The organism is Pseudomonas sp. NFACC05-1 (genome assembly GCF_900100135.1).
GTDB classification, from domain to species: domain Bacteria; phylum Pseudomonadota; class Gammaproteobacteria; order Pseudomonadales; family Pseudomonadaceae; genus Aquipseudomonas; species Aquipseudomonas fluorescens_Q.
Map to the genome: position 1 here is coordinate 57,672 of NZ_FMTR01000010.1, position 57,671 is coordinate 115,342.

Consider the following 57,671-nt stretch of genomic DNA (forward strand, 5'->3'; position numbering starts at 1 on the left):
TTCTATCCCGAAGCCGGGATGGATGCGATTCATCTGCTGGAGCGCGAAGGAATCCGGGTGGACTACCCGCAAGGGCAAAGCTGCTGCGGCCAACCGGCCTACACCTCGGGCTACACCGAGCAGGCGCGGACGGTGGCACGGGCGCAGTTGGCCCTGTTTGCCGAAGATTATCCGGTGGTCGTGCCCTCGGGCTCCTGCGCCGGCATGCTGCGCGAGCATTACGCCGATCTGTTCAAGGATGAGCCCGACACGCTCAAACAGGTTCAGGCCCTGGCGGCCCGGACCTATGAACTGGCTGAATTCCTGCTGTTCGTCTGCAAGGTGCAGTTGAACGATAGCGGCGAACCCGTGAAAGTCGCGCTGCACACGTCCTGCTCGGCACGGCGTGAAATGAACACCCATCTGCATGGCCGTGCGTTGTTGGCGCAGCTGCGCAATGTGGAGCGAGTTGAACACAGCCACGAAAGTGAATGCTGTGGCTTTGGTGGGACGTTCAGTGTTCGCATGCCGGATATTTCCGGCGCGATGGTGGCCGACAAGACCCGAGCGCTGAAGGAATCCGGCGCGCACAAGGTCATCAGTGCCGATTGTGGCTGCCTGATGAACATCAACGGCGCACTGGAAAAACAGCAGGAAGCGTTACGCGGCCAGCATCTGGCGAGCTTTCTCTGGCAGCGTAGCGGAGGTGTTGCATGAGCACGCCAACGCTGATCCCGACTGTAGAGGTGCAGGAAGATTTTCGCGCCCGGGCCCACAAGGCTTTGGACGACACGCAACTGCGAAACAACTTTCGCAGCGCGATGGATTCACTGATGACCAAACGGGCAACGTCTTTCAGCGATGCCCACGAAAGAGAACACCTGCGAGTGCTCGGCAATGCCGTCCGCGCCCGTGCGTTATCCAAGCTGCCCGACCTGCTCGAGCAACTTGAAAGCAACCTGACCCGTAACGGTGTGAACGTGCACTGGGCGGAAACGGTGGACGAAGCCAATGGCATCGTCCTCTCGATCATCCGCGCTCACGAGGCGCGGCAAGTGATCAAGGGCAAATCGATGGTCAGCGAAGAGATGGAGATGAACCATTTCCTCGAGGCTCGGGACATTGAATGTCTCGAATCCGACATGGGGGAATACATCGTCCAGCTCGACCACGAGAAGCCTTCACACATCATTATGCCGGCGATCCACAAGAATGCCGGTCAGGTCGCGTCCTTGTTCCACGACAAACTCGGCGTGGAGTACACCAAGGACGTTGACCAACTCATTCAGATCGGTCGCAAGGTATTGCGGCAGAAATTCTTCGAGGCCGATATCGGCGTCTCCGGTGTCAACTTCGCCGTCGCTGAAACCGGCACGCTGCTGCTGGTGGAAAACGAAGGCAACGGACGCATGTCCACCACCGTGCCTCCCGTGCACATCGCTGTGACCGGCATCGAAAAAGTGGTGGAGAACCTGCGCGATGTCGTGCCGCTGCTCTCGCTGCTGACCCGCTCGGCCCTCGGACAGCCCATCACCACCTACGTCAACATGATCTCCGGCCCGCGCAAGCCTGAGGAACTGGACGGCCCCCAGGAAGTCCACTTGGTCCTGCTCGACAATGGTCGAAGCCAGGCGTTTGCCGACAGCGAACTGCGCCAGACGCTGAACTGCATTCGCTGCGGCGCCTGTATGAATCATTGCCCGGTCTATACCCGAATCGGCGGCCATGCCTACGGCGAGGTGTACCCGGGGCCTATCGGAAAAATCATCACGCCGCACATGGTCGGCCTGGCCAAGGTGCCGGACCACCCGAGCGCGTCTTCGCTGTGCGGCGCCTGCGGTGAAGTGTGCCCGGTGAAGATTCCGATCCCGGCTTTGCTGCGGCGGTTGCGGGAAGAAAACGTCAAGGCGCCGGACAGCCCCCATCAGGTGATGCGCGGCCAGGGCAGCAAATACTCGCCCAAGGAACGCTTCATCTGGAATGCCTGGGCCTGGCTCAACAGCTCACCGCGGCTGTATCGGCTGTTCGGCTTCCTCGCCACGCGCCTGCGCGCCCTGGTGCCCAACAACGTCGGCCCCTGGACCCAGAACCACAGCGCCCCCAAACCCGCCGCCCGCTCATTGCATGACCTGGCCCGCGACCACCTGAACCAGCAGGGAGACCGCCGATGAGCGCCAAGGACAATATCCTCGCCAAGCTGCGTAAAAGCCTGACAGGCACCACGCCGGTTGCCGACAATTTCGATGTCGAACTGGTGACGCAAACCTACCGCTATGCGCCCGAGGAACACATCCCGCAATTGCGCAAATTGATGGAAGCGGTGCACACCGAAATCCACCTGACGTCCGACGAAGGCTGGCCGACCCTGCTCGCGCAATTGCTGCGCGACCGTCAATTGCCGAGTCTGCTCATTGCCCCGACCACCGCGCACGGGCAAAAAATCACACAGTTCTGGGCGAACAATCCGGACCTGCCAACCCTCAAGGCCTACGACCGCCCCATAGAGGAATGGAAAGCCGAGTTGTTCAACGACACTCCCGCCAGCCTCACCGGGACCCTTGGCGCCATCGCCGCCACCGGCAGCCTGATTCTCTGGCCAACCCGGGAAGAACCGCGGCTGATGAGCCTGGTGCCACCGGTGCATTTCGCCCTGCTCAAGGCCAGCGAGATCCGTGACAACTTCTATGAAGTGCAGCAGGAATTCGAGTGGGCCCAAGGCATGCCCACCAACGCCCTGCTGGTATCGGGCCCGTCGAAAACCGCCGACATCGAGCAAGTCCTGGCCTACGGCGCCCACGGTCCGAAGGATCTGGTGGTTTTGATTCTGGAGGACCAATGACCCTTCCGGCCTCTTTCCTACACGACGTTCAACAACTGATCCCGCAGAAACGCCGTTTCGACGATCCGCTGTCGACTTTGGCCTTCGGCACTGACGCCAGTTTCTATCGGCTGATTCCGAAACTGGTGGTACGCGTCGAATCCGAAGATGAAGTGATTGCCCTACTGAAACTGGCCCAGCGCGACCAGGTGCCCGTCACCTTCCGCGCCGCCGGCACCAGCCTGTCCGGGCAAGCCATCAGCGACTCGGTGCTGATTGTGCTGGGGGATAACTGGAACGGTCGCGAGATCCGCGCGCAAGGCACGCAGATTCGCTTGCAGCCCGGCGTGATCGGCGCCCAGGCCAACGCCTGGCTGGCCCCGTTTGGGCGCAAGATCGGCCCAGACCCGGCGTCGATCAACGCCTGCAAGATCGGCGGCATCGTCGCCAATAACGCCAGCGGCATGTGCTGCGGCACCGCGCAGAACACCTATCACACCCTGGCCGGCATCCGCCTGGTACTGGCCGATGGCACACGCCTGGACACCGAAGACGACAACAGCGTGGCGGCTTTTCGTACAAGCCATGGCGAACTGCTGGAACGCCTCGCCACCCTCGGTCGCGAAACCCGCGCCAACACCGAATTGGCCGCCCGAATTCGTCACAAGTACCGTCTGAAAAATACCACCGGCCTGTCACTCAATGCCCTGGTGGATTTCGACGAGCCTGTGGATATCTTGAGCCACCTGCTGGTCGGCTCCGAAGGCACCCTCGGCTTCATCAGCGCGGTGACCTACAACACCGTTATCGACCATCCGAACAAAGCTTCGGCGCTGATCGTATTCCCGGACGTGGAAACCTGCTGCAACGCCGTCACCGTGCTGAAAAGCCAGCCAGTCTCGGCCGTGGAACTGCTGGACCGCCGCAGCCTGCGCTCGGTGCAGGACAAACCGGGCATGCCGGATTTCGTACAGCATCTGTCGATCAATGCCTGCGCCTTGCTCATCGAATCCCGCGCCGCTTCCTCGTCTTTACTGCAAGAGCAACTGGTCCGGATCATGGCTTCACTGGCCGGCTTCCCGGTGGAAAAACAGGTCGACTTCACCGAAGACCCACGGGAAAACGCCCGGCTCTGGGCCATCCGCAAAGACACCTTTCCAGCGGTGGGCGCGGTCCGTAAAACCGGAACCACGGTGATCATCGAAGACGTGACCTTTCCGGTGGAACAACTCGCCATTGGCGTAAACCGCCTGATCGAGCTGTTCGACAAACATCACTACGACGAAGCGATCCTTTTCGGACACGCGCTGGAAGGTAATCTGCACTTCGTCTTCACCCAAGGCTTCAACAACCCTGAAGAAGTCGCACGCTACCAGGCGTTCATGGATGACGTGGCGCAGTTGGTGGCGGTGGAATTCGGCGGCTCGCTGAAAGCAGAGCACGGCACCGGGCGCAACATGGCGCCGTTCGTCGAGCTGGAATGGGGCAGCGATGCCTATCAGTTGATGTGGCAGCTCAAACGCCTGCTCGATCCCAACGGCATCCTCAACCCGGACGTGGTGCTCAGCGAGGATCCGCAAATCCACCTCAAGCACCTCAAGCCGCTGCCGGCCGCCGATGAGATCGTGGACAAGTGCATCGAGTGTGGTTTCTGCGAACCCGTGTGCCCGTCCAAGGACCTGACCTTGAGCCCGCGCCAGCGCATCGTGATCTGGCGAGACATCCAGGCGAAGAAACGCGCCGGCACGGACACCGCCGAACTGGAGCAGGCCTATCAATACCAAGGCATCGACACCTGCGCCGCGACGGGCCTGTGCGCGCAACGTTGCCCGGTAGGCATCAATACCGGCGAGCTGGTGAAAAAACTGCGCAGCCGTGACGCGACGAAGACGAAAACCGCTAACTGGATTGAAGGAAATTTCGCCACCACGCTGCAAGGCGCACGCTTCGCCCTGCACGTGGCCAATGGTGCGCGGATGCTGCTAGGCGCCCCCCGCCTGGCGAAACTGTCGGCTTCGTTGACGCGGCTGTCCAAAGGCCAGGTCCCACAGTGGACCAACGCCATGCCCCAGCCGGAAAAGGCCATCCGTTTCAGCCCTACCGTGTCGGACGAACGCCCGCGCGTGGTGTACCTGGCGGCTTGCGTATCGCGGGTCATGGGCCCGGCGGCCAAGGATAAAGAGCAGATGTCGCTGTATGAAAAGACCCAACGGCTGCTGGAAAAAGCCGGCTACCAAGTCGTCTTTCCCGACAATGTGGACAGCCTTTGTTGCGGCCAACCTTTCGCGTCCAAAGGCTACGCCGAACAAGCCGAGCACAAACGCCAGGAACTGATCGGCGCACTGCTGCACGCCAGCCGCGGCGGACTCGATCCGATCTATTGCGACACCAGCCCCTGCACGTTGCGCCTGGTCCAGGACCTCGGTGAGGTGCGCCTGGACCTGTATGACCCAGTGCGCTTCATCCGCACCCATCTGGTGGACCGTCTCGACTTCACTCCCCAAGAGGCGCCCATCGCGGTGCACGTCACGTGCAGCACCCAGCACCTTGGCGAAAGCCAGGCGCTGATCGACCTGGCGCGCAAGTGCAGTAAAAACGTGGTCATCCCGGAAGGCATCCATTGTTGCGGTTTCGCCGGCGACAAGGGTTTCTCCACACCCGAGCTGAACGCCCACTCGCTGCGCTCACTGAAGGACGCGGTACAGCATTGCAGCGAAGGGATTTCCACCAGCCGCACGTGTGAGATTGGTCTTACGCAGCACGGCGCAATCGACTACCACGGGCTGGTCTACCTCATCGATCGGGTCACCCAGGCCAGGGCGACCTGAAGAAAAATAGAACCCTGGCGCACGGGCACAGTCCACTGATCAAGTCCCGCAAACGCGGGACCTTCCAAAAACTGGTAGCCGTCCTGATGGCCAGCGATGCCTGGTCCCTCAGTTCAAGGAGAGACACATGAAACGCTCTGTACTGCTAGGTCTGTTCGTCACTGCCTCCATGCTAGCGTCGTCTTCGTTTGCCGCCGATCTCTGTGATACCAACCTCAAAGCCATCGAGAACGCGAAGAGCCAGTATCAGGGCTCGGATATCGAGGCTAAAGTCGAGGCCAGCGTCCAGCAAGCCAAGGCCCATCAAGCCCTGAACACCAAGGAAGGCACCGAGAAATGCATCTCCGAAACCACCCAGACCATCCAGGAGATCCAAAAGGTCAGCACAGACGGTAAAAGCTCCTGACCGCTGGGCCAACCTTCGGGTTGGCCTCAGACGCGGATTGGCGTACACTGCACATGCCTGCCGCTCCTACAGATTCATGGAGCGACAGGTTCGGGGCCGTTTAGGATTCGACGCCGGTTGCGAAACTTTAGGTGCATGCCGAGTTGGTAACAGAACTCGTAAATCCACTGTTGCAACTTCTATAGTTGCCAATGACGAAAACTACGGCCAGGACTACGCTATCGCTGCGTAAGCAGCCTTAACGCCTGAGCTTCTGGTACCTTCGGGTCCAGCAATCATTAGGGGATGTCTGTAAACCCAAAGTGATTGTCATATAGAACAGAATCGCCGTGCAGTACGTTGTGGACGAAGCGGCTAAAACTTACACAACTCGCCCAAAGCACCCTGCCCGTCGGGTCGCTGAGGGTTAACTTAATAGACACGGCTACGCATGTAGTACCGACAGCAGAGTACTGGCGGACGGGGGTTCAAATCCCCCCGGCTCCACCATTTCATCATCTAAAGACGTCCACGGACGTCTTTTTTTGTGCCTGAAACCCAGTAAATACGGGGGTTTCAGCGCCATCAAGCTCCATAGCCCTTCACGCTGATCCATTTTGAAATGTATTCCAAGGCGTATTCCAAGCCCATGGCTGGTAAATTTTGGAATACACGAACAGCGTTGGAGTACCCATGGGCGCCCAAGCCACACGCCTTTCAGACCTGAAAATCAGAGCCACCAAACCCAAAGCCAAGGACTACATACTGACCGACGGCAACGGCCTCCAACTGCGAGTCCGTACCAATGGTTCGAGGCTATGGAATTTCAACTACGTCCATCCCGTGACGAAAAAACGGATCAACATGGGACTGGGAACATTCCCCGAGCTCAGCCTGGCTCAAGCGCGAAAACGCACCGTTGAGGCCAGGGAATTGGTCGCCCAGGGACTGGACCCCAAAGAGCAGCGCGATGCAGATCGCCAAGCGAAAAAAGCCGCGACAGAGCACACCTTTCAAAACGTGGCGACGGCCTGGTTTGAACTGAAGAAAGATTCCGTAACAACCGCCTACGCCGAAGACATTTGGCGCTCGCTCACGCTGCACATCTTCCCGGATTTACACGCGACCCCAATTTCCGAAATCAGCGCTCCCCAGGTCATCAAGTTGCTTAAGCCACTTGAAACCAAAGGCAGCTTGGAAACGGTCAAGCGCCTGACCCAACGCCTCAACGAAATCATGACTTACGGGGTGAACTACGGACTCATTCATGCCAACCCCCTGAGCGGAATTCGATCGGTCTTCAAAAAACCAAAGAAAAAAAACATGCCGGCATTGCCCCCCGATGAGCTCAATGAACTCATGGTGGCGATTGCCAACGCCAGCATCAAAAGAACCACCCGGTGCCTCATCGAGTGGCAACTCCACACGATGACTCGGCCGGCAGAAGCTGCGACCACCCGATGGGCTGACATCGACTTCAAGAAGAAGATCTGGACGATCCCAGCGGAGCGCATGAAGAAACGTCGCACACACATCATCCCGCTTACGGAGCAAGCTTTGGCGCTCCTGGAAGCCATCAAGCCCTACAGCGGACACAGGGAGTACGTGTTTCCCGCCGACCGTAATCCGCGCACCCATTGCAACAGCCAGACCGCGAACATGGCGCTGAAACGCATGGGCTTTGAGGGGCGACTCGTAAGCCACGGAATGCGCTCCATGGCGAGCACCATCCTCAATGAAAAGGGTTGGGACCCAGAACTGATCGAAGTTGCGCTTGCCCACGTCGATAAGGACGAGGTACGTAGCGCCTATAACCGAGCGGACTATATTGAGCGCAGACGGCCGATGATGCAGTGGTGGAGTGAACACATCCAGGGAGCAGCTACCGGCAATCTCTCAGTATCAGCAACCATCGAAAGCAGTGATCGGAAAGTCGTCGCCATACGCTGATGAAGGACTGTCATCGGCGATATGGAACAGCGATAAATCCGGTGGTGATGCAAATCGTATTGTCGAGTTACACGAAGGTTGATCCGCGATGAGATGCAGAGGAACGGGCCGTCGTGGCCCATACCTCGGAGTCATCTCATGGCAAACCTACGCACTCACCAGAACTCACAAGACCAAGATGCTCTGAGCGCTACCTTGACGGCGCTCATGCTCGATCAGCGCCTTACCCCGTTGGAGCGCAATGGCTGGCAGGTCCTGCACATGCTTCGCACCGCTGATGGCCTCAGTCCGCTCGTGAACATGGGGCAACTGCGCCGCTATCTCACGTGTACTCCCTGTGGGCAGCGAGCGGGCGCTGCCACGGCTTGGCGCGCTTTAGCGGTACTGCGGCTTACAGGATGGATCAGCTTCGTAAGGCAACATTGCGATCTCCTGACTGGCAATGTTCAAAGCGTGCTGTATCGGGTCAATGAGCGCGCCCTAAGCTTCCATGAAGCTTGTGCTCTCGACGACAGCCTGGAGGAGCTTATGGCTACCTGCATCAGCCATGAAAACAAACAAATCAAGCATCTTGCCGAGCACGTTCTGGCGACTTCTGAGCAGACGCCTGAACATCCCCCCATTGCCATTCGGGAGCAACGGAACAAAGACGATGAACCACCGCCCTCCGCGCCATCGCGAAAGCGCCCTAGGGTCAATCGAACATCCGCACCTACTGCTTCCGCAAACAGATCGACCGTTACACGGCAGACCAAACAGACCCGCCAGATACCTCAAGAGCAACACCGTACGTATAAGACGTATTTATACAAAGAAGAACGTACGTACCGCGCGCATACGCGTGAGGAAAGCGATTCATCGTCACTCCCCCTGGCCTTGCCGCCATGCCTGGTCAGCGCCAAAGCAGACCAGCAACGAGACGTGCTAGCGGCCTTGAAACGGTTGCCGTCACACCATCGCCAGGACGTGCTGGACGAACTACAGGCACGCAGCCAAAGCGGCACAGTACGCAATGTCGTCGCCTATTTCTTCGCCCTAGCGAAGCGTGTGTTGGCCGGCGAGTTTCACTTGTGGGCCGGCCGCAAAAAACAGAATCAAGCTGGCGAGCCAGTTGCAATGCCGCCCGCACCCCGCGTTCGCACAGAAGCGCTCAAGAAGCCACCAGAGCGCTCGGCATGGCGCGAAATTGGCCGGCCACACATTGCCAACATGCGAGAAATCCTGGCCGGTCCTAGGGGGGCTGGAGACTTGGCGGCACAGGTGATGAAAGACAAAGGGTGGCAGGCGTGCCCTGCATAGGGCGGACGTTCAACGCCTGTAAACTCATGAATGTCCGGTGCTATTACCCAACATCTGGTAACACTCGATAGCCGGTTTGTGAATTGACAGAAAATGTCCGTGGGAGCACTTTCACGAGTGCATACCAGCCGTCAGGATCATCAAGACGGCGCTGCGGTTTTCCGCAGGATCCGCCCAATGACCGCATCGCTTCCGGCAGCGCGGACAGTCGACTTGAGTGTCGAAGGAAGCAAGCTATCCCATCCCACCCACGACGGGCCTCCCCCGTCCTGGGGGCAGGCCTTTCTTTGTTTTTGGAGGCCTTAATGAAAAATCGACTGGCAATGTATAGAGCCCTGAAGGCTATCAACGTGCCTGAGCAGCAAATCGAAGCAGTTATCCAAGCCATGGACTCTCATGTGCATTTATCTTCTGCAGGTAAATCCGATCCCGACATAGCCCAATTTCGGGCAGAGCTATCCCGGGTTGAGGTAAGCCTCCTTATGAATATCGGCGTGATGCTCTTCGTCGCGATGGCGACTCTCTTCGCCGCGGTCGCGTTTATTCGCTAACGAGACCGCCTTTTCCGTTGGTACCAAGAGCCACCTGTTCTAGGACAGGTGGTTTTTTCTTGTGCGCAAGTCACTTGATTTCACAGACCGTAAAGACATTTGGCCAAGGGCACCTATCGGCCAAAAGTGGGCACTCGTCAGAGGTTCTATAGACCGTCAAGGTCGCGAACTTTTTCTTGGATAAGATCTTTGCGCCAGCACAAGCGTAAAGCCCATTTTTTACGAGCGGAAGACTCCGCCACTGCCGTCAAATTTGACTAAGAGATCATGAATTCTGCCTACCTCATCAACAATTGGCTGGATCTCGTATCGCTCACCTAAAACTTGAAATATACCTTCCTTCAAGTAGTAAGCCCTGAAGATATGATGCGGTACGTCCGAGTCTTCAGGCTCAGAAAGAATAAGGCTAGGAAAAATGTATCCGACTATCCCCTCTTGAAGATAGAGATCAAGCCGCTCGTCAAAGTGCTCGATCGAGTTTCTTAACGCCCTATTCATCAGCGGGCTGTCGTCTTTTACACCAAAGACCTTCGACAGGTACTGTCCGCGATCCCTGTGAATGGTCTTCTTGTCCGTTCCCTTTACACCATCACGCGACGGGAAGAAATATCGCGATATAGCTCCAGACTGGTTGACGACGTTATGCAAGCAGTCCAGTAATAAGTCCTTCTTTTCTTGCGGATCAATTTCCCGAATTGAGATCTTCTCGATAATTTTTTCTGCAATGCTGCACGACTGGAGTGCAGAGGTCGTATTGAAGAGCATCGACTGAATGTAGAACGCCTCGTATGGCGTCCAGATACTAAATGCCCCGTTCTCCATCCCTCATCCCCCTCATCCCTCTATTCATGTTCAAAATTTAGCAGTTCATATACCGAAGAATAGTGCCTAGAGGCGCCGCTGGGTCAATCAAAGTCTCCTTCGGGTCGTTTTCTGCCCCTCGCGACAGGCAGAAATCGGCCGATTCTGTTGAAAAAGTCGGTCCCTCCAGAGTGCCTGCAAACTGACCGCTGAAAACGCCTATTTTGCGCGCCGCTACGCGAAATCTGAGCCCGGAATCCTCTGCTAAAAGTAAAGATTTCAATCTCAAGCGCGTACTTTTCTGCGGTAGAAACCATGGCCGACTTTTTCAACAGAATCGGCCAATAGCTGCCCTTCGCAGCGGGCAGCAGTCGGTGCAAAACAGGAATAATGTATCAGTATATTCGGAGCGTTTTATTAATTAGCACTTTCAAAGAACGCCTTTAAAACACACACTCATTTGGAAGATCAGTCCTCGATGTAGGTGGCTCAATACGCGACCTTATTAGAATGATAGCCATTGAGAATCAGACCAATCTTGCCGGTCCCGCCACACTCCAACTAGTAAGCGTAGATCCAATGCTTTTCCACAAAGCTTGTAAAGTAGGGCACTCATCTGGGTATAGCGGCACAAGCTGCTCAATATGGAGCCGCATCTCAGCTCTGTTCTGCAATGGCTTCAATAAGTCGCATGTACAGCTAGCTTGCAGACAATTTTTAGAGCAACTTGTAGAAAGTCCGGGTAATGCAGCGCTCCAATATGCACCAGCATCCGGACAGGTACGTAAATAGCCTAACTTTAAGCCCTTCTTATAATCGAAGAAAAGCTTAGCCTCTTGATGCCCGTTCTGCTCGGCAAACTTCAAAGCAGCAACCATAATATCGGTATAACGGGAGTTTGAATTCTCCGAGATAAAAGATAATGGCACAAGATTTTCAATTTCATGAAAGTCCAAATCCAAGTGGTGCGCGAGGACTTTTGTCAGGTCATTAGACTCACGAACTTTTACGCTGGTCGGCCCACACTCATCAGTCGGATACTTTTTATCCGAATCTGTAATACATAGGCAAAATAAATTATTGTCTCTTTGCGCTCTTTCGAATACCGCATAAGTCCGATTGCCTCCGCCATGGATAGGCCTGTACTTGCGATTAAGTGTTCTCACCGCCAAAGCCTGACTTACATACCATTTGGAAATTATTTCGTAAATATAGTGATCATTTATCTCTTCGAAGATTATTTCCAGTGGTGTTCTCAAGTTCATGTCTGCACAAAAGACCAGGGGTATGGAAATTATCTTCTGATTTCCAGCGGTGCTAAGCGTTGGAATACCATCGCCTGGAACAATATTCACATAAACTTCAACCTTTTCAAGAATCGACTCTTGTTGAGGAACTCTAAAAAACACGCTTTTATATGCAGCCCGCGCAGACTCTCCTAGCTTTACAAATTTGCTCAGGGAGATTAATGCTTGAGCGTCGCCGAGCACTAAATGGTCTCCAGAACGCACAGCGGATGCGATATCCTCAAGCGCACTTATCTCAGTAGGACTCAAATTGCCGTTAGCTACGCAGCCTTTAATAGATTCGGTAATATAAATAATCATTTAGGCCTCGTAATCAAAGAAGCCATACGGCCAATTGTGAAGAGACCCATTTTCACGATACCCACTAAACTCAACGATTGTTTGCGACGTGTTAGGCTCTTTTGAAAAAAGCACGATAGTAGAATCGTCTTTTGTTAAGACCCCCATCGCCGTCATCAGCCCGATTTTATTGACAATCACTTCACTGTGCGTTTCGATAATTAAATGCAAAATCACATCAGCTTCTTTAGCTGCGTTCACTACTGAAACTAACATTTCTGCAAGTTTCGATTGCATGCGCGGGTGTAAATGAAGCTCAGGTTGTTCAATGACGCAAGTGTACGAAAGCCCCGATATACCATTTCGACTGGGCTTATGCAGTATGGTCCAAAGCTGTATCATAATTGGAATTACTTGTGAGTAGCCAAAACCCATGTCAGCGAGATTATAAGACTCTTTGCTTTTATCGAAAGCGACTCCTAAATTTACATGACCTCCGTTGAACTGCACTACTGTTCTAAATCCAAACTCCTTCATTGACCATTCATCAAGCGCGTTTTTCTCTCGATCACTTAGATTTCGCAAAAACATTGCTAAGTTCTCGCCTTTTGAGTCAAGCTCTTTTACGCCGATATCTTGCGAACGATAGTACCGCTGCGCTGATGCACGAATAGGCTCAATATAAGAAACTCGCCTGAATGTCTGATCTAAAATCTCATCCAGATTGTAGAGTATCATTCCCGTTCTAGCTAATATCAGGAGATTTTGAAAGCGAACGAAAACTTCGTCATCCCGCTCTGTATTTAAAGTTTTGCTTTTCCAAGTGTTGGTGCTGAACATCTTTTTGAAGTTAATCAGCATCTCTGACTGCTTGCCAATAGCAGCCTTATAAACTGCGTTGGTAAGCGATTCTAGACTGGTCCGCTTATTCGAATAGACTCTTAGTGTATCTACCAGATCATCCAAAATTCCGTCGGGCCAGAATCCACTCCACCATGTTCTGTACATTTCTTCTTTTGGTGAGTCACTTTTGGCGCGAATGAGAGGAAGCAACCTGACTGCTGAGCTGTACGTGTAACTATCGCAATATCGGCTGTGATTTTCACCATTAATAATTATTGAGCTAATTTTATTTGATTCGTTGATATCGATTTTAACTAAGTTCCCTTCGATATCTAGATCAATTCCAGCAGTTCTCGTAAGACCATCCTTCCCCAAAGACGCTAGTCGCAGATTTACCGTGATATTAGAGGTGCTACGATCCCGAGAATTTACCTGAGCTCTGATCGGTCTATGGTAAATTAGCTCAGGGACGGTCAACCCAAATGAAAAAACGATTTCTTTTTCGCCTTGCTTTCTAATAAGTGCTTGATCGAAATCACCGAAATCGACATATTTCCCGAACCAGAGAATTGAGCTTCGAGTCGTGGTTTCAGCACTTTGTTTTAGAAGAGGGAATGTCCGAAGAAAAGTACTCTTACCAGAACTGTTTTCGCCCAGAAGAATAGTTATCGGAGAGAGTTTTACCGTACCTGTATCCTTTAAGCTTCTGAGGTTTTTTACTCTGAATTCGGTCAACATTCTGTACGTCCCTTGTGATAATTAGCCGTGAGCGTGAAATAATTTGCACTTGGTCTTGGTTACGGTTCGACTCTGCGGACGGCTGGAAATCTCCAACTATCATTACCGTTTTCTCCCACTTTTGGCTAGTGGCCAAATGACCTCATCGCAAAAAAAATGAGATCAGGCAGAAAATTTGGCCATGACGTTTCTAGCATATGTCCGTCAAATGTAGCTAAACCTTCGGAACGTCTGTTTAACGGAATCTATTTGCACCCCATTGACAGATCGATCGGCTCTCGCCGAATTCGAGCCATCATGGATGGCAGCTTAATGGCCGGTTGCTGACCGTCAGGAGATGGCTGTCATCGATACAATTTGACCAAGCGCTGAATCTGCTTTTGCCCATTGGCGGAATCTGACGTGGCAGTTTTATTGCGTGGGCTTAACAATCTCGCCCACGCGACGATAACCCCAATGCCAGATACAGAGCATGGTGCTGGCGTCGCGCAGCTTACTGGAACGGCAAAGCCCAGACGATTGGGATCATCACATCGATCTAGGCAAAAAAACCGACGACCGACGACTACCCAAAAACCGAGGTATCGGAAAAAAGAGTCATGACCACCTATTGCTTGCAGCGGCGAGGCATAGCCAAGCCTCATAGACTATAGTAGCGTTCTGCCCACGCACCGGGATGGATCGGGGCAAAACCCTTAAAGACCAGCATTGAACAACCCAGCGAAAGCGGCATTGCATCTACCTAGCTATTGCTTAACACAGAGACCTCCCATGGAAGAAGAAATAAAAAAAATTGCCGACTTGGCTGAAGAACTAAAACAGCTAATAGATAGCTTTATTGTTTTGATTGCGGACACTCCAATAAATAAAAAAATGAGGGACTCATTCGATACCTTTTATTCACATTTAAGCAAATTACATATCGCAACTGAATCGAATAATTCTGACAACATTACGAAAGCCGCATCGCGCGCTTCCACCTATGGCCAACTGATCGGGCAGGAATCGGCGAAGCTAGCGAACGTCGAACTTAAAGAGCAAGGAAGGGCCATACTTACCAAAGCAGTCGCTCTCAAGGCAGTAGCGGAAAATAGCACCATCAACTTAAAACCCTTAAATAGCTCCCCCTTCAGTAATGGCATTCCAGGGCTGCTTAATCTCTCTAATAATGAAAAGCTTAAATCAATTTATGACGAACATGAAAAGCATGATCAAAGAGTCAAAAAGCTTCTAAACGAAAACGAGCTTAGAATAGCAAGCCTAGAGCAGAAGCTAAAAAACCTCGAAGAAACCGCGCAAGGTGAGATAGACAAAATTACTTTGGCTTACTCAAACGGCCTCGATGAGGTCGGGGGGAAAAAGACAGAAATAGACAATATACTTGGCCATGTTTCAGGGAGAGCAATCGCAGGCGATTATGCAAAGAGTGCTGCCGAAGAAAAATTAATGGCTGATTGGCTGCGAAATGGCTCACTACTTTGCATGGCTTTTATTGCTAGCTCTTTAGGTTACTCGTTCTGGGAAACAATCGGCACAGCTTTTGATTGGCAGAAATCATTGTTCAGAATCACTTTGACCTTCTTGCTTTCTGTGCCTGCTGCATATCTAGCAAGAGAGTCTGCCAAGCACAGGGAACAACAGTACCAACACTTGCAAACGTCTCTTGACTTAAAAGCATTATCTCCGTTCGTGGCTTCTCTTCCAGACGAAGAACAGCACAAAATAAAAATAGCTATTGCCTCAAAGATATTTGCGGCCAGAGATTTCACTAAAGTCGGCGCCGACCCTTACCCCCTCAACACACATGAAATAATTATCGAGTTAATCAAGAAACTAGATATTTCGAAGGCCAATACCAACGCCGATTCGAAGCCAGGTTCGCAGTGACTTGCTCGCCACTGCGGTATTAGTTTTCGGCTCGATGGCTGCTATGCTTTGGATTTTTCGAAAGGAGTCGAAGCGATGCCCACTGAATACTCTCCCTGACACCCTTGAACGCATATACGAAAGCCAGCTCGCGCTTGAAGCAGCCTTGATGGAGGTTGCGCTGTGGGTTGAGCAGGGCGGGTCAGCAGACGTCGGCGAGAATATGCGCAGCACGCTGGACCTGATTGGCGAGAACGTCGGTCACATCAAGCAGGGCCTGGCCAAGCTGACACTTCAGCACCGCGACGGCGCCTGAGCGTCGTCACTATAGACCAAGCTATTTTTCAATGACGACTCTTGTTTATCACTTCAATCGAACCGATAAATTTTACCCGGTGCTGGTAACGCAGACCTCTCTCTAATCACAGCTGAGTCACTGATACCTGGCACTGCTACGTTACAAGCTACAAGCACCGCCTTCGTTCGAAACCGAGGGCGAGGAAATAGCTGTTTTTGTCAGCGAGGAAATGGGCTGGACGATGGTCGCTAGAAATTTCTGGCAACCACCTGAGGGCTTGGAACAACCAGCGCTCGGCAACCCCGTGACTGGGGAGTTCATCATCATTCAATATCACACATCTGCCCTCTTAAAGTATCAGGGCATCCCTAGCGTGATGGCTCCAATAACTTTCGGAATGGCGCTTTCCGGCCGGCTCGCCTACATGCAAAAGTGAGTCGAAGAGATTGCTTACCTTTATAGCCGCCGCTTTGACATGCTTGACCCAACGTCCACTTCTACGAAAAGCTCGCCACCGAAGACTTGGTACTTCAGATGAAACGGGTGGCGGATGAGATCTTTATGAATGAATGGAATCGCCTTGTAGGCGGGTGGCAGGAGTTTGCTGACAAACACATCATTAAGGTGTGTGGAACGCAAGAGATCGATAATCAGCCGGCTGGGGCGACCAAAACGCATTTGATCAATATGAGGGAGGAAGATCCGGTTTTTTTAAGGCGCTCACCGACCTTAGAAACTCGTTCGTTCACCACTTCCCGGTCGCCGAGGCTTACGGCTTGATTGGTGTGGACCACATAACCGTCAACACTCTGCATGTGCAAAATGGAAATTTGAATAACATGCGATTGATTGGAGTGTTGCTGGAGGATCTTGTGAAATCGTTTAACCGCTTCATGGTTCGTACCTTCGGCGAGCCAACCGCGGGCCACCTGCCACACTACGCCTTTAAAACAAAGGGCGCTCCATGGGCTCCCTTGTCGTTTGTGCTGCACACGTTCAATCTTCATCATCCTCTGGCACCGACACTGACCCAGACTCCATCGCCTGCAGCCACTGGGCGTCCCCTATCAAGGGAGGCGCCGCGCTCTATTCATCGAGGCCTTTTGAGGGGCTGCTTTTGGCCGATTCAGGTGAAAAAGTCGGCTCGCGCAAAACGCTCGAATATTGATGGATGAAAATACCTCTTTTGCACGCTCCTACGTGAAATCCGACTCCTGAACTTCTGCCCAAAACTCAGATTTCAATCTCAGGCGCGTACTTTTCTGCAGAGGAAACCGAAGCCGACTTTTTCAAATCGGCCAGGAGCGGTCATTTGCGACCAGATTCTTACCCGTCAAGAAAGCTGGTCATACCGGAATGCACATCCAGTAAGTACGTGGGTTGGTTGATAATCTCCGCTCCAGCCTCGACTGCGACCGCGCTCAGAGATCAGATGTAGGTTCTTTCTGGCCCGCGACGACACCACATACATGAGCTTCTTAGCTGTCTCGGCCTGGTTCGGATCGCTGAAATGGGGAACCATCCCTTCTAGCAGGCCATAGGCGATCACTGCGTCATACTCAGCGCCCTTGACCCCGTGGATCGTCGATACGGTGATTCCAGTCCGGTCCGCAAAGACCTTCCTGAACATCGCCAATTCAGCGATCGCCTCAGCGCCTTCCTTGATGAGCTTGTCAATGCGCTTCTGCGAGCATTCAAAGAAAGCGTCGTGATGCTCCTGGAGTGCCGCGCAGGTGTGGCGATCGATTCCAAAAGTGGAACATAGCTGGTCGAAGAACACCCGGAGGAAGACCAGGCCATCGGTTTCGGTGATGGTGATGGCGTTGCAGGCGCGCAGCAGTGTCTTGCGGTCCAAACCTGGAACCTCGACACCGGCCTCGCTGAGGTCAGCGATTATCTCTCCCGCCCATCGCATCCGGCGTACATAGAGCTGTGGGGACGCCTCCGTCAGAATGATCCGAGCTAGCTTGTACCAGAAATTGTCGACGTCGCGCGCAAAGGGCACCATGCCCGGGCCGTCAAACGAATAAGCCGGAAGCGCCGCGACCAGCCTGCGTGTCATGCTTGCGAGATGGACCCACCAAGGCGCAACGATACAGACCTCATGCTGAGCGATCCCGAGCGTTTCGACGTTGAATTTGATGAGCCTTACAAGCTCTTCCTCCAGCGCGTCGCGGTGCGTCTGGTGATCGAAGGACACCACGCTCGCGTAGTCTTTGTCCCTCCCCACCGCCTCGATCTTCGAAGGCCAGACGTTGTAATTGCCGAAATAGCTCACAATGCGCGATGACGACCGGTAATTGTCTGACAGCTCCATTTCATTGAAGGTGATGCCGCACTGCGCCCCAAAGTCCGCCGCCGTAATCGCATAGCCGCCAAGCGAGCCATAGATTGCCTGATTAGGATCGCCTACCACGAAGGCGGACGCACCGCGTTTCGACGCTTTCAGGATCGACGCGAGGATCGCATATTGGATTTCCCGCGTATCCTGAAATTCATCGAGGAGTACGCATTCGAAGATCGAACCCAGCAGCACGCTGATCGACGGATTATTCTCGATGAGTTGATAGGCGTAGAAAAGGATCAGTTCAAAATCGACCTGCCGCTCGGTACGAAGCGCCTTCCAATATGCCTGCAAAACTTCCCTAATTGCTTCATGTTTGTCGGTCTTGTTGCATGTCAGGACATAGCCGTCCGGCTTGAAATAATATGCGCAGTCGAAGCTGCTGAGCTTAGTGCCCTGCACCGCGCTGCAGAGTTCCTCGTGCATTCGTTCGGTGTCATGAGCATTGATCACCCGGAAACCGTGCTCGAGCGCCGAGTGATAGATTCCGTAGGGCTTTAAGATCCATTCGAGACAGAAGGAGTGGATCGTGCCAATCCAAAGCTGGCTCGTATCAACACCAAGCTGCTCGATCCGTTCGTGAATCTCATCCGCAGCCCGGTGCGTGTAGGTGATCGCGACGACGCGTTTTTTGTCCGACTTAAGCTCCGACAACAGGCGGGCGATCTTGTAGGTAAGGGTTCTCGTTTTACCGCTCCCCGGGCAGGCAACGAGGAAGACGCTGCCTGGATGCTCGATGGCTGCGACTTGGGCGTCGTTCAGATCTTTCCTGTCCCAGACAAACATCTAGAAGCTCGCCAGGATCGTGTTGATCCCGTCGGCCGGAAAGGCCTGTAGCATTTCGGCGCGGACCCCTGCAAAGTCGATCTCGCCGCTATAGTAGCGTCTGATTTGCGCGCGCATCGCGTCGATGTCCACTGCCGCGTGTAGTTGTGACTCCGCAAGGACCGAGACCCGATAATCCAGCACACGCGCCCATGTCTGGATGGATACCGGGAGATGTGCTTGGAAGATGGCGTCGAGGATGTAATCCGGAATGACAGTTTCTGGCGTGATCATTCGCCCCAGGATGATGGCGAACCACCCCTTTCCTGCGTAACGTGCCATCGTCAGCACGCGCGTCCCGAAACGTGCGATGTCGCCCGATTCCAGCTCCATTTTAGACGTCGCGATGGTGCCGCTATCCTTATAGACGTCGCCCAGCACCGAAACGACGGTGCCGACATTGCCGGCGGAAACGAAATCGACCTCGAAAGTGTGGTCGGCGAAGTGCGCCGTCAGCCAAGGATTCCCGTCACACAACTCCTTGAGCACTGCCTCGCGCTGGAGTCCAGCGATCTGTGACCCCAGTGCCTTCTTCTTTGCGGCCGCCTTATCGTCACTGTCGAGTATGTCCTTGGTCGTATCGATAAACGCGCGGTCAAGGTCGGTGATGATCGCGCAGCGCTTGCGGATGCGCTCGTTATGGAAAAGCACCGCAACATTCTCGAAGCCGGTGCTACGGATGTTGATCAAGCTGATCCCCAGCTCGTCCAGGCTGAGCCCGAACACTTTTTTAACGAGGATCGGGATGAGGATCTCCTCGGCGTCGCCCTCGACCAAGACCACGCTCTTGGCGAAGAGCAAATTGCTGCGGACCGCATCGAGGTAGCGCTGGATATTGCCAATCTGGACGGCGTCAAGTCCCGCAGATGGCTGAAACACCTCGCATCGTCCGTTCTGCCGGCCGAGGATGTTGATGTTCACGACGTTGTTCACTTCGGATATGTGGGTCGAATGGGTCGAATAGATGATCTGGGTGTCATCAAAGTTCAGCCGGTCAAACAGCGTTTTCTGGATATGGGTGTGGATGTGCGCCTCCGGCTCCTCGATCACAAGGAAATTGGCGAAGGACTCTTTCTGCTTCTGATATTTGAACTCGAGCAGCCTCAACGTCAGGTAGATGAGGTTTGCACCGCCCAGGCTCAGCTCGTGAATCGCGCCCTCATATTCTTCCTCGCTCTCGCCCACAAACAGCTTGAGCGACTGGAACAGGCGGTCGGCCTCGTCGGACAGATCCGAGCGGATCGAAAGTGATCGCGGGGAGTAGGTCTCGCCTGCCGCATCGGTAATGGTGTCGCGGATATCGGTGCGGATGGTTCCTACATCTGGTAGGCCCTCGATTGCATCATTGAGCCCTTTGACGAGCGCGGTGATTGGCTCGAAGCTCTGCGGATCGATCTCACCACTTCGACACTTGAGCAGAGTTAGGAGCGGGTTGGTGCGGTTGTTCTGAAAGTCGGAGACCACATCGCGCAGTGCTTGCACGAAGGTGAAGCACACTTCGCGGGAGATCGAGAGCATGCCCGGGATGACGCCCCCGATAGCGGGGTTCGTCTGTTCTTGGGGAAATATTACCGCGTCGAAGTCGCCAGCCAGTTGCCTATAGGTTTCGGGATCGAGGAAGTTTGCGGTGCTCTTGCCGGTAAAGATCGTTTCATAATCCGAAATGGTGATCTTCGAACGTGCCTCAGCGAGTCCTACCGTATCACCGGCGGCAAGGTCCGCCAGGGTCCGCCGGACTGACGCCTTGGGGCGGAAAATAAGGTTGTAGGTCGCCTTGCCGATCGCACCGTCGGCGATGTTACCAGTCCCATGGAGAAAGAGGGACTGAATCGCCTCGTCTTGGGATACCTCGTCGAACTCGAGGCTAATGACTATCCAGTGACCGCGCCAGTCGCCAAGGCCCCGGTGGAAGTCCTTCTCGTCGAGCCTATAGGCCGCGCGCAGCAGCGTGTCGTCTAGCAAAAGACGCAACGCCCGGAACAGGTTTGTCTTGCCTGACCCGTTCTCGCCTATGATCGTGTTAACGCCCTTGTTGAAGACTACATTCGCGCATTCGAAATTCCGGTAGTTGACGAGTTGTAACTTTGAAATATGCACGAATAACGTACCCCGTTTAGCCGTAGCTCGTTATTTTAGCCTGCCCAATCGAGCTGGAGCATTGTGCGCTCCCGTGGTTTGGTGGTGAAGATGCGGCTCAATCGCTTAGCAAAGCACCGATCGAATCCTGCATTGTAGGCGGACACAAGCGCCGCCGGCGCTGCAAAGGCTGCAGCCCCTGCGATGTTGATCGGGAATAATCGGAGTAGACCACGATATTGATGATGACGGGGAAGTCCAAAACTAACTCTACTGCCAGTGAGTGGCTGCTCTTGGCCGATTCTGTTGAAAAAGTCGGATTTACCGCTCGCCTGAACTCAGGCACGACCATCGCCTAAGGAACCGAATCACCACACTGAGTGGTTTCTCGGCCCTTCGTTGGCCGTTGCGGCTCAGTTAGTGGGTTAATTTGAGGTTTTTTGCGGAGTGCAGGCGCACCTATCCCGTGGCGGGTGGACCTTGAGAGGCAAATTTAGCCAGCCGTCGCAGGTTCTGTACCGTAGCGGCCAGCGTGAATTCATCCGTCCCGCCACTCATGCCACGTAGTCTCAGGCGATCCAATTTCAGGATGCGCTTAAGGTGGGCAAACAACATTTCGACCTTCTTACGTTCGTGGCGAGAGCGCAGGTACGCAGGTGTCGTTGCGATTCGCCGCGCCACATCGCGCGCGGCTTCATGGACGCTGCGGGCGATCTTGCGGAACGCAGTGTTTGGGCAGCACTTGGCTTTCATCGGACAGGCAACGCAGTCGGTCTGCCTGGATCGGAAGATGATGGTGTTGGCTTTGGTGACGTGCGAACGCTCGTTCTTGAAGGCTCGCCATTCGCTACGTAATGCATTGCCATCCGGGCAGCAGTACTCCTCAGTCTCTTCATTCCAGCGGAAATCGTTGCTCGAAAAACTGTCGTTTTTGCGCTCGGTTTTGTCCCACACCGGCACATGTGGCTCGATGTCTTTTTCCTCCACCATCCAGGCCAGCATTGGCGCGGTACCGTAAGCGGTGTCGCCAATCAGGCGTTCCGGCTTGATGTCGAACTGCGCTTCGTCCCGTTCGATCATCGTCTTGGTGCTCTCGACTTCTGCGGTTCGATGAGCCGGTGTGGGTTCCACATCCATGATCACGCCGTGCTCGGTATCGATCAGATAACTCGTGGAGTAAGCGTAGAACGCTGGACCACCTGGAGCTACGGTCCAGCGGGCTTGAGGATCAGTCAGCGATAGGCGCTTCGGTAGCGTTTCGGCCAGAGCCTGTTCATCAAGGGCTTCAAGATACTCACGCACGGCGCGGGTGCTCAGGGCCGGATCGCTCCAGTTGACCGGTTCATCGCCCGGTACACCGCGCTGCCGGCTGGCATCCGCTTTGATGATGCTGGCGTCCACGGCAAAGCCTTCGCCCTTCACCAGGCCGGCGTCCATGCAGCGACGCAGCACTTCATTGAACGAAACAGATCGCTGTCCCGGAAACGGCCGTGTCTATTTTTGGAAAAGGTCGAGTGATTGGGGACTTCATCTTCAAGGCTCAACCGGCAGAACCAGCGATATGCCAGATTCAAATGGGCTTCTTCGCACAGCCGACGCTCTGAACGAATGCCGTAGCAATAGCCCACGATCAGCATGCGGATCATCAACTCAGGGTCAATCGAAGGACGCCCAATCGGGCTGTAAAAATCGGCGAGGTAATGGCGCAAGTCGCTCAGATCGAGGCACTGATCAATACTGCGCAGAAAGTGATTGGCTGGGATGTGATCTTCACGGTTGAATGAGTAAAACAGCCGCTCCTGCCCACTCGATAACTGTCCCATCATGCTGCCTGCTTCCCTGCTTCCCTGCTGGCCAATGCAGAGATTTTGCCGCAGGCCAGACAGGGGAGCTACTTTTTCAACAGAATCGACCGAAACCGGCCAGAAAGGGGCAGTCGCCGCCCTCAAAACGGCGACTATCGCTATCAGGTATTCAGGCTTCAGCCGTAAGGCTATGCCTCGGTGAATCCAGTAGCGCCTAAATAGTTTTTTGCAAGCGATTCTGCTTCCTTCGCCGCTCTGACGATGCTGATCTCGTCATTTTGGACTTTTGTTTTCACGCGCAGATAGATACCGAAGGATTCAAGAGTTTCGCCTGCAGCGCGGAGCTCGCCTTCAATGATCGCCTCCACCACCCCCTTGTTGCCGTAGCGGTCATGCAGTCGTTTGTGCGCTGCTATTTCAAGCGCTTCGCCAGCAGTTCCGGAAACTTTCTTCGTGAGACTCGTCAACATGATTGAGTTCCTTACATGTGTTGGGTTGTTGGTGATACCACCGATGAGGATATTGCCCTTGTCTGATAGGGGTTAGAATCCCACGATCACAGCATCGAGAAGATACCCTTGACAGTTGCTAAGGAATCAGAAATCGAATCCGCCGCCATCAGCTTGATGGACGCAAAACTTCAACTGCTGCTTGCGATTACCTGGCAGCATGGGGAAGGCGATGGGCTAACGCGTCTTGACGACTTGGCCAATTCGGTCAAGGAGAAAGTTGCCGGATGCTCGGAAATCTTCGAATCAGATAGAGATCAGGAAATTGCCGGACTACAAATTCTCGACGCGCTTCAGGAAGCTCGTCGGCTGCCTGAGGCAGAGCGAGTCGGCCACCTCTTGGATGGCTGGGCGATCCTGCCCACGAACACAGACTTGGCCCAGTTACACCGGGAAACGGCAGCGCCTTACCAGATAGCTAGGACTCTTGTGGCAGAGGCCAAGAGAGACTTTGAAGCTCGAGTTGACCATAGAGCGATAGCGGCAACGTTGCGTAGGTGTATTAGCGCGCTTGGAAAGCAGGAGCAATTCCCGTTTTATGTGCCTGCGCTAGCAGCATGCTTTATGGAGCTGGCCAGACGTCCGGGGCATGTAACTGACGAAGAGATAACACTTGAAGTTGCACGCTATGAAAAAGAGGCTGAACGAATAGCGGCGGATAAGCAACGGATTAAGAGGAATGAGATCGTAGCCGAACTGCTACCTGCTGCAGAGCGTATCTGTCTTCAGATTGACCAAAGCTACTCTTGGGGTGACCTTGCGATTAATGCAAGGGGGATAACAAGCTTAAGTACTCTCGGAATATACACGCAACTAAACTACTACGGCCTAGTCACTGACGCCCATTTCTCGCCTAAATATGTAAAAACGCCAATAATCCCAGCTGATACATTTCATAAAGAAATGACGATTTGGTTTTTGCGAGTATCGACTCTCATGTATAGCGGGGATGATCGAGAGACTCGGATACTTCGGCGCAGTATTGTCGATTCGGAGCGAGCGGATGTTCGTGTATATGGCAAGCGGGTGCTGGACTCTCTTGTACTGCTCGTTCCTCTCGATGATGAAGAGAACGATATCGAAAAGCAACTTGCGCTTTTGCTCATCAAGCTCGACTCGTCGTGGCGAAGACGTAATGTTGATCTGGTAAAGTCCGCAAGGTTTCTTGAAAAGCTGCCTGTGAGTCTTCGTGATCTCGTAGTGAGCCATGGAATGCGCCGGAAGGTCATAAGGACAAAAAAGACGCTTCTATTTTGTCTAGCAGGTCTTATTGCTGAAAATGTTTATAGGTACCGACATAAACATGTAAAATTGCTGGAAGCTAACGGAAGACGCACTAGAGCAGATATTGACGAGTATGTCGCAGATTTATTGAAAGAGCATGGCTTCCAGTACAGCGCCGAAACCCTACGCAGAAAGCGATCCCAGTGGCGGCGGGAGTTCCTTGAGAGAGTGCCTGAGATATTCGGCCTTGGCGATGCTTAATCCTTCAGCTGCCTGACGGTGTATCCAGTAGATAGCTGTCGGGCACCTCCGGTGTAATGCTGCCCATTGCTCATGCCGGACGCCTGCTCTTGGCCGTGAGCCACCGTCCTCGAAGGGCCGCTATGGGTCCTAACTATCCCATTGTGACTGCTAGTTATCATCCGCCCCAGACCTTTGACAGAAAGCTCTCGGTCAACCTGGATATCAACGTCGTCGACTTGCTCGCGCGATTCCCGACGTTGATCGGCAAGGCAGCTCCGTGCTCCGCCTTCCCCACAAGCTCCCTGCGCAGGCATGGCATGGGAACCATGCCGCGCCTGCGCAGGGAGCCGACAAGGCCGAAGGCCGCGTCAGTACCACAGGCAATGAATAAATATGCACCTACCGCAGACGGCTTTTGCCCACGGACGCGCAAGTCATGAACCGGGCCGTCACTGCAATCCGCAGTGACGGCCCCGCCGCCGCCCCAACATCACGGGCAAATCTTGAATCCTAAAGAGTGCGGCATACATGATGATGCCCCCATACACTGGCCCAGCAAAAACCTAAGACGACAGGTTCGAGAGTCGTCATCCAACAGCGCAAAACTCCTGCAAGCGCTGATCCATCAGGATGGAGTTAGCCAGGTATGCAAGGTTCCAAAAGCATACCGACCCATACCCGTGGGCGGAGCCGCCTTTGTCTATCGGATTTATTCCGTGATATGCCGCTACTGCACCGTCCTAGGCAGCGGTCCTTTGCGCAATGCCGACTGCTTCCACTTAACAATCCCATCCATTTCCTTGGAGTACTCATCAACACTAAAAACCAGCTCATCCCGCTCCATCTCCGTCCGATCTTCCAGCAGGAAGCAGGACGGACGTCTCAGTCGAGACACTGGTGTTTCCTGAACACCATGCCCCTGCCCTTCGGGGATCTCGCCTAGCGAGTTGGCACCAACACTTACCAATGATTTTCAGGACAGGACAACAACACAGTCAAAGCCTGTGAGCGTGAACGGTATATGGACGATTTGACCTACACCCTGCGGCAACTTTGCCGGCGCAATCGCGATGGCAGTCACAACACCCAGGCCGACCGTATCCGCTCATTGGGGCTGATCGCCCGCCAACTGCGCGAGTCAGGTTTCCGACAGATGAGAGCCCCCTCGCTCAAAGGCAAACACGTACTGGCACTGCTGGATCGTTGGCAAGGCGAAGGCCTGTCACCTGGCACCATCAAAAATCGACTGGCGCACCTTCGATGGTGGGCTGAAAAAATCGGCAAGGCTGGCATTCTCCCCGCGGACAACACGCAGCTGGGTGTGGCCGACCGGCGCTTCGTCACTAACGTCAGCAAAGCCCAGGAACTGGGAACAGACCTTGGCAAGATCACCGATGCCCATGTGCACATGAGCCTCCAGCTTCAGTCGGCGTTTGGACTACGCCGTGAGGAAGCGATCAAGTTTCAGCCCAAGTATGCGGATCAAGGAGATCACATTCTCCTCAAGGGCTCATGGACGAAGGGTGGGCGTGATCGTTCTGTGCCGATCACTACTTCGCTACAGCGCGAGGTGCTGAATGCGGCACATCAGCTAGCGGGAGCCGGATCACTAATCCCGGCTCAGAAAACGTATATCCAGCAGAGAAACACCTACGATGGTCAGTGCAAGGCAGCAGGCCTGAGCCACATGCATGGGCTACGTCATCATTATGCACAAATCCGTTACTTAGCTTTGACAGGGTGGAAGGCTCCGGCGGCAGGAGGAATCTTTTCCAAGGAATTGACCCCAGCGCAGCGTTCTCAAGACCGTATTGCTCGACAAATTATCAGCCGTGAACTCGGGCATGAGAGAACACAAATTACTGCGACCTACCTCGGACGATAGCTCAAGGCTTTCGACGTCAATGAGCCGTAAGAGTGCGTCCCCCACTCCGCGCCTCGTTGGCGCCTCGACTTGACCAAGCGTATTTCCAGCCAATACGGATATGCGTAGTGACGCATTTAATCTTTCTACGCTTGCCGGTTGCGTGTCCTATGGACACGAGGCATCGAATGCCTGCTCGGCGAGCATTCCCGGCTTCGGTCACCTGAACGACCCTGCAAGCTTGGATAACTGAGGGCGTCGCAGAAGCCGCCCGCTGCCCGTAGGGAATGCCAACTAATCCGGCTCGCCCGCCTCACGCTTTGCCCACTGACAAGTCTGTATCGGCGCTTCGAAGCCAAGCACTCATCCATATTCATAAGTGCTGCTTCATGTCGTCGCCAAGCGAATACCTCCCTTCCCTCTCGACAGGAGCAATTATGTTCTCACTGTTCCATCGCAAGCTTCGGCGTGCACTCGACCCTAGGGCTGCAGCTAGCCCAACATCACCCGCCGGCCTAACCACTCCCCAATCTGCGGAATCACTCTTGGCCGCTCCCCGCAGACAAAAGTTGCTGAGGCAGATCTGGCAGTGCACCGCCATGTCCCGCCCTCAATTCGATGAACTTTATCTCGACCCAATTAGACGATACGCCGAGCTGGTTCAACTTTTCCCTGCATCCGAAAGTCAGCCCCACGCTTACTCCGGTGGGATGCTGGACCATGGCCTGGAAGTAGTTACGTACGCTCTAAAAATTCGCCGATCACGATTACTGCCCCCAGGAGCTCCACCAGAAGTTCAGATCATCCAAACGGAAGCGTGGAATGCCGCACTGGCATACGCCATTCTGAGTGAAAACCTTGGCAAGATTGCGATTGATCTCCACGTCGAATATTTGGATGGCTGCGCCTGGCACCCATGGCACGGACCGCTGACTCGACCTTACCGAGTACGATACCGAAAAGACCTCGATTATCGACTGCGCGGCCCCGCATCCAGCCTGATGATCCACCAGCTATTAAGCAGCGAAATCTTGGACTGGCTTTCCGCTTTCCCTGAACTGTGGGCCTCGCTCATGGCCCGCTGGTCTGGACATAGCGAACATACCGGCGCACTCGGCGCGATCATTATTCAAGCCGAACAAGCTTTAGTAACCAAAGCCCCTGCACAGACCGCCACGGCAGCTGAGAGCCATAAGCCAGCGACCATCGCCACACAATCAGATCCATCACTGCCAGATACACCATCAACCGACTATTTCGACTCATTAACGAATCGAATCGGCGAGCCTCCCAAGTGGCCTGAAGATTCCGACTCCGTACCTTTCACCGAATCAGCCCTCTCAGCAGAAGAACCGTCCGAGTCAGACAAGCATGCGAAGCCAAGCGGCGAACACTTCATGGAGTGGCTGATCGAAGGCGTACGCACTCACGAGATCATCATGAATGAAGACCAAGCGCTGGTGCACTCCGTCGAAGACACTCTCTTCTTAGTCACTCCTGGAATATTCCAACGCTACGCGAAAGCATTCCCTCATCCCGCCTCCATCTCGAAAAGACAGGGGCAGCCTGACTGGGAATGGGTTCAAAATCGCTTTGGAAAAATGAAGCTGCACCGCATACAAGCGAACGGTCGTTGCATCTGGAAATGCGAGCTCAGCAGTGCACGCAGAACACGTTTTTTACACGGCTATCTCTTGAAAAAGCACTATGGCTTGATAAGCGACTCGTCCCTCAACAACCCGAATCTGAAGGTGGTGACGCCAGGCAGCGAGAAGCCTCACACAACATTAGGAAACACTCGTTAACCGGTTTCCTGATTGACAGCAAACGGCCTCAGGGGCATTTTTGATATGCATCTCGCTGATTCGCTCAGCACTAGCCGCCAGGATCTTCAAGACGGCGCTGCGGTTCTCCGCAGGATCCTTCATATGACCGCATAGCTTCCGGCAGCGCGGACAGTCGACTTGATGTCGATGGAGGCATGACTTTCCCACCCACGACGGGCCTTTCCCGTCGTGGGGAAGGCCTTTTTTTGTTTTAGGAGGCCTTAATGAAAATGGAACTGGCGATGTATCAGGCACTGCGCGCAATCGACGTGCCTGAGCTCAAAGCTGAAGCCGTTATCCAAGCATTGGAATCTGACATGCTCACATTACTCGCGACGAAAAGTGATCTCGCAAGCCTCGCTGCTGAAATTGGCAAGGCGACTGCTGAGATCGCGAATACTAATCATCGGCTGACTGCAGAGATCGCTAAATCTGATCTTAAGTTATCCATTCGCATGGCTTCCATGCTCGCAGTCACGGTCGGCATCTTGATCGGGGCGATGAAAGTTTTCTTATAGTTTTCCTCAGCGATTACTGGAACCATCAAAACCACCTGTCATTCGATAGGTGGTTTTTTTGCGGCTTCTTCAGCGATATATGGACACGTGTGGTGAAACGGCGGGCAACATCAAACAGGGACTGACCAGGTTAAAGGACGGAAGTCAGGCGTGGCACCCTCTGCAGGGGCCACGGATGGGCAAAGGTTAGAGTGGCCGCCGGCGGCCCTTATGATTTCTCGCAATAGCAGTTCTCGACCGGCCGAAGTCGGCCAGAAGCGGCCTAACCTGCGTGACTCGCCCCCTTTCACTGCATTTAAGGTCAGTCACCTTTTTTGTGTTTATGTACTTCCAGATCAGGATGTTTGGGTTTGTTTTCTTCAGTAACACGACGGCGCTGGTCCTTTTTGCCGGTGGATTCAGCGATCGGTTTGGGGCCGGGTTTAATACTCATGTGTTCAACTCCTTCGATTGATAACGGGTCTGTAAGTAAAGCCGTACGCATGGACAGTGGAGCTACGGGGCGACCAACTCGGAAAGCTTGGCCGCGATATCTGCAAACGTATCTTCGGCAGTGCTCAGGCCGCTTCTCGAACCGAGTAGAGGACTGACTTCGCGCAGCGATTCGTATGTTGTGTCGTGAATGATGGGAACCAGCAGATCCCTTGCGAGGAGCGCGGAAAGCTCTTTGTCGGCGATGCCTTCGGCTGCTAAGCGGCGCAGCAAAGCAGGGGTGACCAGCACAATTCCTACTCGAGACTTCGCCAATCCCTTATCAATTTCACGCAGTAACGAAGAGCCTAGAAGGACATCTTTCTCGCTGAACCAAACGGAAACACCGAGCGATTCGAGTACATCATGCAGCTCCTTCGCGGATCCTTTCCGGTCGTCCCAGGCGTGACAAAGAAAGACGTCACGTAGATCAGGTACTGTCGCACGCCTCTCGACATTTTCGCGTACCGGTGTGAGCGTTCGTACCTCGGCGGAGGTGTAGGCCACAGAGGATCCGGGTTTCGACCAGCGCGGCTTTGCGCTGCTGGATGAACCGCCGCTACTGCGACCACCCCCGCCATGAGACGGGGACGAATAGGATGGTGCGTAGGACGAGGATGAATACGATCGCGATCCGTACCCGCTATATCCGCTACCACATGCGGGACACGCCGCTCTTGCGCTTGCCGAACGATGACCATGTACCGGTGCTGTACATCTAGACATGTCGTAAACCTTCCGTTTGTAGCTGCTCGCCCAAGAGATGATTAAGCAGCGGCTGTACCGAGCCATCAGCTTTTGAAAACACCGCAGCCCATCCTTATTGGCTCGAAATCACCTGCGCTTCCGATCGTGATTCCAATATGCTGGCACAAACGATAGCCCATAGCGCGAATTCCGCTAGCAGGCGTAGCGCGAAATGCTCGCTAGCGGCTTTCGATACAAATGCCTCCATGGTCTAGAGCTATCTATCTATAGCGAATAGCTCTCGATCCAAGTTTCAGGCCCCCTGACGTTCAACGTTCCGCCATCGATGCCATTGTTCAATCGATCAACGTCGCCATGGGGTGGATACTGCCTTTCTGCGACAAGCAGCAATCGACCAGTAGCAGTCTGTTGACAAGGGGCGAGATTTGCCATCAGCAGTCAATATCATGCAAGCATAGCGAGTTCGACAGGAGTGCTGGTTTTATGTACAGCACTTGTGTCGATTATCTTCATTTGGCTCTATTGACCGACAGGGAATTCGGGTAGCAGACCAATGGCCATTTGCAGGTCAACTCTGACTCTCGTAATCTCACATTGACATTACTGAAATGGAAGTCACTCGTGATCACGCTGAAAACCGCCATCATCCACAGTTTCAAAAAGATTGTTCATACAGATCTCGTTTCTGACGTGGTGAAAAAGGATGTTGTCCTCGATACACAAAACCCAGCTTTAGAGTCTCTGGTCGAAGGCATCAACGGTCTGATTGGTAAAGAAGGAAACAGTGTGGTCTACGGGCAATTTGCTGACGATGGTCGCCAAGGTCCGTTTCCTGATCGGTTTAGCGCTTACGTAGACGTCTGTGGTGATGAGGCTGAATTTATCGCGTTAACCCACTTAGCCATGGATCAGCTTGTCGAGCAGGCGAGAGACCAAACCTTGGCCACTGGCGGTCATATTCTCTGCGCGCAATACACCTCCGGTGCGTCTGACTTCTTTCTGATCGCCAGCATCAAACAGCGTGGCGGCATCCAGCTCGATGAGAACTACGTACCCAAAGCCATTCAGGAAGTGGATTTGAAGACGGTTCAGCAGGCAGCCAGGATCAACTTTGTGAAGTTCGCGTCGGTTACTACCGTCGCCGCATGTGCCGCTGCGGGCAATACAGTTGTAGATGCTGAGGACGCAGAAGAGGTTGATTCGACCTATCTGTGCTTTATCAGCCGCGGTCGGGACAGCCAGGCATCTGACTATTTCATCTCCGCTTTGGGGTGCGCCAAAGGCGTGGCATCCGGTCGGGCAACCAAAAATGCTATTGATTACGTAGGCCGTTTCTTCCGGAACAATAAAGAGCTCAAGCCCTTTGCTTACAAGGCGAAAGAGGCGGTTGTCCGGTACTTGCAGGACCGACTGGCGGATGGCAAATCTGCTCGGCTAGATGCGATCTGCCATGCGGCAGTTCAGCACGTTCCGCCTCATATGGTCGATGAAATTGCAGGACTGAAAGACTATCTCAACGACGAAAAACATCGAGTCCCTGAGGACTTTACTGTCAATGCCAAAACGCTGAAGGAGAAGACTAGGATCAAAGGCGAAGCTGCGAGCTGGTCGCTTCAATTCGAACGTGGTGCCTTGGGGAAAGAGACAACGTCCGATGTTTATTACGATGAGGGTCGCAAGAAGCTGACTCTGTCAAATATGAACCAGGAACTGGTCGATTTGATTGAAAAAGAGCTGCAGGCCAGGGTTGGGTAAGCCATGTTTTCCAATGTCGTGGCCCTGTACCGGGCTATGGGAGCGCCAGCCATCGAAGGTGGTGTGGTCTCCTATGAAGGGCTGCTCACTACCGACATCACTGCCGCGCTGCTGGCATGCAAGGATCTGCAGGCCGAATTCGGCAAAATCCAGCATCATGAAGTAGTTGAAGGTGGTGCGGTAGAGATCGAGCTCCGCCTACCTACGAATGAATCTGGCCGGTTTTACAATAACGTTAGCGACTTGGCCCGTAACGGGTCACTGGGCAAAGGGCAGTTTCCGCAGAACGTGTACGTCGTTGACTTGGGTTGGGCAGATTTCGATGCAAGCGAACCAACACAAATTAAAGAGCTCAGACGAGTTTGTCGGCTAATCGAGCTTCTGGCGTTGCTGGCAATCGGGGTGGACAAGGACAGCAGTCCAGATACTTATAATTTATTCTTCGCGTTGCCTCCCGACGGCGCAAAACCGCCTAGGACATTCCTGCTGCCGACGCAAGTTGATGAACATGTTCTTGGCCATGAGCTCAAGCATATGAGTTTGCTTGAGGAGATTCTCAATCGCAAAAACGAGAACAAGGCTCATCTCTCAGAACGCAAACTGATGATTCGGATGGCTATTGCTAGTGTAATTGAGAGGTTTGAAAGCGAGCCAAATCACTTCCTCGTCGTGGTTCGCGAATGGAAAGAGGTCCTCACTACATACCGCGCCAATTTACAAACTTACGTCTACAGCTTTTCATTCGAGAAGGCTCGGCGCGAATTGGCACAGGCGGAAATCGACTATGGGACCAAGCTCAGCGGCGTGTTGGGTGACATTGCTGGCAAAATGCTTGCGCTCCCTGTTTCTTTTGCTGGATGGGTTGTCCTGAACAACAGTACTTCTGCTTTTGAAGGGTTCGTTCTGGTACTTGGCTTGATTGTTGTTTCGCTAGTCTTACTCGCGATCTTGCACAATCAAATGCTTCAGACGGACCGCTTGTTGCACAGCTTCAATGTTGTTTTCGACGACTTCAAAGACAAAATCAAAACCTATCCCCCCAAGCTTCAGGGCCTGCTCAGAATTACAATTGAGCAAGTCGAAAAGCAGGGGAGTACTTTACGGCATACCTTTCAGCTATTGCAGTTACTGGCGCTATTGCCCGCGGCCGGGGCGCTCCTGGTTGCTCTCGTAAAATATTGGGACTCGCTCCTATGGGGCGCTGTGACTGCCATATCGGCAATTTTCGCAGGCCCTGTTATTGACCCGATTTTTCTAAGCCCATAGCCAATGGAGATCGGATATAAGTACTAATGTACCGCGACGTCCACTTCTGGCCGGTTAGCGACGGCCTGACTTTAACCGTCGCCATGCATGGTCAGACCTCAGTTTGTTCCGCCATCTCCAGGGCATCATCGACCTCAATCCCCAGATATCGAACAGTGCTCCCCAATTTCGTATGGCCGAGCAGCAGCTGAACCGCCCGTAGGTTCTTCGTCTTGCGATAGATGAGTGATGCCTTCGTACGTCTCATTGTATGAGTGCCATACATGGCTGGATCAAGGTCAACTGCTTTCATCCAGCCTTTAACGATACGTGCGTATTGACGAGTGGATAGATGGTTGAGGTATGCAACCGGCTAGGAAAAGGCAGTCCTCGCTGCGTAACCGGGCTTGATGTATCCAAACCATGTTTGCGGAGTGTGTTTGCTCAGTGATCTCAAACTGCACTGGCCGCTGCGTTTTCTGCTGCATCACCATGGCTCGTGACGATATGTGCTCGCCATGGGCGACATCGCGCACGCGGAGTTTGGGTAAGTCGCAGGCTCGAAGCTTGCTGTCTATGGCCAGATCGAAGAGAGCCAGGTCACGAGTTCTTTCCGCAATTTAAAGCCCTACTCGGATGGCCCAGATATCTCTCAGTCGGAGTGGGGCTTTCTGCCCAACTTGTTTTCCTTTGTTCTAGGGCTGACGGCTGCAGGTAGCGACGATGTTCATGACAAGTCCTCCACGTGTGTAGAAACAAGGGTGGTCAATCAGAGCAACGGTCGCGAACCGGACACCCATCACAGAATATATGTCTCCTCTTCGGAAGCTAGAGACCTGTGGGACAGCAGTAAATGGAACTCACCGGGTAGTAAGCAATGATGCCTTATTGATATCAATCTTTGTATGCGTTAGCCTCAGCTTCCCAAAAATTGTATTTACTGGCAGGTTATAGGATATGGACATTACGTACAAATTGCCACACCCAGTGAGAATTACCTGTTCTAAATATACTGAGATGTGCACGCAGGCTAGAGATCAAGTGTACGACGAAGTCTTCGCCGGGCTGGATATTGAAACTTGCTCAATAGACTACTTAACACATATGATTATGAGGCAGCGACCTGATATTTTTTCTTTGCATCGGTCTGAGAACTTAACGGACCACATGGCTGGAATTGCGCTTAGTACAACGCTCCACTCTTATAAATTCAGACGCCAGGATGGAAACATCTTGACGACATCAAATTTCCTTGATGAGATTTTGGAGCAAACAGAGATTGGCGATGACATCCCAGTCGATTATCTCCGCCCACCGTTTAAAACTTGCTATATCGAATTCACGGAAAGTCGAAGCTCTTCACTCAAAGTCTATAACGAACTTACACATGAGCATATACTAGAAGGCGTATATATAACTGAGACCCAGATCAATCCGGGCTCAATGGAGATGAAGCGTTATAATGACAGCCCAACTGTGGATGTAAACAAGCCGCTACGGATTCTGGATCTGATGTTTACCGGCTCGCCATTGGGTAAAGCGCACGTGGAAGATGACGCACTTCGAGTGCAAGGATTTTACATACAGGACGGGATGCAAACAATAAAACAGGAGCTAAGTCGAGTCGAGGAAAAGTACGGCCAAGATGATGACTTTACAGGCGATATGAATTATTTGTCCGAAACATTAAATCACATGGCCAAGGTTCTATTATTCATTAACTGCAAGCAGTACCGCGACACCGCCTTCAATGAACGCAAGGAGCTTAGAAAAAAAATAACTTCGCTGAAGGGTATAGGCAAGATTCGTAAATTTGAAGACAAGCTTCGCAAAACCTATGACAGAGTTGTTATTAGTCCAGTGGATAATGTCGTTTATGAGTCTGACGCAGGATTTAATCATGCGAAAAATGTAAAGGAAAAGCGTACACATTGGAGGAAGGGGCATTTTCGAATGCAGCCCTACGGCCCTGGAGCTAGCAAGAGAAAGATTTTATTTATAGAGCCGACAGTCGTTGGTGGCGTCTTTGCGAAGAAAAAAAGCTATGACGTGAAGGAGAAGACTGCGTCGCCTTGAAGTTCGTAGACGCTTCTATGACCATAATCGATAGCAGTAGGGAAGATGACTACAGACTGCTTGATAGGCGCCATTGGACAGCGGTTTTCTGCCGATTTTTGCCGGTATTCAATGACGTAAAGGGTCTAAAGACTCCAGTTCCGAGCGGCGGCTTCTGGCCGTGAGCGAACAAAGCCGAACGTCGGCAACAGTGCCATTTACGCTCTGTTACCCAAGTGCCGTTGCGCAGACCTACTTCAGTCTACGGAGACACAACACTAGTTTTTCACAGGGAATGCCATTCGAGTCATCATTGGTTACACAGATGTCCCCTTGAGCAAAGGTATTCCATAAAGTATTCCAACAAAAACAATCCAACTGAATTTACCCAGAAAAATCAGCTAGATACCCGATCAATTCAAATTACCCCGGCCCACCACTTCATCATCTAAAGACGTCCGCGGACGTCTTTTTTTGTGCCTGGAATTCAGTAAATACGGGGTTTCAGGGCTATTGGCTTCCACAGAAGCTTTTTGAGTTCCAGGCGTTTTGGTATCCCGAGCCCACTGGTGCTATTTTTGGGATACCAAAACGGTGTCAAAGGTAGCTCTCATGCCTACTAATGCAGCCCGCCTATCAGACCGCCAACTCAAGGCAGTCAAGGCAACAGGAAAAGACTTCGTTCTCACTGACGGCGACGGCCTTCAACTCAGGGTCAGAGCTAGTAGCACATCGAAAGACGCCCACGAACGCCTTTTTTGTGCCTGAAACCCAGTAAATACAAAACCTTAAGCCCCATCAAGCTCCATAGCACCTCACACAGATCCATTCTGAAAAATGTACTCCAAGCCTGTGACTTGTGAATTTTGTAATCCACGAACAGCGTTGAAGTACCCATCGATACGACGAGACAACAGTGCACCGGCCTGTGTGGGTAATGGCTTACCACACGCCGCCCATGCCAGGGACAGCGCGCTCGTCTTACTCACGCCTTGCGGCGCCAACATCAAGCGTGCGGGTGCGTCTCTCGCCGTCCAATTGTTCAGGACCAGAAATCCCCAAGTCACGTTGATAAAGGCGTCCTTGCGTTTGCAGCGAGTCAGCATTTGAGCTGGCGCATCGCCAACAACGGTAGCAAAATGCCACAATCTCGCTAATATCGCTTCGAAGAGATCTCCATGAACGACTTGACAAGTCCAAATTAAAGCTTGTCTGCCCCATGCCGATATCGTGCAGTAGATCTGATCTCAGGCACTCACGCCTACACGCACAAGGAAGTTGCGAATGTCTGTGGCCCTCCTGACTTATCCCCGTCTCATCGCTCTTCTTGTATCCCTCGGCCTTGCCGCTGAACGACTGTCCGCAACCCGGCTGACGTCGCGGTGAGTGCCTCCACGCCGCTGCTTATACGATCCAGATGTCATGTGCGACACAATTTGTCGTGTGCATGTTCGACATTGACTCGTCTTGTTTTACATCTAACCAGCGAGAGATATCCCCATGCATGAGTCCTTCTGTCCGTCGCAGAAACGTTCGAAGAAACCCACTCTGTTTTTGGCCATCGACATGTGGGGGATTGAGGGTGAGTACGCCGACGGAAACTGGCATGTCCTGCTTCACAGGTTCGCTCTGGACTGGAGCAAGAAACATCCGGACCAGGCACCAGCAACGCTATGGTCAAGTGTTCAACCCTGCAGCCTTTTCGCCAATGGATCGTCTTGCTATGTCTCCGGCAGTTCTAGGTTGCCCGATGCGTTTTTTCAGCAACTAGAGAGCTTTCTACGCTCAGAGTTCGGTAACTGCGCCCGTATTGGTGGAGAAATCCAAGTCAATCCGGATGAGTGGCGGGTGTACCTGCACTTTGAGAACGGCGCAGTCTGGGAGAAATACAACGGCTATGAATGGAGGGAGCTCAAGTTGTGAAACGACTGGAGCCCCTCCCCACAACGATGCCTATAAACGTTTTTGATATACGTAAGGATTCGTACTGATCATGTTGAAAACCCAAAGCACTTATCTCAACTATCTGAAATCCATTCTGCCGCTCATTGTAGAAACCTCGATCCAGCCCGATGAGGTGACTCGGCTGCAGAACGATATCGAACATACCGAATTGCTCGTCCCCGTCATTGGTGCGTTCAGCGCCGGCAAGAGCAGCTTGCTGAATGCTTTCCTTGGCGAAAACGTCCTAGGTATTGGCCTGACTCCCGAAACCGAGTTAGCCACTGAGTTGCGATACAGCAATGACCCGCATCTCCTGGCCATTCGCCTGGATGGCAGTAGTGAACGCCTGGACGTCAGCGCTCTTGCCGGTATCAAGACACGCGCCAACGAGTTCACTCACCTTCAGTTGTATCTGGATAACCCGCGACTCAAAGCCTCGCCCTCACTGGTGCTGGTTGACATGCCCGGGTTCGGCTCCTCATTGGCCAACCACAACAAAGCGATCGCGTACTACCTGCCCCGTGGCGTGCACTTCATCGTGGTGACCAGCGTGGAAGACGGCAACATCACTCAGTCGATGTTGCGTCAACTGGATGACCTGCAGACTTACGGGCGTGATTTCACGTTCCTGCTGAACAAGGTCAACCTGCGCTCGGACGAGCAAGTGCAAGAAGTCGCGGAGTTGGTCGACGAGCAGATCCGGATCAACTTTGTCGACACGCGCCCCCTGGTCAAGGTGGGGCTCGACGGTGAAGTCCAGCTGGGCGAAGTGCTTGCACGCCTTCAACCCGAACAAATCGTTCGCCAGGTGTTTGAAGATCGATTGAAAGATCTGACCCATTCACTGCTTAGCCAGATCAACCTTGCGCTGACCTCACTGAAAAAAAACCAGGCCGAAAATCAACATGCCTTGAGCGAGCTGGCCAATGGTATTCGGCAGATCGAGCGTAAACGCGACGGCATTCTTGAAGACCTGCGCGACAAGCAGCTGGACCGTGCCGTAGACAACTGCCTCAATGCGGTCGGCCGTGAACTTGATAACGCTCAGTCGGAATTGGTCAGTGCCGGCCTGGCGGGTAATCAGGACGCTTTCTCGCGGATCGTATCTGAAGTGGTCCGAAGCTCGATGACCCGTACCATCAAGGAGCAGATGGACATTCTCAGCCGCTCCGTCGTCACCGACTTTGCGCAAGCCGTGGGTGACCTGGGCAAAAGCATGGGCCAGTTCAGCAATGATCCTAACTGGCTGGGTCAGATCACCGACAGGATCAACCGAACCCTGCACAAAACCGGAGAAACCCTGGGCCACTGGAGCAAATCGCTGGCCGAGCGCAATACACACGAACTGGAAAGACTGAAAAAAGAAAGCGGCTGGAAGGAAGGAAACCCGCTACCAAAAGTGAGCTATCAAGGCCTGGCCACCGTGCTGGCAGTCACTACGTCGGTAGTCAATCCGCTGCTCGAGCTGGCCATCATCTTCCTTCCGCAAATTCTGGCCTTCTTCAATGAGGGACGTCAGCGCGAGCAACTCCGGCAAAAAGTGATCAATGAAATCATTCCTTCGGTTAAACGGGAATTGCGTGATCGTCTGCCCGTTTTGCTCGCCGAACAGATGGAAGTGCTGGTAACCCAAGTCAGCGTGGAGTTCGAGCGCGAAATCGGTGAAAAGCAGAAGCTCATTGATGAACTGGTCGCCAGCCGCAATCACGATGCCGAGGCGGCCGAGCATCAGATCGCGCTGCTGACCCGCGCCAGAGAACAACTGCAACAACTCGCCAAACAAGCCCTCTACGAGTCGCAGCAATGAACGCACAGCACGTCCTGGATCTGAACCAACGCCTCCATCAATGGATGGAAAAGTACAGCCCGGAGCTGGAAAAAGACATCGCTCAATGGCTACGCAAGCATGCCATCGACCGGACCGAGGACCTGAATAAGGCCTTCAGCAAACTGGCCGAAGAGAATCGTTTGCTGCAGATCGGCGTCGTGGGTCGAGTCAAGGCCGGCAAGTCTTCATTGCTCAACGCCCTGATCTTCGACGGTCATGCGATTCTGCCCAGGGCTGCCACCCCGATGACAGCCGCGCTGACCACCCTGACCCATGGCGACACCTTTGGTGCCGAGGTTCAGTTCTACAGCGCGGCTGACCGGGAAAATATCGAGCAAAACGCCCTGCGTTACGAGCAACGACTTCGCGAAGAAAAGTCTCGCGCCTACGAAACGCTAAGCCAGCGTCGTCAGCGCAGTGGCGGACACGTAGAAGACGAACAGTTCCATGCCGACGTCGAGAAAACTGCCCGGCGAGCCCTGCAAGGCGAACATGCGCTGGCGGCCGCCCATGACCAGTGGCAGAGCATTCGCAGCTCCAGTGTCGATTTCAAATCCCTCGACAGTCTGGGCCGCCTGCAGGCAACTGATGCTCAGGCATTGGCCGACAAGTTGCTGGAGTATGTTGGCGTCGGAGGCAACTACATGCCGTTGACCAAAAGCGTAGATATCTTCCTGCCGCTGGACTCCTTGCGTAACGTGCGCATCATCGACACCCCGGGATTAAACGACCCTGTGCAGTCTCGCGAGGAGCGCACGACCGCCCTGCTCAAGAACTGCGATGTGGTCTTTATCGTCAGCCCTGCCGGCCAGTTTCTCAGTGAGCAGGACATCGAGATGATGAGCCGGATCACTCAGAAAGAGGGCGTCCAGGAACTGGTGTTGATCGCCAGCCAGGTCGACAATCAACTGTATGGCAGCGACACCCGCCAGCCTACGCTTCAGGGATCGCTGGACAAGATCACTCAGACGCTCAGCGCGCACATGGTCGATACCCTGCAACGCTTGAAGGTCCAGCATCCGGAGATCGGTGCGACTTTCGACAACCTGATCGATAACGGTGCTGGCAAGGTCCTGCACACCTCGGGCATGTGTCACAGCCTTTCGGTACGTTTTGATCAACAAGGCGAATGGGACAGCGGCGAGCAAAAGGCGTGGGAAAACCTTCAAGCGAATTACCCTGACTTCTTTACGCCAGAGCATACCGAACGTTGCCGAGGCAATCTCGACCTGCTGGCCAACACCGAAGCGCTGCGGGCGGTGCTAGACAGCGTCCGCGCGCAGAAAGATCGCATTATCGAAGATCGACGCGCGGAACTCATTCGTGCCAAATCCTCGGCAATGGAAGCGTTCCGGGCCGACTTGCTGAACTTTACCCAGGCCAAGTATCAGGAAGTCCGCAATGCCGATATCGAGGACCTGAAAGCTCAGCGGCGCAAGCTGTCCAGCTTGATGACAGTGGGTTCCTATGAGCTCGATGGGGTCTTGAACAAATGCGTCGAAGAGTTCCGCGAACAATTGGAAGCGGTTCTGTTCAAAAAACTGGAAAAAGCCTATGGCCTCACGCAGACGGCGGTAGATGCGTCGGTGGAAGAAAAAGAAGATAAGAGGGAGGTGGTGCGCGACAGTCTCGCCGCCAAAACAGCGAATTGGTTGTGGGGGGGCGGTCTTGAAACTCGTTATTACACGGTATTCAAACTGTTCTGGGGCAAGGTCTATACAGCACTCGAGGATTTCGTCGAAGGCCTGGCAGATACGCTCAGAGCCTCGAGTAAATCACTGACTGACGAGTTCCGCGAAAAGCTCGTCAGGGAGTCGACCAAAGCAGCCAGGCAGCATCTTGGCGAAGACATGGACCCGGCACTGATCATCCATACCAGCCAAGGTCTGGTGTCAAATTTCACGATTCCGGCGTTTGAGCTAAACAGCCAAGAACTGCGCAAGCTCAAACGCAGCGGTACGTGTTTGCGAGATGACGAAGCGCGAGACTTTCTCGATGAGGCCAACCATCTCTTGGACAAACTCAAGAGACAGGCCAAACAGCAAATACGTTTTTTCAAGAAAGACGTCACTGAAAACCTGCCTCCTTCCTATGGCAAAGCCTTCTTCCAGGACATGCAAGACCGTATCGAACAGCTGGAAGAACAGGTCGGCAATGCGTTGCTTACCCTGGACCGCCTGCAACGCATGGCCAAGGAACTGGAGGCGGCATGAAGACTGAATTGTTTCCTTCGGAGCTGACCACCCAACTGGATAAATTAGGCCAATTGTTCATTCGGCGTCGCAAGCGGCTGCGTGACAGCGTGGTCGAAACGCTCCTGGCTGCGGATAATCAGCACGATGTGTTGACCCGAGAATACCAGGGTACCGTGGCGCGTCTTGAGGCCCTGACTGCCGACCATGGACAACTGATCGAGCGCCAGGCCAACACCGCCGCCGAGCTGAACGACACCCGGCAAGCCTTGCATGAGGTGCAGCAGTCGCTGGAGCAGGCCAATACTGAGCATAAACAGGCTCAGCAGACGGCGCGGCTGCGCTTCGACAGCTTGTCAACGCGGCATGCGGAACTGGTGCAGGAACGTAACAGCATCGAAGACGCTCGCCAGATCCTCGAACACAACCTCGAGCAAACACGCCTTGAACTGAAAGCCCGTACCGAAGCACTCAAAGCGTCGGATCAGCGGAACGAGGCACTGACCCAAGAGCACCGAAACACCCTGGAGCATCTTGGCACCCTGACAGCGGAACATGGGCAACTGACCGAGCGCCAAGCCCGAACCACTGCCGAGCTGACCAGCACCCGGCAGGCACTCGAAGGCGAACAACAAGCGCTGGAACAGACTCGCCAGGAACTGCAAGCCAGCATCGGGGCGCACGAAACACTGCGACAGATCCATGAAGAGGAACAGCAACAGCACGCTCAGCTCGCGGAAGAATTTCAGGCATTGAATCAGCGGCACGGGGATACCTGGACGCGCTTTCAGCTCATTTCCCGGCTACTCGCCGCTCGTCCTCGAGAAAGTGCTGGACTGGCCCGTTTCAGAGAGTTGCTGGCGAACGATTACATGGTGTTCGCAGACGGTGAGTCGTCCCTGGCCGCCGAAGCCAAAGCCCTCACGATGTTGCAGTCGATCCAGCAGGAACTGGCCTTGCTCGTAGGCTTCCCAGACGTTCATGAGCGCACCATCGTCGGCATTGTCGGTGGTTTCAGCAGTGGCAAGTCCGAGTTCATCAACAGTTTCATCCGTGACCCCGAGGTGCGCCTGGCGGTCGGTATGCAGCCAGTCACCGCTATCCCCAGCTACGTGCTGGCGACAGATGAGCGGATGATTCGCGGATACTCCGCGAACGGTGGTCATATCAAACTGGACGTGGATTTCTACAAAAGCATCTCCCATGCCTTCATCAACTCGTTCAGTTTCGACTTGAAGAGCCTGATGCCGTTCATGTGCGTGGGTGTTCAGATGAACCCAGAGTACTTCAGCAACATTTGCTTCATCGACACGCCCGGCTATAACCCGCCGGCGACGGCGGCCGAACACAGCCAGGGAGACAAACGCACCGCCATCCAGTTTGCCCAGCAGTCCGACGCGATCGTCTGGCTGATCGGCCTCGACTCCAACGGCACAGTACCTGACTCAGACCTGGAGTTTATCCATCAGATCGGCGTCGATCAGCGGTCGGTCTATATCGTTCTGACCAAGGCTGACCTCAAATCCGAAGACGACATCGAATACGTCATGGATGAGGTCCAGGACATTCTACAATCGGAGGGAATTGCTGTCGCCGGGATCAGCGCGTATAGCTCCACCCTGCGCACCGAAGTGGCTTATCGGGACGTGCCACTGCTGGAATATTTCTCCCGGATCAACCTGCAAGGGGATGCACGTCAGCACCTGGATGGGCGCCTGCGCGAAGTGTTCTCGATGTATGACGAGGCCATTCAGGCCGATATCAGCGCGATGCGCGCGCAAAAAACAGCCATCAATGGACTGCGGCTCGACAGCCTGGAAATCGGTGGCAAGGATGTTTATGAGCGAATGCTCGGCCCCATCGACAAACTCGACAGCAAGCTGGATACAGCACCTTTGGAGCGCTGGCTCAAGGAGTCACGGCGCCTGTTCGAGGCCTTCAACGATGCCGTCCGGCTGACCGCGCAAGTGCCTGAAACCGAGGTGTAGGAGCGGATGTGGCGCCAGCCCTTTCGCTGCGCGAACCGATCATAGAATCATCACTCACACTCACCATTCGTAGAGAGCACACCGTGCCGGATAAATGCATTTGAAAAGGATGACTCATCATCCAATTCCGACGCCTGCTATCCGGCCGTGCAGGCTTGGGGCGGCGACCCTCAATCCCTGCCACTGGCGGCCTTGCGCCAAACATCATTCTCCCGCTCCATTCGCTTGTACTTCTGGTAAAGATCGACGCTCTTTTTGAGCACCACGACCAAACCCACGGTTGCCAGTACATTCTTCAGCATTGCCATTCCTCTGCGGTCCATGTTGTGGGCTCCAGACTGAGACACAGGCACGACAAATTGTGTCGGGCCTGAATGTCCACGGCCTCCCTGTCACCACGACACATTCTGACCAGCCCTCATCCCATCCTGCCTTCTTCATAGCAACAGGATAGTCAGCATGGGAACCCGACTCACCCCCTTCGCCCACGACAGCCGCCGAGCTGCCGATACTTGCGCACTCTCGCTGAAGTGGAGTTTCCAACTGCTGCTGGATCTGGGAGGGCATCGAAACTTAATAAGTCGACACGGGCTCAACGATGATGATCTGGCCCGTGAGCTTGGTCTGGCCAAATGGGTAGACCATGTCGACGAGTACAATCCGGCCCTTGTCTTGTCTGCCTTGCGCCGAAGCGCGCGTTCGTTCCAGACAAGTCATCCGGATACGCCATACCCGGACCGCTTGGGGAGCAACCTCGAGGCATTGGGAGGACTATTGGGGCTGGCAGACGCAGAATTGCGAATACTGGGATTTTGCGTGCTGATGCATATCGACCCAGTGCTCAGCGATGCCACCGATCAGTTGGGCATGGTGGGATTGAACCGTGCCATGAAAGTCCTGGCGGTTTTGTTGGGCCTGCAACTGACCGACGTCGAGGCCTGTTTGGCGAACAACAGCCCATTGATCCAAGCAGGCTTGTTGGAGCTGGGAAGCAACTCCCGCGCGTCGACGGCACTGAACTCTATGTTGACGGTGAGCAATCAGGCACTTCCCGGGCTGCTGCGGTTCAGCAAAGGCACATCGCTGGATTTGTTTGCGTATGCCTTCCGCCCAAGCCCGCCAGGCAGCTTGAGCCTGGCGCACTACCGACACATCAAACAGCCACTGAACATCGCTGAACGCTACTTGGCCAAAGCGTTGGCTCAAGGCCGTCAAGGCGTGAATATTCTGCTTTATGGTCCGCCGGGCACCGGCAAGACCCAGCTCAGTCGATTGCTCGCCAAGCGCTTGAACAGCGCGCTTTATGAAGTGGCCTGCACGGACAGCGATGGTGACCCCGTGCAGGCCAAACAGCGCCTGTGCTCGTTACGTGCAGCCAACAGCGTGCTGCGCTCGCAACGGGCCCTGCTCGTACTGGACGAGATCGAAGACATTTTTCAAACGGCCAGCACCGACGCTCATAATCGTTCGCAAAAGGGCTGGATCAATCGCATGCTGGAAGAGAATGCGCTGCCCTGTTTCTGGTTGAGCAACAGCATTGAAGCGATCGACGCGGCACATTTACGTCGCTTCGACCTGGTGATCGAGATCCCCAACCCACCTCTGGCGCAGCGCAAGCAGATACTGCGTGAGTGTGGCGAGGGTAAGTTGAGTGAAGCATTGATCGAGCATCTCAGTGCCCATGAACAAGTGACTCCGGCCGTGCTGGAGCGAGCCGTGCGAGTAGGCCGCAACGCAGGAAACCGTGCCGGCAAGACGCTGGATACGACGATCCGTTGCATCGTCGACGGTACACTCAAAGCACAAGGCCTGGAGAAACTGCACAATGACGGCGGCAGCGGCTTGCCGACTTTCTATTCTCCGCAATGGATCAACGCCGACCAGGCGCTTGATGGCCTGGTTGAAGGCCTGCGTATCCATCCCCAGGCACGCCTGTGCTTCTACGGTCCGCCCGGCACGGGTAAAACGGCGTTTGGCCAATGGTTGGCGCAAGAATTGGGCAAGCCACTGATAATCAAGCGTGTCTCCGACCTGGTTTCACCCTATGTCGGAATGACAGAGCAGAATCTGGCGGGCGCCTTCGAACGCGCGCAACAGGAAGACGCGGTGCTGCTGCTCGATGAGGTTGACAGTTTTTTGCAGGACCGGCGCAAGGCACGACAGAGCTGGGAAGTCACCGCGGTCAATGAAATGCTCACGCAAATGGAAAGCTATCAAGGGCTGTTCATTGCCTCGACCAACCTGATGCTCGATCTGGACGAAGCCTCCTTGCGGCGCTTTGATCTAAAGGTTCATTTCGGCTACCTGGCCCCCGCCCAGGCACAGGCATTGTTTGCCGCGCACTTGAAGGCGCTGGCACTGAAAGACCCGCAGCACACCGCAGCCAATCGCTTGCGAGGCGAGCGGCACCTGACCCCAGGTGACTTTGCGGCAGTCGCGCGCCGAGGACGTTTCAAGCCATTCGCCACTGCCGACGAGCTGGCCGGGGCGTTGCTGGCGGAGTGCCGACTCAAGTCCGCCGACCAGCAGCGCCCAATCGGTTTCATACATTAACCGGACTAAAGGTTGCCCGGTTGTCGCCGATAGGCAGACAACCCGGCAAATTCGCTAGCCGCAGGCCCGCCTCACTATTACAAGGATGATTTCTCTTGCCATCAGCCAAGAACCATACCGCGTTGAGTCGTCAATGGGAGTTGCTGCAACAGTTGCCCAAGCGCGCCCCGGGTATCACGGTGAGTGAATTGCTGACCCGCCTGACGACCGCGGGCTACTCCATCAGTCGCCGCAGTATCGAGCGCGACCTGCGTGACCTGTCCCTGGTGTTTCCGTTGCAGTGCAACGATGGTGGAACGCCCTTCGGTTGGTATTGGAAGCCGGGCGTGAGCGTCGAGTTGCAGGGCATCACCCTGACTGAAGCCGTCAGTCTGGCGCTGGTCGAAGATGCGGTGCGCCCGCTCCTTCCAGCCAGCATGTTGAGCGTGCTGGAACCGCGCTTCGAGCATGCCCGGCAAAAACTCAAAGGCCTCGAAGATGGCAACCCCGCCGCCCGCTGGCCCGACAAAGTTGCGAGCGTTCGGCCGGATTTCAATCTTCGAGCGCCGGACATCCAGGCGGAAATCCTGGAGGCCCTGCAACATGCCCTGATCAGCGAGCAGCAAGTTCATTGTCAGTATTACTCGGCACACACCAACAAACTCAGTGAGCTGACGCTCAACCCCCTGGCGATTGTCCAGCGAGGGCTGATCACCTATCTGATCGCTACCGCCGCGCCGTATACCGATGTCCGTCAGTTCGCGGTTCATCGCTTTCGAGCGGTAACGGTGCTCGACACGCCATGCCAGGGTCTGGAGACATTTGAACTGCAAACGTACCTGGCCACCGACGCTTTGCAGTTTGGCAAACCGGAGAAGATCCAACTCAAGGCCTGGGTGAGCGAACACCAGGCCAGGTTGATTCGAGAAACGCCGTTGAGCACGGACATGGTGCTGGAAGAACGGCCAGAGGGTTTTCAGATGCAAGCTACCGTCAACAATACATGGCAATTGCACTGGTGGATTCTATCGTTGGGCGACTCGTTGGTCGTGCAGGAACCTGCGGCCCTGCGTCAGCAGGTAGGCGATACATTACGCCGCGCAGCGGCGGCTTACGCACCAGAAATCTAGCGCAACCGACGCGACTAGCCCATTTTTTTGCTCGACGGCTCAACAAGGCAGGAACACATGCTCACACCCGCCACCCTGAACGACATCGCCTGCCATCTGCGTGATCTGGCCGGCTACGTCGAACGTACACCTATCGATAGCCTCCACGAGGTGTTCATTCCGTTCAGTGAAATCCGCAAAGGCTATCCTGCTCAAGCGTTGGAAACACTTAAGACCTGGTCCTCTTCCAAAGCGCGCTACATCTATCAGATGTCAGTCGACGACGCTGTCTGCGAAGACCTCTATCAGGCATTTGCAGAGGCCAAGGACACGCGCAAGAATGATCGAGCCTATTGCCGCCTGAATCCTGTATCACGCCTGCTGTATGTCGGAAGCTCCGCCAATCTGGATGCGCGGATCAAGCAGCACTTGGGCTTCGGCAATAAAGGCACCTACGCCTTGCAACTGTCCCACTGGCTGCCGGAACGCGAGGGAATGTTGCGCATTCAAGCCTGGCGATTCAGCAAAGAGGTCGACGTTGCCGTGGTCCAGGCGATAGAAGATGGCTTGTGGGCCTCGAACCGGCCCATGTTCGGCAGACAGGGCGCTCGTTAAGCCGTGCGCTGACCGTTGAGGACGTCCGCTACGCGCTAGCCTGAGCAAGTAATCGCGGCAGTATTTCTGCCGCTTTACCGACGAGACTGAACTCCCTCTCGCCCTGGATCGATTCTCGCTGCAGGTTGACATGCACCACGAGAGCACCATGCTCCCTGGCGATCAAAGGAATTTTCGCTGCGGGCTGCACCAGTCCCGAAGTGCCCACCGAAAGCAGCAGATCGCAATCTTCGGCAGCGGCCAGCGCTTCACGCCATGCCTGCTCCGGTAGCGCCTCGCCGAACCAGACCACACCCGGCCGGACCTTGCCATTGCAATGCCGACAGCGAGGAGGCTCGACCCTGCGTCCATCTCCAGGTTCATTCAATGGATCGGTAGCCTGCTCATATGGCCGGGCACACGCAAAACAGCGCGGCGAGTGGAGGCTACCGTGCAAATGAATCACGTCATGACAACCCGCACGCTCGTGCAGATCGTCGACATTCTGGGTAACGACCGTCAGCCTGGTGACTCGCCGGGCGAGCTCGGCAATGGCCAAATGGGCGGGATTGGGTTTGGCGGCGAGAACCCTCGAGCGTCGCCATTCATACCATCCCCATACCAGCGCCGGGTCGTTACGAAAGGCATTCGCCGTGGCCAGCGCAGCAGGATCAAAACGCTCCCACAATCCGGTCATGGCGTCGCGGAACGTCGGGATGCCGCTCTCGGCGGAAACACCCGCGCCAGTGAAGACAACCACATGGGACGCATCGCGCAAACGCGGGCCCAGAAACTCGATCATGACCGCCTCCTAGTGTCGTAACCGGCCAAACCATTCAGCCAACGCACGATCGATCCTATTGGCCGGTCGCAAGGTCAGCGCTTCGTTTCCACACCTCTCGCATCGCTCGAACCAGTCTCCCGGTACAAGGGCATCACTGAGCGGCGCGACCGTTTTCTTCCAGCCACAAGTATCGCAGACAAAGGTGAAAGGTCTTGGTCTTATGGGCATGTCATGACGCCTTCGTCCCGCTTGGTTTACGCCCTAGGCAGCAAGGCCAACAGCATTTCCACCGTGCCTTGTAACCGTCCATCGATACCCGACTCTCAAAACCCATGGCATTTATCTCCTGAGGCAAACGCAGCCCCGGCAGCCAGTCGGTACCAGTGCGTGGCCTTGGCGAAATCTGGCGCCTGGCCATCCATGCCTTTTTCATGCAAACGCCCAAGCGCTTGCGCCGCACACAGGATGTCGCGCTCATAGGCCTGCTCGTAGTAACTGGCCGCCAGGTCCTGGTTAATGCCCATGCCCCGCCCGTACCAGGCTTGCTCGCCAAGATTGAACGCCGCCTCACCCGACCCCAGCACATACGCAAGTTTGAAACATCGGCGAGCGAGGACACTATCGAAAGGGACGCAACGACCGTTGATCCAGAGCCAGCCGAGATCATTGAGCGCATCAGGATCCGAAGCGAGGGCGTCATCGCGTAGCGAACGGTACAGAATGCGTAGCAACGCAGGATCGGCCATAGTAGCCAGGGGGGTCGCGGCCTTGATCGTGAGGTACGCAAGCTTGCCGTCGACCGGCGCTTTCAACAGTCTCAAGGACGGCATGCCAATGTCTGCATCCGCAACGCATGGCGACCGCGACTCGACAAACCGCATGCGCTCGGCATCGGGCAACAGGGCGTCCAAAAGCTGGAATATTTTTTCGTCTGGGCTCATTCGTATAGCCTTCCGGTTGATCATCTCGATAAGCCCCATTATCGAAATGCCGACGTCATTTTGTGTCGCAACCGCATCTCGACACATCCTGTCGTGCCCGATCATCACAATGAAGGCTCATTACCGTTAACCAGAGCCTGAACCTATGAAAACCTACCGAGCCTTCATGCAGCGCGTGGTCGCTACCGCCGGCCCTCAAGCCAACTTCACCATCACCGTTCAGGCGGTGACCTCTGCCATGGCAAAGGTCACCGCTGAAGCGCAGTACCCAGGCTACAAATGCTTGAACGCCCCCACTCAAGTGCGTTGAAGCGTTGCCAGTTCATCTTGCAGTTGCAGCGCCAGTCCACTGGTTCGCTGCACGTTGCGACTCACTGCCCCTTCAAATACGCCCGGACTGGCTTCGACCAAGCTGAACCATTGCTTGGCACGCGTGATGGCGGTGTACAACAGCTCCTTGGTCAGCACAGGGTTCAGCGCATCGGGCAATACCAGGGCCGTATGGTTGAACTCCGAGCCCTGGGACTTGTGCACCGTCATGGCGAAGACCGTCTCGACCTCCACCAGCCGGCTCGGCATCACGAAACGAACACCGCCGCTGCCATCGTTTCGCGGGAAGGCCACACGAAGACCCCGCTCTGCAGAGGGACCCGGTACCCAGAAAGCAATGCCGATGTCACCATTCATCAAGTTCAGGCTGTAATCATTGCGGGTGACCAGTACCGGTCGCCCTTCGTACCAACCCTGGTCCCCCGACAACAACTCACAGCGGCGCAGTTCGGCGGCCACTCGTTGATTCAGTCCCTCGACACCCCAAGGCCCGCGACGCAGCGCACAGAGCAGACGGAACTCATCAAACGCGCCCAATACTTTGCCAGCCCAACCGGCCCAGAGGGCACTGTCCCAGGGAGTGTCTTTCGCAGGACGCTGGTCTCGTAGCTGCTCAAGGTAATGGCGATAACCAGGAGCATCGCCTTTGCCGTTGATAATCAACTCGGTGAGTGCGGCATCATGCTCGCCTCGCAACTTGAGGTTGAACAGCTGAGGCAATTGCTGATCAAGCAGGCTTCGTGCTTCGGCGGCATTTTTCTCATTGACCAGTTTGGCCAGACGCCCAATGCCCTGCTGAGCGTCGAAGCGTCGGGAGTAGCGCAGCATGACGGTTTGCTGGGCCAGCGGATCGCCAGCACCGACTGCCGTTTGCAACCCCGGAGCACTGACCGACTCACCACTGTGGGCCTCCAGCCAGGCCACTGTTTGCTCGCTATAGACGCCGGCTTCAGCGTTGCGACAAAGGTCGCCCAACACGGAGCCTGCATCCACCGATGCCAGCTGATCCTTGTCACCCAACAGAATCAAGCGCGCCTGCCGAGGCAAGGCATCGAGCAAGCAAGCCATCATTTCCAGGTCAATCATCGACGCTTCATCGACCACCAATACATCCAGCTCCAGTGGCTTGTCCCGGTGGTGAATGAAGTTGCGCGAATCCGGTCGACTGCCCAACAGACGGTGCAATGTGGAAACATCCGTCGGGATCGCCTCCTGCACCGGGGCGCTGACCGGCAACTCACGGACGGCCTTGCCAATGGACTCGGACAAGCGTGCTGCTGCCTTGCCGGTGGGGGCGGCGAGACGAATTCGCAGCGGCTTCCCTTCCTCCACGGCCGGTGTTTGCAACAGCCCCAGTAAGCGCACGACCGAGGTGGTCTTGCCGGTGCCGGGGCCACCAGTGATGACACTGAAGTTCCCTCGTGCCGCCAGCGCACAGGCAATTTTTTGCCAGTCGCTACGCACTTCACCGTTAACTTCGAAGGTGTCAGGGAACAAGGCATCGAGCCGACTGGAAAGTTTCTCCGGTGTTACCGCGACCACGCTCAAACGGGCGCTCAGCGCCTGAGCAATGCTGCGCTCATAGTTCCAGTAACGACGCAGGTACAGACGCTGTCCGGTCAACACCAGCGGCCGCTCCGGGAATCGCTGCGGCTCGTCCCGATCCTCCACCATCGAGCTTAAGCACAACGCCCGGCGCCATTGCGCGACATCCAGGCCCAGCAACCATTGCGATGGTAATCGGCCGCCCTCCTCCCCTTCGGGAGGTAACGACAACACCAAGTCAGGCGCTTGCAGGGTAGCGACCAAATCCAGGCAGGAATGCCCTCGACCCAGTTGATGACTGGTCATCGCGGCGGCCAGCAACACACTGGCCTGGGCCTGGGGATCCTGTTCAAGTATGAAGGTGGCGAATGAGCGATCCAGTGCTCGCAACCAGCCTCGGTTCACCCAATTGTCGAGTAGATGCAGCAGCTCGCTGCTGTCGGCATCGCCAACGAACAACAGCGGGTGATCAACGTTGCGCTGGCTGTTGCTCAGTTGCTTAAGGGTCTGGCTCATGCGCTGGCCTCCGCGTGCTGGCCCATGAAGAGTTGGTCCAGTTGTTCAATCAACTGCCGTGGCGGTCGCTCGAAATGCACACCATGGGTGGGCGCCTGGTGTCCACGGACGAACAGGTACACCGCCCCGCCCATGTGCTGTTCGTAGTCATACCCGGCAAGGCGCAGCTTGAGCTGGCGATGCAAGGCCAGCAGGTACAGACACAGCTGCAGGTCGTAACGCTTGTCCAGCATGGTTTCGGCCATCGCCTCGGCGTCGTAGGCCTGGTCGTTGCTGCCCAGCCAGTTGGATTTGTAGTCCGCCACGTAGTAGCGACCCTGATGTTCAAACGTCAGGTCGATGAAGCCTTTGAACATGCCGTTCAACTCGTTGGCGGCCAGTACCGGACGCGGTGCACCACCCAACGTGTATTGGCGCACCAGTGCATCGAGGCGCTGAACGTTCACCGACCGGCTGGAAAACCAGAACTCCATCTCCACCTGATAGGTGCTCAGGTTCGAGAGTTTGCACTGGGTACCATTGAATCGCAGGGGCGCATCCAGATAGCTGCCCAACCAGGCGGAAAGTGGCTCGATCCAGTTTTCCCAATCGCGCAGATTGCAGCGACGGGCCACCGTGTTGTGCAGGGTTTGCGGATCGCCGGCGGCCTTGGCGAAGCCTTCTCGGCCGGCCCACTCGAACAAGCCGTGCAAAAAGGTGCCTGGGCCCGCGCCCCGAGGAAAACCATGAATCCCGACTCCTGCGGGCAAGGCTTCAACTTCGCCTTCCTCCTGCAAATTGGCTTCCAGCGCAGTTGCCGGCTCAAGGCTGAAGCCCGGTTCCGCCCCCAGCAGGACATTGCCGTCGGCAATGGCCAAGGCCGAGTAACTGGCAATCCACCAGTTCGCCGCGAGCTTGTGCAAGGGGCGCAAGGCTGGCCCCACCGACGGTGGAGCGGGCGCCGTATTGACATTATCCGATGGTACTGGCGCTGCGCACACCGTAATGTCCGGGCAGCCGCTGGCCAGTGCCTCGACCACGCCGAGCAGACTCTCCGCGGCTATCGGCTTCTCGCCCCCCAGCATGTAACCCAGGCCTGCCTTATGCAAATCTGTCGATTTTCCTCCAGCCTTGGCCCCCTGAGGCGCCACACATATCCAGGTGGCGTAACGGGCTCGCGTCAGGGCAACGTAGAGCAGGCGCATCTCTTCGCCCATGCGCTCATCGTTGGCAAGCGCCTGTGCCGGTTTGGCCAGATCCCCCTTGATCAGCTCGATCACCAGACCCTTGTCGTCGTGGAACATAGGCGGTGTTGTGCTTCGGCCATCGATCGCCCTGGCGCTACAGGCAAATGGCAGCAACACCAATGGGTATTCCAGGCCCTTGGACTTGTGCACGGTGATGACCTTGATCAGGTCTGAATCGCTTTCCAGCCGCAGAATTTCTTCTTCGCTCTGGCCGCCGACCTGCTCGGCGAGGTGGCGGATCAACGCATGTTCGCCATCGAGTTCGGCGGCGCTGCGTTGCAACCATTCGGCCAGATGCAACAGGTTGGTCAAGCGGCGCTCGCCCTGTTCTTCCAGAAGCAAACGGGCCGGTACCTTGAACGTGGCAAGCAGCTTGCGCAGCATCGGCAGCACGCCTTGTTGCTGCCACAACACACGAAAATCCCTGAACAGCAGGACCTGTTGCTCCCAGAACAATTCATCCTGGTTCAATTGCTCCAGGTTCTGCCATGACAACCCGACGCTGCGGGTCGCCATTGCAGCACGCACCAGCCGATCGCTGGTGGGTTGAGCGCACGCCCGCAGGATATACAGAAGGTCTTTGGCCTCTTCGCTTTCGAAGACCGAGTCCCTGTCGGAGAGATAAACGCTGGCCAGTTGCCGATGCGCCAGGGCTTTGCGTATGGCTTCAGCCTCCTTGCGATTGCGCACCAGAATGGCGATATCGGCGGGCCGCAAGGCGACGAATTCACCATTGCCTTTCAGCAAACCGGAACGCTCGGTTGCAGCGGGATCAAGCCAAGCCTGAATCGCCGATGCCGAAGCTTCAGCTGCGTTACGCAAGTAGGTGGCGTTATTGACTACACCCTCGGTTTTCAGCTGCCAGAACGTCAAGGCAGGTTGATCCGCCCCCTTGATCTGCAACACATCGTCACGCCCATTGGCCTGGACGGTGTTGAACGGCACCGGGTTGCCCTGATCTTCTGTGGCGAACCGAAACGCGCCCCGAGGCTGGGCTTCGGCGTATCGGAAGCAGTGGTTGGCCGCGTCGACCATCGCCTTGGTGGAACGATAGTTGGTCCCCAGTGTGTAATGACGACCAGCCGTTGCCTCGCGCGCCTGGAGGTAGGTGTAGATGTCCGCACCACGGAAGGAATAGATCGCCTGTTTCGGGTCACCGATCATGAACAGGCCGCAGTCATTCAGGTTGTCGGGAATGCGGTAAATGGTTTCGAAGATCCGGTATTGAACCGGATCGGTGTCCTGGAATTCATCGATCAAGGCGACCGGGTACTGCTTGCGAATGGTCTCAGCCAGACGTGGGCCCGACGGGCCTTGCAAGGCCTGGTCAAGTCGATTGAGCAAGTCGTCGAAGCCGATTTCGGCGCGACGGCGCTTTTCTTCATCAAAACGCTCGCGCACTTCATGCAAGGCTTGCAGCAGCAGTTGAGCGCGGATATCAACTTTGGCATCGCGCTGTTCGATCCACAGATCAATCGCCTTGAACGCCTGATGTTCAGGTGCCACGGCCTTTCCATTCAGTGTTATGCCTGTCTGACCGAAGGCGTGCACGTTATGCGGTGCCGGTTGCCCCCTGGACCACTGCGCCAGTTTGTTCAGGAGACCGTTGAAGACGTCATCTTGTTTGATTTTTCTGTAGGTATTGCCACTCATGTGAGGACGAATGCTGCGCAACACCTCCTCAAGTTCGTTCTGATGCTCAAGCCAAAGCTTGCGAGCGTTACGCTCCAGTTCGCCGACTGTTCCGTACCATTCACCCGGTTCTTGAAGTAACGCCTGCAACGAGCCAGGGGTTTCAAGGGGCTGGGTGTTGTATTGATAGGTCGCATCCCGTCGCGTCAGCAACGAACCGAGTGCATCCCCCAGATCCTGTGGGCTTTTGAAACAATCACTGATGGCTCGGGCCTGCTCCACCGGTAACTCATAGAAATGCCGACGCCAATAATCCCTGACCACCTCGGCCAGCAATTCGCTCTGATCGGTCTCCAGTGTCTGAGTGAACAGGCTACCACTGTCGAAGGCATGCTCACGCAACATCCGATAGCACCAACCATGGATGGTCGAGACAGCCGCTTCATCCATCCACTCACCCGCCAGTTGCAGCCGACGCGCGCAATCAGGCCATTCCTGCGGCGGGTACTCGGCACGCAGTTGCTGCAGCAGCTTGTCGTGTTCGCGCTCAGGTTCCAGAAAGCACTGTGCCGCTTCGGTCAAACGCGCACGAATACGGTCGCGCAGTTCTTGAGTCGCGGCATCAGTGAAGGTTACGACCAGAATCTGCGGTGGTGTCAGCAGGTCCTTGAAGGCGGCTTCACCTCCATGACCAAGCACAAGACGCACGTACAACAAGGCGATGGTGAAGGTTTTGCCAGTACCGGCACTCGCCTCGATCAATCGGCTGCCATGCAAGGGAAAGTCGAGGGGGTTGAGATTCAACGGTTTCATTGGTCGCTCCCTGCGCGGCTCGACGAAAGATGATTGAACAGTCCGCCATACAGGCGCGTGGCCCACGAGGCGAAATGACCGGAGGCGCACAGCTGATCGAAGTCAGCGTAGGCACGGCGCAAGGCGAAAGAGCTGTCCACCTCTCCAGTGCGCATGTAGCCCCCGTCGAATGTCTCGCGGGCTTTCTCGGAAGTCGCGTCGTTGTCTTCCCCGCCTTCCCCCACTTCCTCGAGCCAGGCGAATGCGCTTTTGCAGGCGACTGGCAGCGGTTCACGCATGCCCGCCACCCAGGCGTCGAGCAGCGACTGCAACTGTTCTTGTGCCTGTTGCATTGGCATTGGCCGGAACACTACATCCCCGTTCAAGCTGACCAGAATCGTGGTGCAGCCCGGTTCACTCAGTTGCAATGCCAGATGGCGCACCCAGGGACGAACCAGGTTGTGCCAGCGCCAACTGTCGTCGTTGCATAGCTTCTTGCTGTCCAGCTGCAAGTAGGCTCGCTCACCTTGGGCATTGCGGCGAATGCCACCCAGCCAGTCACTCAATCCTGGGGTCGGTTCGTGCGCCGCGATCGTTGCGGCGGTCTGGCCCTCCTCGATTTCCGGCCACGCCTGCAACTGCGCGTGATAACGCTCCAGCATGTCCGGCAGTGGCTCGGCCAATGCCGATGCGCTCAACGTGCCGAAGCCGCTCAGCGGCAACTTGCCTTCACGCTGTAAACGCTGCACATGCAGATCAAGCTCGGCCATCGCGTCCTCAGGTCGGTAGTCCTCTTCTACCCAACGCTTGAGCGCCTGGCTGAGTCGATCCTGGTGTTGCCAGTTCTCAAGGCCGTCGAGCTGAAAGGTTTCATCGTCGCGGCTGGTCAATTCGTCATTGTCGAAATTGACCTTGAGCCGCTGCTGAAAGAACGACCCGACCGGATCACGCACAAACCCGGCCAGTTGGCGCAGGGTCAATGGCGTGTCTTGCGCGAGCCCGGGCAGCAGGTCGACCGATAGGTTCTCGGCCTGGGAATCATGCACCTCACGCCACTCATGGGAGTAAGTGAATAGCCCATCAGGCCCTGGCTGGTCGGCAAAGTAAGCCGCACTGAAAGGCTGTAGCGGATGTTCCTGAGTCAAGGCGTGCAGCAACGCCTCGGGCGTTGCCGACCGCCAGCCGCTGGCCAGATGATCACGCAGTTGCCCGATTAGCACCGAGGGCACGCGCTCACTGTTGTCGCGGATATTGCGGCCGACCCAACTCACGTACAACTGCTCTCGGGCAGACAACAACGCCTCCAGCAACAGATAGCGATCATCCTCGCGACGCGAGCGATCTCCTGGGCGGTAATCGTTGCGCATCAGGTCGAAATCGACTGGCGACTGTTGGCGCGGATAATCGCCATCGTTCATGCCCAGCAGGCACACCACTTTGAAAGGGATCGCGCGCATCGGCATCAACGTGCAGAAGTTCACTGCACCGGCGAGAAACCGCTGCGACAAGCCGCCCTCCTCTATGCCGGAAAGCCATGTTTCATGCATAACGCTCAACGGCAGCGGTTCGTCGAACTGCGCGGACTCGCAGGTACGCAACCAGTCATCGAGCAGCTTGAGCAACTGGTTGACCAGCAATTCTTCAGCATCCCCCACCGGGCGGAAAAACACCTTCAACAGCGATTGCAGGCGCTCGACCCAGAGTATTGGCGTGGCCGGCTGCTGCAGGTCGTCCCGGGCAATTTCCAGGTGATCGAGCAAGGTCAACAGAGGCCCCGCCAGTGCGGCTTCCAGGCCGGAAACCTCGTCATAGGGCTCGATTCCATTCAGTTCAGGCCCTTGGGCGACCGCGTAGCCCAACAGCATGCGGCGCATACCAAAGCGCCAAGTGTTTTGCTCCAGGCCCGCAGGCATGTCCAGGCTTTCGCGCTGCTGCGCATCGAGGCCCCAGCGCACACCGGCACCGTCGATCCAGCGCTGCAGGATCGGCACATCCGCTTCCTTGATACCGAAACGCGCCCGCAATGCCGGCACATCTAGCAGGTCGAGAATATCGCTGACGGCAAAACGGCTATGGGGCAGTTTGAGCAAGTGTTCGAGGGCGATCAGCAATGGCTGGCGACCACGCTGCCCCTGGTCGGCCAGGGTAAACGGCAGATAACGAGGATCATGACGCGGTACCTGGCCGAACACCGCCTCGATATGCGGTGCGTAGGCGTTGATGTCCGGCACCATCACGATCACATCCCGAGGGCTAAGCGCCGGATTGGCACTGAAGCGGGCGAGCAACTGATCATGCAGCACTTCCA

The 57,671-nt window shown here is 55.1% G+C and carries 40 protein-coding genes, 1 other RNA gene and 2 pseudogenes (2 of these 43 cut by a window edge); 26 read left to right on the top strand and 17 right to left on the bottom strand.

Features of this window, described 5'->3' with window-relative positions:
- From BLO97_RS16680 to BLO97_RS16720, 9 genes are all read left to right on the top strand, one after another.
- On the top strand, nt 1–696 hold the 3' portion of the coding sequence (locus tag BLO97_RS16680; protein ID WP_063322994.1) for a (Fe-S)-binding protein. It extends 129 nt beyond the left edge of the window; only the last 696 of its 825 coding nucleotides appear in the window; its start codon lies off the left edge, out of view; the stop codon is at nt 694–696.
- Nucleotides 693–2,150 carry a LutB/LldF family L-lactate oxidation iron-sulfur protein gene (locus tag BLO97_RS16685; protein ID WP_092346820.1) on the top strand — a complete coding sequence of 486 codons (1,458 nt, stop codon included), beginning with the start codon at nt 693–695 and terminating at the stop codon, nt 2,148–2,150. The genes BLO97_RS16680 and BLO97_RS16685 overlap by 4 nt, the downstream gene beginning before the upstream one ends.
- Complete coding sequence (locus BLO97_RS16690; protein ID WP_092346823.1) at nt 2,147–2,818, top strand: LutC/YkgG family protein; 672 nt, start codon at nt 2,147–2,149, stop codon at nt 2,816–2,818. Before BLO97_RS16685 ends, BLO97_RS16690 begins: the two co-directional genes overlap by 4 nt.
- Nucleotides 2,815–5,625 carry an FAD-binding and (Fe-S)-binding domain-containing protein gene (locus BLO97_RS16695; protein WP_092346826.1) on the top strand — a complete coding sequence of 937 codons (2,811 nt, stop codon included), beginning with the start codon at nt 2,815–2,817 and terminating at the stop codon, nt 5,623–5,625. Before BLO97_RS16690 ends, BLO97_RS16695 begins: the two co-directional genes overlap by 4 nt.
- A 127-nt stretch (nt 5,626–5,752) precedes the next feature.
- Nucleotides 5,753–6,031 carry a hypothetical protein gene (locus BLO97_RS16700; protein ID WP_063322997.1) on the top strand — a complete coding sequence of 93 codons (279 nt, stop codon included), beginning with the start codon at nt 5,753–5,755 and terminating at the stop codon, nt 6,029–6,031.
- 92 nt (nt 6,032–6,123) lie between these two features.
- Nucleotides 6,124–6,520, top strand: a transfer-messenger RNA (tmRNA) gene (ssrA, locus tag BLO97_RS16705).
- 183 nt (nt 6,521–6,703) lie between these two features.
- On the top strand, nt 6,704–7,960 hold the full coding sequence (locus BLO97_RS16710) for an integrase domain-containing protein (RefSeq protein ID WP_092346829.1): 1,257 nt from the start codon (nt 6,704–6,706) through the stop codon (nt 7,958–7,960).
- 138 nt (nt 7,961–8,098) lie between these two features.
- On the top strand, nt 8,099–9,259 hold the full coding sequence (locus tag BLO97_RS16715) for an STY4528 family pathogenicity island replication protein (protein WP_092346832.1): 1,161 nt from the start codon (nt 8,099–8,101) through the stop codon (nt 9,257–9,259).
- A gap of 305 nt (nt 9,260–9,564) precedes the next feature.
- Complete coding sequence (locus BLO97_RS16720) at nt 9,565–9,810, top strand: hypothetical protein (RefSeq protein ID WP_092346835.1); 246 nt, start codon at nt 9,565–9,567, stop codon at nt 9,808–9,810.
- Nucleotides 9,811–10,029: 219 nt separating this feature from the next.
- Here the strand turns inward: BLO97_RS16720 and BLO97_RS16725 are convergent, their stop codons facing one another.
- From BLO97_RS16725 to BLO97_RS16735, 3 genes are all read right to left on the bottom strand, one after another.
- A complete protein-coding gene (locus BLO97_RS16725; protein ID WP_092346838.1) occupies nt 10,030–10,632 on the bottom strand; it encodes a hypothetical protein in 603 nt (200 codons plus the stop codon).
- 506 nt (nt 10,633–11,138) lie between these two features.
- Nucleotides 11,139–12,218, bottom strand: coding sequence for a hypothetical protein (locus BLO97_RS31030; protein WP_139197693.1), 1,080 nt, complete (start codon nt 12,216–12,218; stop codon nt 11,139–11,141).
- Nucleotides 12,219–13,778: an AAA family ATPase gene (locus BLO97_RS16735; RefSeq protein WP_092346844.1), complete on the bottom strand. Its 1,560-nt coding sequence runs from the start codon at nt 13,776–13,778 to the stop codon at nt 12,219–12,221.
- A 771-nt stretch (nt 13,779–14,549) separates the two neighbouring features.
- Here BLO97_RS16735 and BLO97_RS16740 point away from each other — a divergent pair.
- Together BLO97_RS16740 and BLO97_RS16745 are read left to right on the top strand one after the other, a co-directional pair.
- A complete protein-coding gene (locus BLO97_RS16740; protein ID WP_092346847.1) occupies nt 14,550–15,665 on the top strand; it encodes a hypothetical protein in 1,116 nt (371 codons plus the stop codon).
- A gap of 1 nt (nt 15,666) precedes the next feature.
- Complete coding sequence (locus tag BLO97_RS16745; RefSeq protein WP_371914902.1) at nt 15,667–15,960, top strand: hypothetical protein; 294 nt, start codon at nt 15,667–15,669, stop codon at nt 15,958–15,960.
- Nucleotides 15,961–16,592: 632 nt separating this feature from the next.
- Here the strand turns inward: BLO97_RS16745 and BLO97_RS16755 are convergent.
- The 5 genes and pseudogenes from BLO97_RS16755 to BLO97_RS16775 all read right to left on the bottom strand — a co-directional run bounded on the left by BLO97_RS16755 (nt 16,593) and on the right by BLO97_RS16775 (nt 23,462).
- The gene (locus BLO97_RS16755) at nt 16,593–16,952 is read right to left on the bottom strand and encodes a hypothetical protein (protein ID WP_092346853.1); all 360 of its coding nucleotides are present in this window, start codon (nt 16,950–16,952) and stop codon (nt 16,593–16,595) included.
- A gap of 323 nt (nt 16,953–17,275) precedes the next feature.
- Complete coding sequence (locus tag BLO97_RS16760; RefSeq protein WP_092346856.1) at nt 17,276–19,072, bottom strand: UvrD-helicase domain-containing protein; 1,797 nt, start codon at nt 19,070–19,072, stop codon at nt 17,276–17,278.
- Nucleotides 19,073–21,208: an ATP-dependent nuclease gene (locus BLO97_RS16765; RefSeq protein ID WP_092346859.1), complete on the bottom strand. Its 2,136-nt coding sequence runs from the start codon at nt 21,206–21,208 to the stop codon at nt 19,073–19,075.
- A gap of 438 nt (nt 21,209–21,646) precedes the next feature.
- Nucleotides 21,647–23,013, bottom strand: a pseudogene (locus BLO97_RS16770) (transposase).
- Nucleotides 23,014–23,180: 167 nt separating this feature from the next.
- Nucleotides 23,181–23,462 (bottom strand): hypothetical protein, encoded by a 282-nt coding sequence (locus BLO97_RS16775; RefSeq protein ID WP_092346862.1) that lies wholly within the window; start codon nt 23,460–23,462, stop codon nt 23,181–23,183.
- Nucleotides 23,463–23,570: 108 nt separating this feature from the next.
- On the opposite strand from BLO97_RS16775, the gene BLO97_RS16780 reads away from it, so the two are divergent.
- The 4 genes from BLO97_RS16780 (at nt 23,571) to BLO97_RS16795 (ending at nt 29,176) form a co-directional block, all read left to right on the top strand.
- Nucleotides 23,571–24,986: a hypothetical protein gene (locus BLO97_RS16780; protein WP_139197694.1), complete on the top strand. Its 1,416-nt coding sequence runs from the start codon at nt 23,571–23,573 to the stop codon at nt 24,984–24,986.
- 1,003 nt (nt 24,987–25,989) lie between these two features.
- Complete coding sequence (locus BLO97_RS16785; protein WP_092346868.1) at nt 25,990–26,853, top strand: integrase domain-containing protein; 864 nt, start codon at nt 25,990–25,992, stop codon at nt 26,851–26,853.
- Between the two features lie 416 nt (nt 26,854–27,269).
- Nucleotides 27,270–28,637, top strand: a complete 1,368-nt coding sequence (mobH, locus tag BLO97_RS16790) for a MobH family relaxase (protein ID WP_092346871.1) — start codon at nt 27,270–27,272, stop codon at nt 28,635–28,637.
- 245 nt (nt 28,638–28,882) lie between these two features.
- On the top strand, nt 28,883–29,176 hold the full coding sequence (locus BLO97_RS16795; protein ID WP_092346874.1) for a hypothetical protein: 294 nt from the start codon (nt 28,883–28,885) through the stop codon (nt 29,174–29,176).
- Between the two features lie 301 nt (nt 29,177–29,477).
- On the opposite strand, the gene BLO97_RS31970 is transcribed toward BLO97_RS16795, so the two are convergent.
- Nucleotides 29,478–29,609 (bottom strand): hypothetical protein, encoded by a 132-nt coding sequence (locus tag BLO97_RS31970; RefSeq protein ID WP_017337405.1) that lies wholly within the window; start codon nt 29,607–29,609, stop codon nt 29,478–29,480.
- 62 nt (nt 29,610–29,671) lie between these two features.
- Nucleotides 29,672–30,154: a toll/interleukin-1 receptor domain-containing protein gene (locus tag BLO97_RS16800; RefSeq protein WP_235972406.1), complete on the bottom strand. Its 483-nt coding sequence runs from the start codon at nt 30,152–30,154 to the stop codon at nt 29,672–29,674.
- 822 nt (nt 30,155–30,976) lie between these two features.
- Between BLO97_RS16800 and BLO97_RS16805 the strand changes: the two genes are divergently transcribed.
- Nucleotides 30,977–32,110: a nucleoid-associated protein gene (locus BLO97_RS16805; RefSeq protein WP_092346877.1), complete on the top strand. Its 1,134-nt coding sequence runs from the start codon at nt 30,977–30,979 to the stop codon at nt 32,108–32,110.
- Between the two features lie 3 nt (nt 32,111–32,113).
- A complete protein-coding gene (locus BLO97_RS16810; protein WP_092346880.1) occupies nt 32,114–33,376 on the top strand; it encodes a hypothetical protein in 1,263 nt (420 codons plus the stop codon).
- A 91-nt stretch (nt 33,377–33,467) separates the two neighbouring features.
- Here BLO97_RS16810 and BLO97_RS16815 read toward each other — a convergent pair.
- Nucleotides 33,468–34,086 (bottom strand): annotated as a pseudogene (locus BLO97_RS16815) (tyrosine-type recombinase/integrase).
- Nucleotides 34,087–34,396: 310 nt separating this feature from the next.
- On the opposite strand from BLO97_RS16815, the gene BLO97_RS16820 reads away from it, so the two are divergent.
- The 5 genes from BLO97_RS16820 to BLO97_RS16840 all read left to right on the top strand — a co-directional run bounded on the left by BLO97_RS16820 (nt 34,397) and on the right by BLO97_RS16840 (nt 43,362).
- On the top strand, nt 34,397–35,431 hold the full coding sequence (locus BLO97_RS16820; protein ID WP_139197695.1) for an AcrVA2 family anti-CRISPR protein: 1,035 nt from the start codon (nt 34,397–34,399) through the stop codon (nt 35,429–35,431).
- Between the two features lie 1,479 nt (nt 35,432–36,910).
- Nucleotides 36,911–37,333 carry a hypothetical protein gene (locus BLO97_RS16825; protein WP_092146152.1) on the top strand — a complete coding sequence of 141 codons (423 nt, stop codon included), beginning with the start codon at nt 36,911–36,913 and terminating at the stop codon, nt 37,331–37,333.
- Between the two features lie 70 nt (nt 37,334–37,403).
- Nucleotides 37,404–39,161 carry a dynamin family protein gene (locus tag BLO97_RS16830; RefSeq protein WP_092346886.1) on the top strand — a complete coding sequence of 586 codons (1,758 nt, stop codon included), beginning with the start codon at nt 37,404–37,406 and terminating at the stop codon, nt 39,159–39,161.
- Nucleotides 39,158–41,395, top strand: coding sequence for a dynamin family protein (locus tag BLO97_RS16835; RefSeq protein WP_092346889.1), 2,238 nt, complete (start codon nt 39,158–39,160; stop codon nt 41,393–41,395). Before BLO97_RS16830 ends, BLO97_RS16835 begins: the two co-directional genes overlap by 4 nt.
- The gene (locus BLO97_RS16840; RefSeq protein WP_092346892.1) at nt 41,392–43,362 is read left to right on the top strand and encodes a dynamin family protein; all 1,971 of its coding nucleotides are present in this window, start codon (nt 41,392–41,394) and stop codon (nt 43,360–43,362) included. The genes BLO97_RS16835 and BLO97_RS16840 overlap by 4 nt, the downstream gene beginning before the upstream one ends.
- A gap of 170 nt (nt 43,363–43,532) precedes the next feature.
- Here the strand turns inward: BLO97_RS16840 and BLO97_RS31655 are convergent, their stop codons facing one another.
- A complete protein-coding gene (locus BLO97_RS31655; RefSeq protein WP_170845902.1) occupies nt 43,533–43,685 on the bottom strand; it encodes a hypothetical protein in 153 nt (50 codons plus the stop codon).
- 136 nt (nt 43,686–43,821) lie between these two features.
- On the opposite strand from BLO97_RS31655, the gene BLO97_RS16845 reads away from it, so the two are divergent.
- The 3 genes from BLO97_RS16845 (at nt 43,822) to BLO97_RS16855 (ending at nt 47,618) form a co-directional block, all read left to right on the top strand.
- Nucleotides 43,822–45,915: an AAA family ATPase gene (locus tag BLO97_RS16845; protein ID WP_092346895.1), complete on the top strand. Its 2,094-nt coding sequence runs from the start codon at nt 43,822–43,824 to the stop codon at nt 45,913–45,915.
- A 95-nt stretch (nt 45,916–46,010) separates the two neighbouring features.
- Nucleotides 46,011–47,024 (top strand): helix-turn-helix transcriptional regulator, encoded by a 1,014-nt coding sequence (locus BLO97_RS16850; RefSeq protein ID WP_072341014.1) that lies wholly within the window; start codon nt 46,011–46,013, stop codon nt 47,022–47,024.
- 57 nt (nt 47,025–47,081) lie between these two features.
- Nucleotides 47,082–47,618, top strand: a complete 537-nt coding sequence (locus BLO97_RS16855; protein ID WP_092346898.1) for a GIY-YIG nuclease family protein — start codon at nt 47,082–47,084, stop codon at nt 47,616–47,618.
- Nucleotides 47,619–47,646: 28 nt separating this feature from the next.
- On the opposite strand, the gene BLO97_RS16860 is transcribed toward BLO97_RS16855, so the two are convergent.
- On the bottom strand, nt 47,647–48,399 hold the full coding sequence (locus BLO97_RS16860; RefSeq protein WP_072341008.1) for an SIR2 family NAD-dependent protein deacylase: 753 nt from the start codon (nt 48,397–48,399) through the stop codon (nt 47,647–47,649).
- Between the two features lie 305 nt (nt 48,400–48,704).
- The gene (locus tag BLO97_RS16870) at nt 48,705–49,427 is read right to left on the bottom strand and encodes a tetratricopeptide repeat protein (RefSeq protein ID WP_092346901.1); all 723 of its coding nucleotides are present in this window, start codon (nt 49,425–49,427) and stop codon (nt 48,705–48,707) included.
- A gap of 40 nt (nt 49,428–49,467) precedes the next feature.
- On the opposite strand from BLO97_RS16870, the gene BLO97_RS31660 reads away from it, so the two are divergent.
- Nucleotides 49,468–49,632, top strand: coding sequence for a hypothetical protein (locus BLO97_RS31660; RefSeq protein WP_175456232.1), 165 nt, complete (start codon nt 49,468–49,470; stop codon nt 49,630–49,632).
- On the opposite strand, the gene recD is transcribed toward BLO97_RS31660, so the two are convergent.
- The 3 genes in view from recD to recC are tightly spaced (each overlapping or abutting the next) and all read right to left on the bottom strand, a layout consistent with a single transcriptional unit that may run on beyond the window.
- A complete protein-coding gene (gene recD, locus BLO97_RS16875; protein WP_092346904.1) occupies nt 49,620–51,713 on the bottom strand; it encodes an exodeoxyribonuclease V subunit alpha in 2,094 nt (697 codons plus the stop codon). The genes BLO97_RS31660 and recD overlap by 13 nt on opposite strands.
- Nucleotides 51,710–55,384, bottom strand: a complete 3,675-nt coding sequence (recB, locus tag BLO97_RS16880) for an exodeoxyribonuclease V subunit beta (RefSeq protein ID WP_092346907.1) — start codon at nt 55,382–55,384, stop codon at nt 51,710–51,712. Before recB ends, recD begins: the two co-directional genes overlap by 4 nt.
- Nucleotides 55,381–57,671 carry the 3' portion of an exodeoxyribonuclease V subunit gamma gene (recC, locus tag BLO97_RS16885; protein WP_092346910.1) on the bottom strand. 1,180 nt of this gene lie beyond the right edge of the window, so the window shows 2,291 of its 3,471 coding nt (coding positions 1,181–3,471); its start codon lies off the right edge, out of view — the gene reads right to left on this strand; its stop codon occupies nt 55,381–55,383. The genes recB and recC overlap by 4 nt, the downstream gene beginning before the upstream one ends.

Bases quoted from the DNA above. Each gene is read 5' to 3' on its own strand.
- BLO97_RS16685 (WP_092346820.1), top strand. From the start codon at position 693: ATGAGCACGCCAACGCTGATCCCGACTGTAGAGGTGCAGGAAGATTTT.
- BLO97_RS16690 (WP_092346823.1), top strand. From the start codon at position 2,147: ATGAGCGCCAAGGACAATATCCTCGCCAAGCTGCGTAAAAGCCTGACA.
- BLO97_RS16695 (WP_092346826.1), top strand. From the start codon at position 2,815: ATGACCCTTCCGGCCTCTTTCCTACACGACGTTCAACAACTGATCCCG.
- BLO97_RS16700 (WP_063322997.1), top strand. From the start codon at position 5,753: ATGAAACGCTCTGTACTGCTAGGTCTGTTCGTCACTGCCTCCATGCTA.
- BLO97_RS16710 (WP_092346829.1), top strand. From the start codon at position 6,704: ATGGGCGCCCAAGCCACACGCCTTTCAGACCTGAAAATCAGAGCCACC.
- BLO97_RS16715 (WP_092346832.1), top strand. From the start codon at position 8,099: ATGGCAAACCTACGCACTCACCAGAACTCACAAGACCAAGATGCTCTG.
- BLO97_RS16720 (WP_092346835.1), top strand. From the start codon at position 9,565: ATGAAAAATCGACTGGCAATGTATAGAGCCCTGAAGGCTATCAACGTG.
- BLO97_RS16725 (WP_092346838.1), bottom strand. From the start codon at position 10,632: ATGGAGAACGGGGCATTTAGTATCTGGACGCCATACGAGGCGTTCTAC.
- BLO97_RS31030 (WP_139197693.1), bottom strand. From the start codon at position 12,218: ATGATTATTTATATTACCGAATCTATTAAAGGCTGCGTAGCTAACGGC.
- BLO97_RS16735 (WP_092346844.1), bottom strand. From the start codon at position 13,778: ATGTTGACCGAATTCAGAGTAAAAAACCTCAGAAGCTTAAAGGATACA.
- BLO97_RS16740 (WP_092346847.1), top strand. From the start codon at position 14,550: ATGGAAGAAGAAATAAAAAAAATTGCCGACTTGGCTGAAGAACTAAAA.
- BLO97_RS16755 (WP_092346853.1), bottom strand. From the start codon at position 16,952: ATGATGAAGATTGAACGTGTGCAGCACAAACGACAAGGGAGCCCATGG.
- BLO97_RS16760 (WP_092346856.1), bottom strand. From the start codon at position 19,072: ATGTTTGTCTGGGACAGGAAAGATCTGAACGACGCCCAAGTCGCAGCC.
- BLO97_RS16775 (WP_092346862.1), bottom strand. From the start codon at position 23,462: ATGTTGACGAGTCTCACGAAGAAAGTTTCCGGAACTGCTGGCGAAGCG.
- BLO97_RS16785 (WP_092346868.1), top strand. From the start codon at position 25,990: ATGGACGATTTGACCTACACCCTGCGGCAACTTTGCCGGCGCAATCGC.
- mobH (WP_092346871.1), top strand. From the start codon at position 27,270: ATGTTCTCACTGTTCCATCGCAAGCTTCGGCGTGCACTCGACCCTAGG.
- BLO97_RS16795 (WP_092346874.1), top strand. From the start codon at position 28,883: ATGAAAATGGAACTGGCGATGTATCAGGCACTGCGCGCAATCGACGTG.
- BLO97_RS31970 (WP_017337405.1), bottom strand. From the start codon at position 29,609: ATGAGTATTAAACCCGGCCCCAAACCGATCGCTGAATCCACCGGCAAA.
- BLO97_RS16810 (WP_092346880.1), top strand. From the start codon at position 32,114: ATGTTTTCCAATGTCGTGGCCCTGTACCGGGCTATGGGAGCGCCAGCC.
- BLO97_RS16825 (WP_092146152.1), top strand. From the start codon at position 36,911: ATGCATGAGTCCTTCTGTCCGTCGCAGAAACGTTCGAAGAAACCCACT.
- BLO97_RS16830 (WP_092346886.1), top strand. From the start codon at position 37,404: ATGTTGAAAACCCAAAGCACTTATCTCAACTATCTGAAATCCATTCTG.
- BLO97_RS16835 (WP_092346889.1), top strand. From the start codon at position 39,158: ATGAACGCACAGCACGTCCTGGATCTGAACCAACGCCTCCATCAATGG.
- BLO97_RS16840 (WP_092346892.1), top strand. From the start codon at position 41,392: ATGAAGACTGAATTGTTTCCTTCGGAGCTGACCACCCAACTGGATAAA.
- BLO97_RS31655 (WP_170845902.1), bottom strand. From the start codon at position 43,685: ATGGACCGCAGAGGAATGGCAATGCTGAAGAATGTACTGGCAACCGTG.
- BLO97_RS16845 (WP_092346895.1), top strand. From the start codon at position 43,822: ATGGGAACCCGACTCACCCCCTTCGCCCACGACAGCCGCCGAGCTGCC.
- BLO97_RS16855 (WP_092346898.1), top strand. From the start codon at position 47,082: ATGCTCACACCCGCCACCCTGAACGACATCGCCTGCCATCTGCGTGAT.
- BLO97_RS16860 (WP_072341008.1), bottom strand. From the start codon at position 48,399: ATGATCGAGTTTCTGGGCCCGCGTTTGCGCGATGCGTCCCATGTGGTT.
- BLO97_RS16870 (WP_092346901.1), bottom strand. From the start codon at position 49,427: ATGATCGGGCACGACAGGATGTGTCGAGATGCGGTTGCGACACAAAAT.
- BLO97_RS31660 (WP_175456232.1), top strand. From the start codon at position 49,468: ATGAAAACCTACCGAGCCTTCATGCAGCGCGTGGTCGCTACCGCCGGC.
- recD (WP_092346904.1), bottom strand. From the start codon at position 51,713: ATGAGCCAGACCCTTAAGCAACTGAGCAACAGCCAGCGCAACGTTGAT.
- recB (WP_092346907.1), bottom strand. From the start codon at position 55,384: ATGAAACCGTTGAATCTCAACCCCCTCGACTTTCCCTTGCATGGCAGC.